The organism is Leptolyngbya sp. Heron Island J (genome assembly GCF_000482245.1).
GTDB lineage: Bacteria > Cyanobacteriota > Cyanobacteriia > Phormidesmidales > Phormidesmidaceae > Leptothoe.
The window spans coordinates 1-57,671 of the sequence record NZ_AWNH01000105.1 but is presented as its reverse complement, the minus strand read 5'-3'; the positions used below and the strand labels follow the sequence as shown (position 1 = coordinate 57,671).

Sequence of the window (57,671 nt, the reverse complement as noted above, 5' to 3'; positions counted from 1 at the left end):
CCACATCCGAAATAATCAGCGACACCACTTTAGCTGGATACGCCGCTGCCGCCAGCCGTCCTCCTGATGAACAAGACAGAGCCTTACGTACCGTATTCATCGCCGTAATATCTGCACCCGAGGCTAGCAGTTGCCGATTAATATCTGCCAAATTTGCCAGATTAATGCCATCTGGGGGCAGAGTAAACAGCGCTGAGCCGCCTCCCGAAATCAAGCAAATCACCAGATCATCAGCGGTCAAAGACTCGACCCGTTGTAAAATCTGCCGGGCTCCACGCATCCCATTTGCATCCGGCACCGGGTGCCCCGCTTCAATCACCTCGATGGAGTTAGTGGCTACTCCATGGCCATAGCGAGTAATCACTAACCCTGGGATCGGGTCAGAATTTCCGGCTTGAGCCCAGGTATCCTCCACAGCTTTGGCCATGGCTGCTGCGGATTTACCAATGCCAACTACCACCACCCGTCCTGTGGGCCTGGTCTTTAAATAGGGTGCTAAAGCACGGGCTACTTGTTCTTGAGGCATGGCAGCTGCCACAGCAGCCGCAAATAAGTCTTGCAGCAGATGAGCGGACGACATAGTCTGGGTTGGCAAAGCGGTAGATAGGGTGGAGAGCATAGCCTGATTGCTAAGTAACTAATATAAGGGGCTTCAGAGGTTGTGTAAAAAGTGTCTGCTGATCCAGGGCGGAATGCTACTTTTAACACCCTCTCAAATGTCAACGATTGGTGATTGTGAGCAAAATGTTCCGGATTAGGCCGTAAATGAGTCACCTGACAGCAACTCACCATCAGGCTGAAGCGATACCTGGGCTGTGCAATCGTAGCGCGATCGCACAGCTAACTACTATGAGTTTTAGGCGCAGTTTTAGCTGATGAAGGCATTAATAGCTGTTGCATCACTCGCAACAGCATCGATGGCTGAAACAAGGCATCAGATGACTGCACCATATGAAAAACATTAAACAACAACAAAGTCACTTGCGGCTCTTTTGTTGTTAGCTGTATGAGTCGATCCATGTACCAGCCAATGGCCTTTTCCATTAGGGTTGGCGGCCGCTCCAATCCCTTGACGCTAGGATACTTTGCATCTTGACTGGTCGCGGCAATCCAAGGGATCGCATTCACCTTAGCAAGCTCGCTTTGAAAACGGCTTGGCAGTTCTGTTAGTGCAGTTTCTGATAAACACTGTTGCAACAGTACAGCCCCTAACGCCGCCACTGTCATTCCCTGTCCATAAATCGGCGTGAAGCAGCAAACAGAATCGCCGATGGCAATAAAGCCTTGTGGCTGGCGGCTGAGGCGTTCATAGTGGCGTAATCGATTTCCGGGGGGATGATATATCCCGATCTCAGTCGCAGGTTTGGCCGCTTTAACAGCATCGTAAATATGCGGGCTCGGCAAATTTTGCAAAGCATCTAGAAAATCAGCTTCGTTGTTAGCAGGTCGTTGAGGAGCTGTTGCGCACACTCCAACAATCCAACGGTTATTTTCAATCGGATAGATGACTCCCATGGATGTGCGCTCAGGAGGTGCTGCCTGAATATAGACTCCTCTCCAGTTCTCATTAAACTCAGCAGGAATTTCATAGAGGCGGCTGGCATAGCCCATTGAGGTGGTGATGACCGTCTCTTCGGGGGGCTCATAACCAATCTTTTGCAACCACTTGGGTGCTTGAGAACTATAGCCACTGGCATCAACGACTAAAGCTGCGGTCAGATCTTTGTACTGTACCTGCCGTGGATTATCCAAGTCTCTTTGGCGCATCCGCACACCCGTCACAGCGGTTTGAGCCGCGTTGGTCAGCAAGTCTGTGACATAGCTTGATTCCAGTACTTGGATTTGGTCGAACTGGGATAATCGCCGATAAATCAGCCAATCGAGAATGTATCGACTGAAAGATAACGCCTTAAATCCAGATGGGAAACGTACTCCCCAACCAAAGGGATTCAGCCATTCCACATCTGTACCCATGTCTAAGACAGCGGCACCCGCATCAATCAGTTCTGCCTCCAATCCCGGAAACAACTCTTCCATGATTTGACGCCCCCGAGTGAGCAAAATGTGCAGCTGGGTGCATTGGGGTATGCCTTTGCGTGGAGCCGGTGCTGCCATTGGCAAGCTATCGCGCTCCAAAATCGTGACCCGTTCAAAGTGATCTGTCAAAACCCTTGCCGTCAGCAATCCTGCGATACTGCCACCAATCACAATGGCATGCCGATCTACTGAAGAAATCTGCGCCATAGCCGCTCCGTATTTAATTAATTAAAAATTCCATTCATTAACTTACTGAGGTCGCGGACCCATGTCAACTATGAATTAATTTTTTAGTTCAATAGTGATTCCGGTTATGATGGGGATTGGACAACTTAAGAAATCTGTGTGGCCAAGAAATCGACTCAAAAGCCGACGTCTAAGCGGACGGGACGAGATGCGGAACAAACCAAGCAACAAATTTTAGATGCTGCTGAGCTTGAATTTGCCAAGCATGGATTGCAAGGGGCGAGAACTGAGGCAATCGCCAAAGGTGCGGGTGTCGCCTCTCGCATGATTTACTACTACTTCGAGAATAAGGTGGGCTTATATCAAGCGGTGCTGCAGCGTCCAGCCACCGAGGTTCAGGATGCGATCGCCCAAATTGATTTTGACTCGTTATCTGCTGATCAAGCTTTAGCGGCTGTGATCCGAGCAGCAATCGCCTACGAGACCAAGCATCGACATCGAGGCATGCTCTTATTCCAGGAGGCCAGTCAAAACCAGGGAAAATACTTTATGCAAACCAACTGGCAACAAGCAATGGATCTGCTCACCGGCCTGCTAGAGCAAGGAATACAAACTGGTGTTTTTCGTCCGCTAAATCTCCAGATGACTACGCTCAATATCATTGGGGTTTGCGTTTTTTATGGCAATGCCCATGAAAACCTGAAGCATCTGACTCCGAATCAGGATCTATTAAGTGAGGAAATGGTTGAGCAGTATACACAAGCCGCAATCAACTTGATCCTAAAGGGTGTTCAAACCTCAAGTGATCACCAATAGTCTTCACACTACTGCCAACCTCGGCAAGCGCAGCAGTATAAGGCTCAGGTTCACCCATATCAGATAACTATTCAATTTCAGCCAGAACTGACTATTTCATCAGGTGCAATCGAATAGTGAGGCAACCATCGCCCTATTGTTTATCGTTTCAAGTATTTTCACGTCTCAAAACCAACCCTGCTGCGGCAAACTCCTCATTACCTTCAAGCCGACCTTCTACGCGCTCTATCACCTTAAAGCCTTCAGAAAGATAAAGCTCTAGAGCAGGTGTATTGCCTTCAAGCAGTTCAATTTCCATGGTTGGTGCTGAGTTGGCAACAGCATGTTGAACTAATGCCCGTCCCACCCCTTTTCGATAAAATTTAGGATCAACATACAGCCAGGCGAGTTCTTCATCTCCATAAGCGATAAACCCTTGCACGACATGATCGACTTCTGCGACAAAGAGTTTGTTATCAAAAAGGCCCTCATTGTCAGCAGTTTGTTCAAGGGTAAGAAACGCATCTGTACCTACACTTAAAGCCAATTCATCAAGACGTGATACATCATGGATCTCGCACAGCCTAGGCCAGTCTGTAGATTTATAAGGACGTATGTTGATCACCATTCTCCCTTGCAACAACGCTTATAAGGCACGCTAGCTCAGGGTAGCGCATCCGACAAGATTTGCGATCGCACTTTCGAGAACAACTAATACCAAATTCGAGGTTACCTGACCCTGAATTGCCAGATCCAGCAGCTTTTGATTGCTGTATCTCTCTAGCAACTTATTTCTGGTGTATGCAACACATCGAATTTGGTAGACGAGCTTGGGTTGCTGGGCTGGAAAAGTCTAACAACTGAAATAACCGGCAGGCATGGAGCGTAGCGGAGTGCCTGTCTGAGTTGATTGATTTGTTAGCCGCTGCTAGAGGCGCTGACCTTTAAAATACACGCTGATTTTGTGGACGGGATATTAAGGTGGCCTGCCCAATGACAGCCCCCCAGACTACTGTTTCCTTATGCCAACAGCGAACTCACTCTTGTCATCATCATAGTTTCCACCCGCAACATCGCTGTAGGTCGCTGTAATCGTGAAACCCGCTAGTTCAATTTCTTTGCGTAACGAATCCAGACTAAAATACTGTAGCCAGTTGTAGACCTCCCATTCACGCTCTTTAGTAAAGAGTGCGTACTTATCGAGAGCGACATGTTCCTCTGTATACAGAAAGGTGTTCAAAAAGCCGTAGTACTCTTCTACAGCCCAAAAGCCATTTAGTAGGTTGTGAGCATACTGAGTGACTTCTTCACGTCGCCCAAAACCAGCAAGGCTGTAGACGTCAAACACAACATGACCGCTGTCATCCAACAATGCATGGAACTTATTCAGCAGCTGCGAGCGTTGTTGTGGGCTTAGCGCACAAAAATCACACATTAACAGCGTGATCAGGTTGTACTGTATATCACCTTCGAACTGAAGATAGTCCTGATTAACGTAGTTTATCGACAGAGATGCCTTTTCTGCCTGTGTCCTGGCATAATCGATAGAACGAGTTGAGAAGTCGACTCCGGTCACCTCAGCTCCCAGCTGAGCAAAACGGATGGTGTAGAGCCCGGGGCCGCAACCGAAGTCACAGATTTTGGTGTTTGTGTTGATGTTGAACTGGGTGTTCATCCACCCCACAGAACGATCGATGAACGAGGTGCGGCGTGAAGCAATATCAACATCATGGTTGAGATGAAGCTGCAGCATCTGCTCGGAGGTGTGCTTGTCATCCCAAAGTAAGGCAGCAGTATAACGCGACCATATCGCAGGCCGTTGATTAATCAGCTTAAGTTTTTCAAACATGTCATGATCCTGAAATTATGAAGAACGGATCAGCGACAATTTTAAACAAGTAATCATTAGATCATTGGGAGAATTGTCACTAACCAGAGGCGTTGATTGCAATATGAGAGAACATTTGGCACCTCCTTACCCCTATTGGACTCTAGCTTACGCTCTTTCAGTCCTGTTCTAATTTTGGGGGTCACTACAGTTAAATTTGACTGGCTCTAGCGTAACGTATACCCTCTTAAACTCTTTTTCTTTGATCGCCATTTAACACTTGGACAGGTATCGTCTAATGTCTTTAAACAAAGCCTCATACTCTGTTACCGGATGAAGATGGCCCCGTTCCTTGAAGACTCGCAGCACACTGCCCCTAATGGCCTGATGCTTATACTGAGCAAAGCAAAAGCTCGCAAAAAAGTCATCCGTTCCGTGCCAGATCTGCACCGGGTAGCTTATCTCCTCTAGGTGAAATCCCCAATCTCGATAACATCGGATCGCATCGTCTGCAGGACCACGACTCCCTTGGGCAAAACTCTCTTTGACTATGTTGCGGAAAAAGTGCGCATTATTGTCGGAACCAAGAATCAACGCTTTATCGTCGTCACTCATTGACGAGCGTAACAAGTTTGCGAAGCCTCGGTCGCTTAAATGTCGGGCAGCCAGCCCTATGAGCGAAAAGGGAATCTGAAACAAGAGTTTGAAGCTTAGCGCGATCCTCAAGAAGAAGCGATCCAGGGGTGCCAGTGAGCTTCGCAGGTCTTCGACTTGGGCCACAGGTGCCCAGCCCGCCACATCGTAGGCAAAAAGCAGCCGATTAGGGATTGCATAGGCACAGGCATTGATGTACGCGCCACCCCCAGACAAGCCGATGAGACCGAATCGTTCGTGCGACCTATAATCAGCAAAGTCGATGACGTCTTTCGGCCAGTCGAGCACATGATAGTTCATTGCGTGAGAGGAGCGACCGCAACCCGGTCTATCGAGGGCGAAAATCTCAAAGCCGGATGCGAGCGCCCATGGGTGACTCGGCGCTGCCTCAAATCGGGATCCCGGACACCCGTGAAAGTAATAAATGGGCGTTCCGCCTTCTTTTCCGTAGCGGGCGAAAGCTAAGATTCGCCCATCAGCAAGTGTGTGGCATTGCGTGTTGATTGCCTGGAAATCGATGTAAGGGAGTTGACGATCAATCATACGCTTCTATACATGAGAGGGATGATTTCGACGCATAACGTTGCCCATCAACCGCCGTAAATCACCTTTGCATTTTAACCGATCGACTCTCGGCGGTCGGTGTGCATGGGCAACGTTATGATACGTTTGGGCAAAGAGTAACTTTTCAATGACTAGGAAGGCGCTGGAAATCTTGCGCAACAATACCTTCTCGTATGTTTAAGCTAAGTCTTTGCGCGGTGAGTTGCCGAACTTGCGAGAATATTCGCGACTGAACTGTGTGGGGCTTTCATACCCAACCTCGAACGCAGCAGTGGAAACGCTATGGGTCCCATTCATCAACAATCGACGGGCTTCGAGGAGCCTGAGCTCTTTCTGATATTGCAATGGCGTCGTCGCTGTAAGCGCCTTGAAATGCTCGTGAAAGGATGACGGGCTAAGCCCCGCAACACTGGCCAACTCTGCCACGGTGAGGGGGTTGGAGTAGTCCTGCTTAATGCGGGCGATCACCTTAGCTATGCGGTCAGCCTGGCTCCCACGCCGAAGCAACTGACGCAGTATGCCGCCGTGCTGTGCTAGGAGCAGTCGGAAATGGATTTCACGTAGGACCAGCGGAAGTATTACCTTTGCTTCAAAAGGTCGATCAATCAAATCGACAAGCCGCCCCATCGCATCGAGCAGCGCCCCATCTGTCTTGCCAACATTGAGTGCCCAAGCATGCTCTTCTTCAATTTCGACTTCGCTCACCTCGTCGTAGAGACTGCGTACTATACCCATGTCAAGTTCCAATACGATTGCCACGTAGGGCTTCATCTCGGTTGCCTCGGTCACGCGCGAGATAACCGGCAGTTGATGGCTGACAATCAGGGACTCGCCCGCCGTAAAACTCACTCGGCGCATGCCCAAATGGGTTTCCTTACGTCCCTGGAGGATTAAGCAGAACAGGGGATTGTAAAGCACTGCTTCCAAAGCTGTAGGTTTGCGGCTTCGTAGAATGGTAAGTCCGGCAAGGTCAGTGGAATACAACTCCATGTCAGCCTGTTGGCAAGCTGCGTGGCGATCTGCATAAGCACAAACATGGGCAATGAGATCTTGGTTCTGCATAAACGCTTCCTTTTCAGTCCATAGGTCACATAGACCAAGATACGCATGTGGATCGTAAAACAATCAATAGCTCGGAGGATCAGGCAGATCTTTCGGAGGATGCGGCAGGCAGTCTGGATTGATTAGACCTAAATTTGGAACATAACCAGTTTAGGGATGACTATGACTGACAAAATCGCTCTCATCACTGGCGGTAGCGGCGGTCTTGGCCGTAGCAGTGCCGTGTATCTGGCCGAGAAAGGTGTTGGTGTCGTGCTCACATACCTAAGCCGTTCGAGCGTATCGAAGTTTCCGGCAGCATGAACCTTTAAAGATAGAAACAGCTAAAACATGAGCAAGACAATTTTAATTACTGGGGCCTCCAGTGGCATCGGTAAGGAAACGGCGAAGTTCTTCCAGACGAAAGGCTGGAACGTAATCGCCACCATGCGCACACCGGAAAAGGAAGAAGAGCTAACTCAGTTAGACAATATTCTGATTACTCGTTTAGACGTGACTGAAAGCAGTTCAATCCATGGGTCCATGGCCGAGGGTATCCAGAAATTCGGACGCATTGACGTACTGCTGAATAACGCAGGATACGGTGCCTACGGCCCCCTTGAAGCCTTCCCAATGGAGAACATCTGTCGCCAGTTTAACACCAACGTGATTGGCCTCCTGGAAACAACAAAAGCGATACTGCCCCATTTCCGCGCAAACAAGGCTGGGATAATTGTGAACATTAGCTCAATTGGTGGACAGATGACGTTTCCCCTCAGCACGCTCTATCACGGCACCAAATTTGCGGTCGAGGGTCTTTCCGAAGCATTGCATTATGAGTTAGAACCCTTTGGCGTAAAGGTGAAGATTGTCGAGCCCGGCATGATTCGCACAGATTTTGGTGGTCGTTCTTTTGATTTTGTCAATAACGAGACGATAGAAGAATACCAGGGTACCGTGCAAAAGCTCTTTGCCCACTGGGGTAGCGTTGGTGAACATGCCTCTGAACCCAGTGTCGTGGCAGAGGTAATTTGGACTGCCGTGACCGACGGTACCAGTACACTGCGCTATCGAGCTGGCAAAGATGCTGTTGAATTGCTGGATAACCGCAAAGCCCAGGACGACGAATTCTTTATCGGCAATATAAAAAAACAGATAGGGCTGTAAGTTGCAGCACGTATCCTCTTCTGAATTAATCCCCGAAACAATACAGATAACGGAGAATTAACTATGTCTCGTGATCAACACCGTTCTTCTGGATCTTCAGCGACAACCCGTCGCAAACTCCTCTCGACCGGTGCCATTGGTGTAGCAGCTGCTGCTACTGCTGCTGGCGCTCTAGGCACACCTGCCGCCGCACAGGACACTTCTACTGGTGTGACCGCACAGCCATCGCTAGAACCGACGGGTGAATTTTCAGGTCAATGCGCTTTTATAACAGGGGGTGCTCGGGGCATCGGCTATGCCTGTGCTGAAGAGTTTGCTAGAGCGGGTGCAAATATTGTTCTCTACGACATCGCAGGCAATATCGATACAGTCAACTATCCACTGGCAACCGAGCAAGACTTGGCAACGACAAAATCGAATATCGAAGCCCTTGGCGTCAAATGCATCGCGATTAAGGGCGATGTTCGCGACAGTATAAAGCTGGAAGAGAGTGTTGCACGTACAATCAGCGAATTCGGTCGTCTAGACATACTAGTCGTCAATGCGGGTGTCACACACGTTGGCGTGCTCGATGAGTTTCCTGATGAAGAAGTCCAAACGGTCATTGACATCAACCTCACTGGAGCCATCAAAACCACTCAAGCAGCATTACCGATCATGCGCAGGCAGAACGCTGGCCGCATTGTGATGATTTCCTCAATCTTGGGACGGATTGGCAACGAGAACTTCTCGGTCTATGCATCAACGAAATGGGGATTAATCGGTTTCGCTAAGAGCACGGCTCTCGCGATGGCCACACATAATGTGACATGCAATTCGGTGTGCCCAGGATGGGTGCGGACAAAACTGGCAGACAACGACTATATTCTCAACGCTGTGTCCCCAGAAAATCCAAACTTTGAAGCTGTGTCAGAGGCAGCCGCAGCAAGCTACCATCCTTTACCCATGGGAGCTTACGAACCTGTTGATATCGCACGAGTAGTCAAGATGTTTTGTGGTCAAGCTACGGCGATGGTTACTGGAGAAGTTTTTGACATCTCGCAGGGCCAAAACGCACGATTCAACGCTTGATGAGCGGATACGATCTCAGTAACTTAGGCTTCATAACGTCTCAAATCAGCGGCAGCCATGAAACTTGAACTCAGTACCAATGAATTTCAATCGCCCGCTGCATTTGAATAGTTAGGTTGATGGACAGATGCATGTTAGCAAGTAGTTTATATTCTTCTGAAAACAAAATAATCCCATAACTTTTTCCGGAACATCAGTCTTATCCCTGACAGGTGGCTAGCTGCCTAATAATTTGCTCTAATACGTTTGCCGCAGCGTTCAAGCTCTCGTCCTTGTCTGATTGAGCTGCAATCCAGAGCGCCGCATCGATCATGGCACCGTTTAGCAGTACCGCAAGGGCTTGCGGATCAACACTCGGTAAGATCTTTCGATTCATCAAATCAGCGATCGCTTCAGTCAGCGGATCAAGACTACTTTGCGCGTCAATATCACGTAGCCTTTGACCGAGAACAGAAGGCGCATCCTTAAAAACGATGCGCTGTATTTCTGGCTCAAGCGCAAACGTTAGATAGGCTCGGCAGACTCTCACAAAAGACTCCAGCGAGGTGTCATCGCCGCCGATTTCTAGGAGACGTTCACCCATTTCGTGATCAATCTCTCGCACAACGGCCTCAAATAACCCTTCTTTGCCACCAAAGTTGTGATAAAGCGCTCCTCTCGTGACGCCAACGCTGGCACAAAGCTTATCCATAGAGGTTTCGGTGTAACCGACTTCAAAGAAGCTCTTGCGGGCTGCTGCAATGAGCTGCGCTGAGGTCTCTGCTTTTTTTTGGGCTCGGGATTTTGACATGAAACAGTCGCTTTTATCTTGACATACGAAACGTATGCGAGTTATCACATACATAACGTAGGTTAAATCATTGGATATGTATAGGCAAGCAAGTCTTCTTGAGACAGTGCGTTCAGCAAATCGTCAGGATATTCCCTTTCTGGCGCTGATGGATTTAGAAGCCTCACGGTCACCTTTCGCGCATTCCTTTTGGGACGAGCTGCTAGCGCCAACCGGAACGTCTTCAGTTCAGCTCCTTGAATCAATGTTTCGATGTGGCGCATCCCTATGGGGGCGTATCGAAGATTTTTTGATCATTGAAAGAGATAAGCAACCGGTTGCGACCTGTGCGGTGTATCGCCCCTCATCAACGCCAGTCATAAATGGCCCGTTCAATCTTAGCAAGCTGCCCGAAATTGCTGAAATGCTTGACTGGAATACTTCTACAGCTAAAAGGTTTGAACAGGCTTATATCAAGGTCTGGGGAAACGACAACTATTTTCTTAAACCCCAGGCTGAGCTGATTGTTGAGACCGTCGCGGTTGCCCCTGGGCACCGAGGCTCGGGGCTCGGACATAGCTTAATGAAGGCAGCCTTCAAACGCGCTCGTGAAGCAGGGGCTTCCTCATTAGGTGTCATGGTGATCCATGGTAATGACCCAGCAAAAGCGCTTTATGAAAAGTACTTCGAACCGTTTATTTCTTTTCACTCTGCTTTCTTTGATGGCACATTTCCTGGTCTAACTAAGTATCGAGCCAACCTTAATCACTAGGAGAAAGAACAATGAATACGATGATCGTTATGTATAACCTTGCTGAAGATCAAAATGAAAAAGACTTTGAAACCTGGTTGAACGAAATCGACATTCCTGCCTATACAAAAATGTCATCAATGCGTAACCCCACTTATTTTCGAGCTGCGGCCCTTCGGGGTGAGGGCAAATTACCCCCATACAAATATGTTGTTGTTATCGAAATCGATAGCCCAGAGGCAGTAGAAAGAGAAATGGCTGACCCCGTGTGGGAAGTCTTTATCGCTGACATCGAGAGCCGAATAACTGACGCTACCTATATGACGGCAACTAAAATCGCGCCGTAGCTGCGTTGACTCAGACGTAAAAGGGGGTGAACTCATACTCAAGCGCAACCCCTTCACCCTAGGAAACCAATAGCAATCTAACTATATATTCAGCAGCAGATCTGCTGGATAAGATCTGCGTGATCCCCCCCTATTCATAGAACTTATACCGAATTTTTGCTGTATAACTCCGGGAATCCAGGGTGTTATCCAGCACTTTTGACAGTTAAGTATAGGAAATAGGGATCTTATCCAGCAGATCTGACAGATAAGCACCCCTATGAGGGAGTTATACAGCACTTACCACGGCACCACCCCAGCCGCCACGCTTGTTAGATCAAGTTAGAGAAGTCTCTCGATTAAAGCATTTCAGCCTTTCAACTGAAAAGTCTTATATCCACTACATTCGGGATTTCATCCTGTTTCATAACAAGCGATATCCAAAGGATATGGGAGCGCCTGAAATTAGGGCTTACTTATCACATCTAGCTCTTCACCGTAATGTGGCGGTATCAACTCGCCATAGCTTTGCCACCCATCTTTTGGAAAATGGCTATGATATCCGCACCGTACAAGAGCTATTAGGTCATAAGGATATAAAAACAACTATGATTGATACCCACGTGCTTAATCACGGTGGTCGTGGAGTTAAAAGCCCATTAGATACCTAATCTAAACAAGCAATGTTCAGGGACCATCATGAGACATCTTACACCGCTGCAGATGCCTGCTGACCTTGTTACCATCAGAAAGAGTCTCCCACTCTACTCTGCCATTGATCATATCAATATCTACCGCAGCAATAACATGAATCGACATCGGTAGTCCTAACAGTTCGCTAGGCACATAATCCACAAAACATAGTACCCATGAGGGTACTTTTATCTTTTACCTGGTTTAGCCTCGTTAGGCGACACGAGAATAAACAAAAAGGGAATCAATGGCCATAAAACCGAGTTTAGCGGCCAGTCGAGTAGATGCCTGATTGGACTCGGTGGCTCCCCAGACGGGTTGTTTCCCATTCTGAGCCATCAGACGTGCCAGATAGTGGAAGCACTGGGTCGCGTATCCTCTACGGCGGTAAGAAGGTAGAGTATCGATCGCCACATCCCATAGGGTTTCTGTAATAGCACCGGCATAGCAAAACGCCACAGGCTGGTCGGCTAATAGGGTTGTGGCGATTGTTGTGCCGGTACAAGTTGCAATTTCAAGTTCCTCGCGAAGGGTGCGATCGCGAATCGATTGCACCTCTCCAGGCTCAAGCAAACGCACAGACTCCGACGCAGAGTCTAGCAATGGATTGGGATCACTGAGCCTATGCAGAGTAGCTAGCTCGGAAGTCCAGTTTGGCAGCGCTCTTGTCACCCAATCGGCATTTTCCGGCACTGCGAGGATTTCAGTAGCCCTCTGAGCAATCTCTCTGATCAGCTCCAAGTCTGGTTGCCCAACAACAGCCGCAAGTTTGATGTCCGGCTGCAATACGACGCCTGTTGGTGTTGGGGTAAGTTCAACACCATAGGCATGACCACGGCCTGCAAGCAACATGCCTCGAACCTCTACCCAACGAGGAATATCAGGAAGTGCAGTGAGCAAAGAATCAGTTAATGCCATCTTTATGGATTCATAAGCTAACAAAAAGCGGCAGAGCCCCTGCGAGACTCTGCCGCCTTGCTGAACAGGAGTTCAGAGACTGTTCTACTGTGATTTAACCCAGCAGCTCTTTTACCTTGGCAACAACGCCGGTAGAATCAATGCCCTGGTGAGGGAACTGTTCCCAAAGGCCACCGCCACCTTCAATGTGGGTGCCAATGTAGCCATACTTAGGAGTCAGACCGCGCTCCAGCAACCAGGAACCCATGCGGCTACCCAAACCAGTCCTACGGTTAAAGGCTTCCACCACCACTACCATGGGAGATGCGCCAATTTTCGCCATAGTCTCTTCATCGACTACATTGAGGGTGCCCTTGTTAATCAACCCCACATCAATGCCTTGTGCCTTAAGTTTTTCAACGGCATCCAGAGCCCGGTAGAGGGCAGCCCCAAACGAAACAACATAGCCAGCGGTGCCTTCGCGGACGATATCATCTTTACCAGAGGTGAAGGTGTAGTCGCCAGCAAACATCTCGTTACCCTCAGTATCGAGAATCATCGGCACCTTAGACCGGGTGGAGAAGATAAAACGCAGACCGGGGTCGTTAAAGACAGACTTAACGCAGGCCCGCATCTGGTTGGCATCAGCGGGGAAATAGATGTTAGTGGGGTGACTGTCATCTAAACCATTGTCGGCGAACAGGTTGTTCATACCGAAGTGGCAGGTGTTGTCGGCCATGTCGTCAATGCCGGCATGGGAGAAGTGACACAGCAGGTTGGAGTAGTTTAGACGAGCCATGGTGATCTCGGAAATACACATTTCCAAGAACGCACTAAATGTGGCAAAGATACCCTGCTTGCCTTTCTCCATGCCGAAACCAGCGGCAGCAGAAAGGTTGCCGCGCTCTTGAATACCACCGCTGATAAAGATTTCTGGGTGCGCTTCACGGATAGTGTTGAGACCGCAGGAGCCTTCCAGGTCGCTATCAACAACCAAAACGCTATTCTTGCGTTCTTCTTCACCCATGCTAGCCAGTATGTCTACTACAGCGGCACCAAAGACCTTGCGGTTGGCATCCATCTTGTCAGTGGAGCCAGCGTACTTGTTGGGATTCTTAGGAGCCTCAGTATTCTTGAGAATGTCGGCGGCGGCCTGGTGACCGCGAGCTTCTAGATACTTAATAGCTGCAGGAACAGAAATCACATCGTGACCGTGGTTGGACCCCTCTAGACCCTCAATGCCGGGACACATGGGGCGCTTGAGAATTACGGCGATGGGACCAGGGGTGTTGATGGCTTCGCAAATGTTGGCATAAAGCACGTCGATGTCTTCACCATTGCACTCCAGGACCTTAAGACCGTGGCCTTCTAAGGTTCTCTTAACGCTGTAGCCAGGTAGATACTTAGAGGGGTTACCGGCAATGGTGACATCGTTATCGTCAATCAGCAGCTTAACGTTGATGTGCTGAGCAACGGCTAGACGGGCCGCTTCTGCGTCGTTACCTTCTTGCTGAGAACCGTCGGAACCGAGACAGAAGACTGCTTTACCAGGATTGGCTAGGGCAACGCCGTTGACGTAAGGCCACATGTGACCCAGACGACCAGAGCTAAATTTTACACCAGGGGTGAGCCCTAGCTCAGGGTGTCCAGGTAGATGGGAACCTGCAGCTCGGTAATTCATGAGCTGCTCTGCTGGCAAATCGCCATTCAGGGCAGACATCAAATACTGGGTGCCTACGCGGTGACCGGCTTCATCAAAGAAGGTAGGAACGTAGCTGTCAGGAGCACCTCGGAAAATAGCATCCAGAAGCATCACCTCAGGGACAGTATCGTAAGGGCCGCCAGTATGACCGCCAACACCTCGTGCCGCGCCGGTTGCGGTAAAGAAGACAATGGCATCGCGGCAAAGTTGAATATTTGCTTTGATGGTCTCGCGCTGCTCATCGGTCAGCGTTGGGGTGGACGGATCAAGACTAATGCGCTGGTAAGCGCCTAAGTCGATCGGAAATGCAGCCATGTCGTATCTCCCTTGTGGCGTCGTCAAGGGATATTTTCGCATTCCATGTAACCGGATGAACGAAAATCGCAGGGTTTTGTGTTAAGGAATACGGAATTATGATGTGGATTAATAATTGCTGGAATTAGTTTATGGCTAGTTCCAGCAATTATTGGCAGGCCATCAGTGTTTTTGAGCTATGGGGTGCCGATTAATGACTTTAACAGCAGCTGGCCGTCGATACCGACGCCGCCCATCAGACCAACGCGGACTGGATTAGTGGTATGGCTAAACATGGTGGCCATGGCCATCACGAGTTCTAATGGGGATAGGGTGTCGGCTAAAAAGCCGGACCATTTTGACTGGGATAACTGAAAGAAGCTATCGAAAAATTGGCATAGTTCGCGATGGTTAAATCGCATGAGGGTTTCTAGTCCAAATTGGTAAATGTGATGTTTACGGACGCGCTCTGTAGACCAGAGGCTCTGCCAGCCAGCTTGGGCGATCGCAGCTCCCACAGCGCCACTGGCAATGGCGGTTGCGATCGCAGCTGCCACATCTGGAGCCCGTCGCAGCATTGCCCCCACCATATATCCCGTTGCCGGATGCACCATGCTAGCTGAGCCACCAAACCCCAGTACCCGCTGCTTCAACTTTGGCAGCGGTTGATTCATCGGAAACAAACAATATTCCGTATGATGGATTTCACTGACCGTCACACCATCAGCACCCAGACGCTTTTGCAACCGTTTTTTGAGGGTGTCATAGGCCATGGCTGGAGCCAGGGCCAGGGACGTTTCTTCAACAAAATAGACATCCTCACCCAGGTCCATAGCATAGAGAAAGGTGGGTGGACCGGCTAGTTCTTCCTCAGAGAGATGCTCCGCCCGATAATCCATCAGCGAAAACTGGCCAGGAGCGACGGGAGGTTTTGAAAATTTTCCGACCATACCATAGGCCACCTGATATGCGACAGGATGATGCTTGGGTTGAGGCCGTTCGATGAGGGCCGCATTATGGCCCGTGGTATCAATCACCAGCTTGGCCTTCAGGTCTGCGCCAGCTTCAGTTGTAACGCAGCTATGGTCAGCGTTATGGATCACGCTGACCGCTTTACCCCGGTGCCAGTGCATAGACTGCAGCCGGTCTAGAAAATGTTGCTGCAGGTGATGCTTGTCAAATAGACCATAATCGCGATGGTGGCGAGTAGGTGCTGTCGCCGCTGCTTGACCAAAATAACTGACGGTGTTTTGCCAACAGGAACCCAGAAGACCGCTAAGGCCAAGGGTTTCTAACTCATCACACCAGACACCGTAGGTATTGGGCCAGGGAGTGTCGGGAGGTGTAGGAGCTAGCCCCTGGAGGGAGACCCCATGTTTGGCTAAGGCGGATGCCATGATGAGTGCGGCAGGCCCTGCCCCGATGATTAAGACGTCAAACACCGTTTTGGTTCTCCCAAATGTATTGATCCCCATAATCATTATTAACTATGACGGGGGAGGAAATTAGGATTGATGCTCTAAGGGATCAGGATTTGATCAGATCCAAAAATGTTGTCTGCAGAGGGGTTCCATGGAACCCCTCTGCAGACAACGGTATCGGTGGGACAGTTACGGTGACAGCATGTCCTAGAGTTAGTTAAAGGGGATTCATCCCAAATCCGAACCTTTCATAAATTTTGGAACAAATTCGCTAATTCTTGTATCCATGCAAGGTTAAGCCCACTATTGCAAGGATTACTCTTAAATTGTTAATTGCCTTACTCTGAAATCTTCTCCTATAGATGTCTGCTAACATCCTCAAACTCAGATCTGCGATCACGCGCAACCCCAAGCTGATAACGCCACAAACTCTAGTTGCGGAAGCGATCGCCCATATGGGGAACCCTCATGAACCTTGCCAAGTTCCCCAAGCAGACCTCAACACCTATCGGGTTGATTTTGTCACCCGAGAACTGCACGATGAGATCAGATCGCGCTATTTAGTCGTCGTTGATAATCCCAAAATTCTGGGAATCTTGACCGCATCCGATCTCCTGGCTTGCACATATCCAGACAACGATCCGACTGACCACACGATTAGCCATTGTGTCCTACAGTCCTTCGCCACACTAGCCGAATCAGCGTTAACAAACCTCTACACCCCGCTAAATTTGCTGCGACAGCATCAGCTGCGCCCCATTGTGATCCTCGATGAGCACGGCCAACTCGTGGGCTTGCTGTCCTACGAAGAAGTTCATGCCATTGCTTTGGCCAGCCAGGTGCAACCATCGACCGGCTCGCCTGCTTCCTCTAACTTTATCGCCAAGGCCGAACCCCAACCCCCTCTATCACCAAATCCCAGCATTGCTACGCAGCGAAATCAAGTGATGAATAAGATCATCGCTCAAGTGCATTCCTCACTGGATGTGCAAACGGTTTTAGATACAGCAGTGACTGAATTACGCGCTGTTTTGGAGTGCGATCGCGTCATCACCTATCAATTGCGTTCTGATCTGACCGGCAAAGTTATTGCAGAGTCGGTGGATCATCCGTCACGATCGGTGCTCCACAGCGAAGTTAGTGATCCCTGCGTCACCCCTGAGTGGCTTGAGCCTTACCTCCAAGGGAAAGTCCGCATCGTTAATGACATTCACGAGACAGAAATGACCGTGTGCCACCAGCAAATGCTAGTGGGTTTTGGCATTCGCTCAAAGATGATGGTCCCCATTGTGGTTGAAGGTGAAATTTGGGGCTTGCTGCTGGCGAGCGAGCAGGACATCCCTCGACAATGGCAGCCCGCAGAAGTTGAACTGGTGCGGCAGCTCGGGGTGCAGGTTGCGATCGCCATTCAGCAGGCCCATCTAGTAGAGCAATTACACCAGCAGCTCACCCAACGAGAACAGGATCAGCAACTCCTCACCCAGCGCAACCAACAGCTAGCAATTTCCAATATTGAGCTGGCCCGTGCTACCCGTCTCAAAGATGAATTTCTGGCCAATATGAGCCACGAACTACGGACGCCGCTCAATGCCATTTTGGGTATGACTGAATCCTTAGTCGAGCAGATCTTCGGGCCACTTAATGAGCAGCAGATCACATCCTTGAACACCATTGAACGTAGTGGCAATCACCTACTAGCACTGATTGATGACATCCTTGATCTGGCTAAGGTCGAAGCTGGCGCACTGTCGCTGGAACGGGTGCCTACCCAGATCGGCCCCCTTTGCCGCTCCAGCTTGGCCTTTGTGAAACAACTGGCTAATCAAAAAAGGATCCAATTAACAGAACAACGCACCGGTGATTCCATTCCAGATTTAATGCTGGATGAACGCCGCATCCGGCAAGTCCTGATTAACCTACTCAACAATGCTGTGAAATTTACCCCAGAGGGAGGCCATGTCACCCTGACTATCAGCCTGACTAAATCCACGACCGAAACAGACGAATATTGGCTCAAATTCACCGTTGAAGATACCGGTATTGGCATTGAGGCCAACCAGTTAAACCGGCTCTTTCAGCCCTTTGTGCAGGTGGATACCGCGTTGAACCGTCAATATACCGGTACTGGGCTAGGACTTGCATTGGTGAAGCGCATCGTTGACCTCCATGGTGGGGAGGTGAGCGCGACGAGCCAGCTCAATGTGGGCAGTTGTTTTACGGTGGAATTGCCCTGTACCAGCAGTGGTGACTCGCAGTTTATGGATTCAGAGACTCAGCGCTCCGGTAGTGGGGAACCTCAATCTCCTCAGGCTGTCAAGCCCCTAATCCTATTGGCAGAGGATAACAAAGACAACATTGATGTGATTCAGGGTTACCTTGCTGCGAAAGGCTACCAAGTGATTATTGCCAAAGATGGACGGGAGGCAATTGCCCTGGCCCAAGCCCAAACTCCCGACTTGATCTTGATGGATATTCAGATGCCGCGCATGGATGGGATAGAGGCGATGACTAAGATTCGCCAAGATGAGACGTTACAGTATACTCCGATCATTGCCCTGACAGCCCTCGCTATGAAAGGGGACTTGGAACGCTGCGTTGCCGCTGGTGCAAATGATTATCTGGCCAAGCCGGTTAAGCTCAAGCAGCTGATCGCCACAATGCAATCTCTTTTGACATCAGGCTAGACGCCTAGCCTAGCGGACCGAGGGCGAGTGAATTTGGGGTTATTTTCATATCTCCCCGAAAAGGTATATTCCACGCCATATCCCGAAATCGATTAAATTTGTCGAGACGTCGTGTACTTCTTTAACTTGTACGCGACTAGTGCACCGTCAAGACTAAGAATTAGGGTTGACGGTGCACTAGGAACTGTGGGCAGGTAACCAGGATTTCGTACAGACCCCAATAGCCACCCAGGAAAACCTCATGTATTCCTCAGGAGAAGTCTGCCGCTTCTAAATTCCTGCCTAAGTTGAGATTATTGTTTTAATTGTCTCTAATCGGCCAGAATCAATAGTCGTTTTAGCTCAATAGACACCCTGAATACGGTCGGCTACATCAGCATCATCTGTTCATCTAGACACTTGACTCAACTAGATGAGGGTATCGATGGGGATATCTAACCAATTAAACGAGACAGATAGGCTCTCAGCGCCTGACGATACTCCGAGAAACCAACAGAGAAAAGAGTATTGTGACCGGCTCCTTTAACTTTAACTATTTGTTTATCTTCGCTTGGGCAAATCTTAAAGAGATATATGGCATCACTCAAAGGAATAATATGATCGTCTGTACCATGAATGACCAATATCGGCAGATGACATCGCTGCATCTTATCAACGTTGTCTTCAAAGGGACATTGGTAAATCTGAGGCTGATTAGGATCTAAAACCGATGGTTCAGGTTCTAACTCATCTCTCCTAGTCTCATAGACAAATGCATGTTTTTTGAGAATATAGGGACCGCCCAGTCTGGCAATTAAGGCTAGCCCATCAGCATATGCACTATCCAGGATCAGACCAGCTAGAGCTGGTGACCCTTTTGCAGCCAGGTGAATTGCAGATGCACTCCCCAGAGAACGCCCCATAACGATAACTTGACTAAAATCTCGGCCAATTGTCTTCCCAATTCGGGGAACATCAGCAAGAATAGCTTCTGCATCCCTAAACATTGCTGAGATTGAGGGCATACCTGTGCTTCGTCCATATCCTCGATAGTCTACGACCCAACAAGAAACGCCACAATCAAGATACATTGAGACCAGTGCATCATAGTCTACTGCCATCTCACCGTTACCGTGAAAGATGATCAGCAGGGTATGACTTGCTTGACATTCGTGTAGATATCCAGCAATTTCAACCCCATTGGCAAGTGTTGTTGTTGCTATCCCAGTGGGAACATAATTCAAGGGTTCAGGTTTCGGGTAAAAAACTACCTGCGTAATGGTTTCACTATCAAGCATCATGATTCAGTCCACCTATCCCTATAACCTAATCGCTCACTGCTGCTAAAAGAAGTACTGTGCCTGTTTGGATAATTACATTGCTACTTCACTGGGTCTTCCACCTGTTACAAAGAACATGGTGATATCGTTCCAGTAACCGGCTTCACTTGCAGCTTTATCTATCTCCACAAAATACTCCTGCTTACACCTCTCCAATTGTTCCTCTGTCCAATTTGCAGCCTGCAGCCCAAATGCACTCTTAGCATTGCCTATCCACATAGCTTCCGGATCTTGACAGTAAAATCCTAATTGTTCGGTTGTGACTGAAATCTCCTGAAACCCAATTGCTGCCAGCAGTTGATAACAGCGCTCAGGTGTTCCCAGTAGCTGATTCGGATTCGAGATAGTAATACCGTGCCTTTGCACTACTGTTCGAAACAAAACTGATGCACTTGGAGAGGTTTCGGCAAGACAGGAAAATGCTACTATTCCCCCTGGTTTTAAGGCATTGTGCCACTGACGCAGTGAGGTTGGAATATCTGTCAAATAGACGATGGCCGAGGAACAGAGGATGGCATCAAATTGAGCCCCTGGCAGGTCTTGTTCATTAGCGTCTGCTTCCTCAAATTTGATATTCGTCAACCCTAAAATATCAACCTTTTGCTGAGCTTGCTGCAACATGCCTAAAGCAAAGTCAGTTCCTAAGACATGCCCTCTAGAACCGACAATTTGAGCTGCAGCAATAGCCGCTAAACCAGTTCCAGTGGCAATATCTAAAATATGTTGCCCCGATTGCAATTTTGCTAGCTCTACTAATCGAGTTGCAGCCCGTTTATGGAACTCATTCTCGTAGTTTGGACGGTTATTAAAGTCATTAAGAATGTGCTGTTTGTAAACAGTTAGGGATGAGTCAGTCATACCAAGCTATGGGGTTTGACTTTTCCATTATGTCCCAATACAAATTCTTGACCGTGACTCAGGCCCAGCCCCACAAAGTCTTAAACTTTGGCAGGTCATTTTTGAGAACTGCTTAGAGCAAAGCCTGATAGACAGTCAATGGCTCACCCTGGAGCTTAGGCAGTGCCTGCCATGGTCTGAGTAATGGTCTCCCTATCTAGATCAGTACCAATCACGACTAACTGGGTCTGGCGTGTTTCATCTGCTTGCCAGAGACGATCATAAAAGTGATCAAACCGCTGTCCTACGCCCTGTAAAACCAAGCGCATCGCTTTATTGGGCACAGCAACAAAGCCCTTAATACGATAGATTTCTTGCTGTTGCACTAAAGCCTGCAGGCGCTTAATGAGGGCACTGGGTTCGAAGGCTTGATCCAGCTCCAGGTAAACCGACTCAATGTTGTCATCGTGCTCGTGGTCTGCTTCGTGATCGTGATGGCTCGGACGACTATCGAGATTATCTTCCACGGCGGCATTAAAGCCTAGCAAAATATCTGGACTAATCGCGCCCTGCTGACAGGAAACAACCTTGACCCCGGTGGGTGCCTGTTGCTGCAGCCATGCTTGCACTCGCTGACTGCTATCCGCCGCCATCACATCAGTCTTGGTCAGCAGCACCATATCGGCACAGGCCAGCTGATCTTCAAACAGTTCCTCAATGGGTGTCTCGTGATCTAAGGAATCATCGGCCTGTCGTTGTGCTTCTAGGGCCTCTAGATCGCCAACAATTTGCCCGTTGGCCAGGGCATCACCGTCTACTACTGTGACCACACCATCTACGGTTGCTCCAGTACGGATTTCAGGCCAGCGAAAGGCCTGGACTAACGGCTTAGGCAGGGCTAAACCTGAGGTTTCGATGACAATGCAGTCAATGTCTTCCCGTCGTTTGAGTAGAGTTTGCATGGTGGGCAAAAACTCTTCTTGAACGGTGCAGCAGAGACAGCCGTTGGTCAACTCCAGAATGTTGGTATTAGGAGTCTCATCTTCGTCACAAACCTGACAGGATTTGAGGATTTCGCCATCAATACCGACTTCGCCAAACTCATTGACTAGTACCGCAATGCGTCGTCCTTGATTATTTTGTAATAGATGACGTACTAGCGTGGTTTTACCGGAACCGAGAAACCCGGTAACTACAGTTACAGGAATTTTATGCATGGATTTTTCCTAAATTCTTCTAAAAAGCTGATGGCGAATTTAAGCCAGAAAGATAGATTCCATAATCAATGTGGAGACGAAGGTACCGCCCACACCGCAAATGATCAACCCCACAAAGCGTGGCATGAGACTGGGGGAATCAGGTGATTTTTTTAAACATGCGTCCGCCAAGCCCATAGGCGGTGATCGCGATCGCAAGTTGAATCCCGGCAAACCCCAACAGATAGGCTACCAGTGGCCCCATTTCAGCCCCAAAGATGGCTTCGCCATAGGCAAAGCCATGAAACAGTCCGGCAACAGCGGCCAGGGTCGTAATAATCGTACTATTGGGTCGTTCTTTGAGCGCCAGCAGGACACCAAACACCAAAACCGATGCCGAAATCACCAGCTCGGGAAGTGGCAGATCAATACTCATCAAGTGCATGCCCGTACCCAAAAGAGAGGCCAGCACAAAGGCAATCGGCACCATTAAATTACGGCCCATGGCGGCGGCTAGCAGCCCTGATGCAATCACAAAAATCAGGTGATCCAGGCCGATGACCGGATGCCCGACACCGGATAAAAAGCCTTCGATGAAATTGCCCGGTGTCTTGCCACCCAAGGGATGGTGAGCCAGGGCAGGCAGCGTGGTGCAAAGCACCGTTACGATCGCAACAAAACCTAGCTCAATCGAACGCCAAAGACTCTTAACCTTGAAACAATTCAAGGCGGCAAAATATGACCTCATCTGTACCTCGCAGATTATGAAACGGTAGGTTCACCATCGGCGGGCATTCTGACTGGGAAGTATAAAACTCCCTTCACAGCTGCGGGACAGTGGCAGATTTTCACTGCGCTTTCCCCATTTCTTCTAGCGGCTGCTCCCCACTAGAACCGATGCTAAGCAGATTAAACTTATCACCTTTTATTAGGTTTGCACATTGAAGCTCTACACCATTAATCATTTGTGATGGGTCTACTGTTGACCGGTAGTCCTTCAGTACGAGTGAGAAAAAGCGTTGAAACGATGAAAAATGCAAGAATTGCAAAAATCACATCGATCATCAGCAAAATGTTAATTTTAAAGTCGTCATCCTGTTCATGCTCAATAATTTGCATGTTCTGGCATTCCTAATTTATGGGTGTAGTGATCTTCGTAGAGCAGCTCAAGTTGACCACCATGTTCTTGTAAAAGGGCGAGCTGTCGTTTGTAGAGACCACGAAATAAGTTGGCAAACAGCAACGTAAAAATTGCAACAACCATCCCCGCTGCTGTTGAGACTAACGCTTCACTGATACCACCAGTGACCACTTCTGCATTAGAGCCAATGCCGCCAATTTCAATCGCATCAAATGAGCGGATCAGCCCCAAAATAGTCCCTAATAGACCGAGCAGCGGTGAGACTGTGATAATTGTTTGAAAAACAGTGTTAAATCGCTTGAGAATTGGTAACTCTGCTTGAGTGGCACTTTCTAGGGCCAACCGAAATTGGTTAGGAGAAGGTTTTTCCAGCTCTAGGGCTTCAAGAAAAATACGGGAGATGGGCAGGTGGATATTTTGTCGCAGGATAGCAAAGACGTCCATGGGCTGACGACGGTAGATTGCCAAAATTTTCTTGATTACTTTTCGCTGACTACGGTTAATACGTACCCAGAACACTAATCGTTCAACGGAAAGTGCGATCGCAATCAGTGAAAACAGAGTCAATGGCCACATGACAATTCCACCAGCCTGAAAAATCTCAGTCAAAGACATAAAAACCTGCAACTACCTCACCGAGTAAACAACCATCATCATGGACTCTATTATCGCTTGATGGTGGCCATGGTAAAACCGACGTTGAAGAGATTGATAGTGAAAATCCTGGTGACAACAGGAGCCATGGTTAAGTTCTATAACGCCCTTCAGCAGTTAGGCACCACCCAAGTCGCCGTATTACAACAGGCTCAGCTGGCCGTATTACAGCCAGAAGACTATGAGTACCCATTTTTCTGGGCCGCCTTTATCATGGTTGGCAATTGGCTTTCATGGATAGAAAAAAGTAATAGGGTCTATAAAAAGAAATGAAGGATGGACATGCTTGTCAATCTGCTAGACGTGTATTCAAAAAACCTTAATTAGTCCTGAAACAATTCCCATGCTAGAACTCGATAAAGATGACAAGGTCTCGCTAACGCGGATCTGTGGGCAAACCCTTGAGCCCAATGGCCCGGCCATAGAAAGCTGGATTAAACCCATTGCCCCCGACACTGTCCCTGCATTTCAGCCAGCCAAGGGAACTACGTTTGAGCTGGGGGCCTAGTATGCCAGCCTTAGATGCGATCGCAGCCTGGGATGAATGACTCCCGTCCGTTGGGCTCAACATGATGGGAACTGTACCACTACTGAATCCTGTCGACTAAGGTGTACTCCAGGGTGAAAAGATAAATTAGCACTAACTAACAACGTGTTTTTATCCCTACCGCCAAGAGCAAAATTCAAACTTACAATATCCTCTTATGTGGTCTCAGCAGGGACGGAGAATTTGGAAATGGCGACTTTCTGTCATATCTACCTGCAGTATTACCGGCCTGGTTGTAGGTCTACAATTCTTAGGAGCGTTTCAGCTATTAGAATGGGCTGCCCTTGATAGCTGTTTCCGATTACGGCCCCCCGAAGAGCGCGATCCGCGAATTGTCATTATTGGCATTAGCGAGCAAGATATGGCTGAAGGCATAGGCTGGCCTCTCACCGACGCTCTCATGGCCAAACTAATCAACCAGGTAGCCGCTCAGAACCCTAGAGCTATTGGTCTAGACCTTTACCGAGATGTGCCTATAGAACCTGGCCATCAAGACCTGGTACAGGTGATGGAAACAACCCCACAGCTGATTGGGGTGGAGAAAGTGTTAGACATGCCTGTAGCACCACCGCCTAGCCTGGAACAAAAAGATCAAGTCGGCATTGCTGATTTTGTACTAGATGCGGATGGCAAGATTCGCCGAGGCCTCTTTTCATTACGCACGCCGGATAATCAAATCAAAGTGAGTTTAGGGGCGAGACTAGCCCTCACCTACTTAGCCGCCGAAGATATCTCACTGCAAGAACTCAATCAATCATTAGAAAACTACCAGTTGGGTAATGCTGTCTTGCGACGCTTTGAGACCCATGATGGTGGCTATGTCAGAGCAGACGATGCTGGCTATCAACTCCTACTTAACTTTAGAAGCGGCAGCTGCACCGATATCTCCTTAAACTGCCCGTTCCAAATGATCTCTAAAGGAGAGTTTTTATCCGGCCAGCTACCTGCCGATCTGCTGCAAGATCGGATTGTTCTGATTGGTGCTACGGCTCCCAGTCTGCAAGATCACTTTTACAATCCCTACAGCTATGGTGAAGCAATATCGATCTCTGGGGTTGAAGTCCATGCCCACGTGACCAGTCAGATTATCAGCGCCACATTAGATGGACGGGCTCTGATTCGCACATGGCCTGAACCGCTTGAATATCTGTGGATTTTGCTGTGGTCCAGCGGTGGCACCCTATTGGGTAGCCTATGCTTGAATCGGCGACGCATCAATATTGGTCTTTTATGGCTGATCGGAACGCTCATACTACTACTCAGTAGCCTAGTCATAGGGGCCTATCTAGCCTTTTTAGTCGGGTGGTGGATTCCCGTTGTCCCTCCACTGATGGCCCTGACAGGGACCACCGTTGTTAGCACCACTTACTTACTCTGGAAAAATCTCAAGCTCTCTTATCGAGAATTGGAACAGGCCAACCAACAGCTAGCAGACTATTCCCAAACGCTAGAACAAAAAGTAGACGCACGCACCATCGATCTCCTAGTTGCCAAAGAAACGGCTGATCAAGCTAATCGAACTAAAAATGACTTTCTAGCCAACATGAGTCATGAGCTGCGTACCCCCCTCAACACCATTCTTGGTATGACCCAGGCCCTGGAAGAACAAATTCTAGGTGACCTCAACCCCAGACAAATTAGAGCATTACAGGCAACTGAACGCAGTGCTCACCATTTATTAGAGCTGATCAACGACATTCTAGATCTAGCTCGGGTTGAGTCAGGCGTGCTAGATCTAAACTGTGCTCCAACAGCCGTTATTCCTTTGTGTCATTTTTGTCTAACCATCGTCAAACAACAGGCTCATAAAAAGGGACTGCAGCTCAACTCTAAGCTATCTCATACCCTGCCAGCCTTTGTCATGGATGAACGGCGTATCCGTGAAGTGTTGATCAATCTCTTAAGCAACGCAGTTAAATTTACACCAGCTGGGGGATGCATCACTCTAGAAGTTGTTCATCAACAGCAACCTTCTCTTTCAGAGGAAACAGATGGTTCATCTCAAGATACCTTAAAATTTATTGTTAGTGATACTGGCATTGGCATTCAGCCTGACTATATCGACAAACTATTTAAACCCTTTGTTCAGATTGATAGTGCACTCAACCGCCAATACGCAGGTACAGGTCTGGGACTAGCCTTAGTTAAACGGATCACCGAACTCCATGGAGGCACCGTCACCGTCACAAGTGAAGTGGGCATCGGCAGCACCTTCACTGTTGAACTTCCCTGTAAAGCGATGGCTTCACCTCTGCCTAGTCAGCCGCCGCCAAGGCTTGACCATCAGAACCTCAGTGCTGCCGATAGAGAAGAACTCCCAACTATCTTATTGGTTGAAGATGATGTCGATAATATCACTGTCTTCAGAAGTTATCTCACCGCCAAAGGCTATACTGTCTGCGTGGCTAACAATGGTCATCAGGCAATTTCTGCCGTATTAGTCACTGTTCCTGATCTGATATTAATGGATATACAAATGCCAGGCATGGATGGACTCGAAGCCATGGAACGTATCCGGCATCAGCCGACGTCAGCTGATATCCCCATTATTGCGCTGACAGCATTAGCGATGAAAGGAGATCGAGAGCGATGTCTGGCAGCCGGTGCGAATGAATACGTGAGCAAACCGGTGAATTTAGGCCAATTGGTCATTACCATCGAACAACTTTTAGTCGCACGAGCACCTTCTACATGACCCGCAGGGAACCCCTTAATCCCTCACCTTTTTTGCCAAGAAATATAGGGTTATCTGTCGGGTGACTGTGACAAATATCCTCCTACCAAAATGGCAATGAATACTGTGGAATACATTTGTCCTGTAATCGCTTCTAAATTGGTGAGAACCAAGGCCACGTCGCTAATGGGCACAATGTCACCATAGCCCAGGGTAGTCAAGGTGGTGAAACTGAAGTGAAACACTCTTAGATAGGAGTCGTCGATCAGAAGCGGTTGGGAAAAAGCATCGATATTTAAGGTAGCCACCATGCCGTAAAGAAAAGCCCACAGGTAACCAATCATGAAGTATATGCTGATGCCTCCGCGAACGGTATCGGCGGTCACGGTACGGGTGGTAAAAATATCTCGTCCAATCCAGTAGATGGCAGCACCAAAGTAAAGCACAAAAATCGCTTGGGGCAAGAGGGATAAGCTTTGGACGCTGTTGTCTCGCCAGCCCATAGAGGCACTGAGCTGAATGGTAAAGGCGCTGATTGCGATCGCAACGTACCCTACAACCCACCACTTCGGTAACGGCAAACTCATGACAATCACAATCATGGTGTACATCAGCAACAGGGCTGAAAGTATGCCCCCCAGGCTGCCGGACAAAAACGGAGTGGCCACAAATGTAATGATTAAAACCGCCAGCAGCTGTCGATATTTCAGCCCATGGGGTTTGTGCAATTGTTTCATCCAAACTGCACCTGTACGCGGCGAGTTGGAATTACCTGCTGGTAAAGGATATCTTTGTAGTTAGCGGGAGGCATGATTGAATCCAGCTCAACCATCAGCTGGTCAATAGAGCGAATTTGTGTTTTCAGTAGCCCCATCACATCCATATCAAACGAAAACTCAATCGATGTTAGCCCCCGAAAACGCTCATTCAGCACCGACTGCCATGTGGGCTCATAGGCTAACCAGTGATAGCCCTTAACCTTGATAGCATTGGGAGCCGTAAGGGGACGGGGAGCATACTCAAAGACTTTGCGATCACCCTCTTTATCCGCAACGGTTGCATCACTACGAACCGATTCAATAACAATTTTAGTCGCCCCTAAATCACTTAATAGCGTGATTAGTTCCTGTTCTCGTTCCTCAAACAACATTGAGAAATAGTTGTTAACCGGATAGTAAAGGTGGCCCTTATCTTTGATACTGTAGGGATAATGTCGATACATTTGACCTGGAATCGGATGCTCAGGGGGAAAATGCACCTCAGCAGGTAGGTGATCAGGTGCAACCTGAATGACCGACTGGGCATACCAGGGTGAAAAATCTAGCTGGGCTAGTTGCTTAAACAATAGTCGGGCATCGTGGTTACGACGATTAATGGGGTTGTCTAAACCAGGTTTCTCATACTGCTGTTGAAGAAACGTGTGAATCGTCCAAAATAATGGAATTGCAGCCCCCGGTAATGACAACGCCGTTAGCGTTGGCAATGAATTAATACTGGCCTCAGTGATAAAGGCCAAAGATTGGATCGCCTTTCTCAGCTCAAGCTCTCCACGGGCAATCGATACATCAGTTTGACCGTTAAAAACGGATTGGTTAATCTGGCCAGGATCACCGGAAGCTTCACCATGGGCCAGCACATATAGCAGAGGTTTAGACAGAGACTGGTTCAAGGCTTCTGGGGCATTCACACCCACTTTTTGATGTTTGTTTTGAAACATAGCCTGCTACCGTTAGTTCTGCTCATTGTACATTTAGAGTCAAATGATGGGGCTGGGTCTAAGCCCTATCCAACCAGGCTTGACAGCTATAAGGCCCTAGCCTCGACATACGATTTCTCCATATTTACTTAAGGTGCAATGGGGAGTGAGCTCAGCTCTCTGACAGTCCCTCGGCCAAGCTGTTAATTTTCTACCACACCATTGCTAAAGAGTAAGCGGACATCCGAGATTTTATCAGGTAGGGTGGAAAGCTGCTCTTTAAACAACAACAAAACCCCTATGACTGCCCACAAGAGCAAACCATAAGAGTTCTGTATAGTAACTGCTTTCTAGAGAGTTGCTCTTTCCAGGTATTATCACTAATAGATAATGGTTACGTTACCTGGAGAGAGTTTCTTTTCCTCAAAAGTCTCTATGCGCTTAAGAAAAATTTAAGACTTGGGATTAGTGCGTAATCACTTTTTTCTATTGATTTGTGCTACGAACCGTAGTTTACACTGCTCACGTAAAAGAAGAACACACAGCTGAGGCGAACCATGCTTATGCCGGGCATTCATCATTTGTTGGGCCGTTTACGCAGGCTCAGGTTTCTAGTCAGTATACTTCTGGTTGTCGGCTTGGTTGCTATATCCAATGCGCCGGTTTTCTCACAGGTAGAAGTTGACGAAACTGTTGTCCCAGAACCCAGCCTTTGGCAACCCCAAGCAGGTACCTGGCAACCCGTGCCGTCCCATCGGGAGGACTTTGGCAAGATCAAGGTTGTCTGGCTCCAGGGTACGCCCTATGAAATGGGCTATCAACAGGGGAGTTTACTCAAGGATGAGATTGCTTCCATGGGGCGTGAGGTGATTTCATCACTAAATTTTTTGGGACGTGGATTGGCCCTTTCTCGTCTGGCGCGAAAACGGTCGTTTCCGGGTGTCGCTGAAGAATGTCGAGGTCTGGCTGACGGGGCTGAGGGCAGTGGTCTCAACTACCATGGCTGCATGGTTTTAGCCTTTGGAGATGTGTATCAGGATTATTTCACCTACTTGATCCCCAACGTTTTGTTTAATGTTGGCTGCGCCCACTTTATTACTGCCGGCAGCGCCACGGTGGACGGCAAAATGTACCACGGCTGGACCCTGGACAATGGAGGAGAGCCGATTCCCTACTGGATTGAGCATCCAACGATTATGATCCGTCAGCCCAATGAGGGCATTCCCCATGCCTTTATTGCTATTCCGGGTGTGGTGTGGCCCAATGCGGGGTTCAATGCGGAGGGCATCATTGTGTCTAACAACACGTCGCGCCCGGCAGACTATGAAGAGGTATCGCTGCAAGGGCGTAGTACGGTGCAGCTGATGTCACAGGTGGCGCAGTATGCCAGCACCTACGACGAAGCTAAAGCGATTATGGCCTCCCATGAGCGGATGCGGTCTAACCTGGTGATTATTTCGGACTACAAGTCTAATCAGGCAGGGGTGTTTGAACTGCTGGGAAATGAAATGGGGCTGCGGGAGCTGAGTGAGGAGGGGGTGTTGTATATGACCAATCACTTTGCTGATCCCGACTATGTGGGTCGCGATCGCACCTCTGGTGAGTCTAGTTTTAGCCGTTTCAAAAGTTTTCAGCAGCTGTTAGAGCCCGGTGGCTCCCGGTCGCTCTATGGCCAGATCAGCCCTGAGAAAGCGGTACAGGTCCTGCGCGATCGCACCAATCCCAATACAGGTGCAGTCAGTGCCCCATCGGTCTACGACGATAATGCCAGCATCGGCGGCAATGGCTCCCTACGCCAGGTGGTCTTTGATCCAGAAGGGCTACGGTTTTGGGTGGCTGCTGGAGAAGTCCCCATTCCTGAAAATCCATTTACCTGTTTCTCATTGGGCGAAATGCTGGGTCTGCCCAATGCTCAAGCCTGTACTGCATCTGCCATTAATTAAGGAAGTTAACTATGCGAACTGACACGTTAGCGCTGGCGCTATCGCCCCCTAATCGGCCTGCCGTGAAAAATCTAGCGGCGGGGCTAGTTACGGGCATTATTCTGGGCATTTCTTGCCTGTTTGGTGGCGTTGCCCAGGCCGCCGACATCGTAAATATCCAGTTTCTTGATCTACGGGCTAGTTTACCCGTCAGCGATCTTGAAGACTTTGTCGCCGATGGTACCCTATCCCCAGAGCTACAGGAGTTTTTGGAGCAAACTCCTATTCCCGTAGAAGCCCTACCAGTGCTGCTGGATACCGCCATCCCCGACACGGGTATTCCCCTGGGGGATAGCGATATTCAGTTTCTCTTGTACCAGCTCAACAAAATAGTAGGAAACCCTTCTGTCAGGGCGAATTTGGCCCCATTGGCCCAGGCCCTGAATTCAGCCTATTTAGACAACAATATGTCGATGCTGGAATTAATCAAGCGCTATCCGGCGGATGAGGTTCGTTTTGATATTCGCAAGCTGGGTATTGTCTATCGAGATGTAGATCTGTTTGTAGAGCGGCTCACCCCTCTGTTTAACTTTTTTAGTGAGCTGCTGCCCGACTTGGTTTGTGAATGTGATGCCACAGACGTGGCCTATACAGATGCAACTTATGCAGATGCAACCTATACAGATGCGGCCCACTGTAATCTCTCAGAGCAAGCACGAACTAAAGCCCTCACCGCCTTAGCTGACAGGCCTAGAGCATCGGAGCCAGGGAACATCAGCCAGCTGATTAGCCAAGAAACTCGCGATCGCACCACAACCCAGCCGCGCCATCCAGTGGAAGTGACTACCACCCTGGGACCGATACTAGTATCGATCTCGACGGATGAGTTGGCCACGTTGGTAGAAACGGGAGACCTGCCGCCCAGCTGGCCCCTATATATGAAAATAGCTGGTCTGGACAAAGAGGACTTACGACAGATTCTCACGTCTGAATTTGAACTGGATTTGCTGTCATTGGATCAGTTTCTCAATCAGCTGCCGGGAGAATATGCCCTGTTTCAGCTAGGACGGATTATTCACACCCCGTCTCGACAGGGAAATATCCAGGCGTTGCGGGGGGCAATTCTGCTATCGGCAGCGGATGATAACAAAGGCTCACTGTTGGAAATTTTGCAAAAATACCCAGCCCGCGCATTGTTTGTCGATCTCGCCACCCTGAGTCGCCTGGGACGCGCCCTCAATGCCAGAGGTGGAGTGGGCACAGCCACAGCAAGTATTGAAGATCTCTTAGTCGATATCCAGGCTGCCATTGCCGCCGACATTTGCAACTGTGAGCCGCCTCAAACAGAAGAGGCGTTCCATGGAATACCTGGACATCAAGCAGTGAATAGGCACGATGTTTCATAACCCCATGTTAGTAACCGAATCGCTATTTTGGTGCTGCTGGCCATGGCTTGTTTAACAGCCATGGCCCATGGGTAAGGCTGTAGTAAGCTCAGCTGGTAGGATTCGGTTTTGCCATCAAAACGATGGCTGCTCTAGGGTCTACTTTGTAAGTCTGGCTCTGCACAATGGGAGCGATCTCCAGGTCACAAAAATCCTCAGGGGCATCGAGAGCCGTGTTGATAATGCGATGCCAGCTGTCGGTTTTCTGGAGAACCGGCAGTTCAAACCTCAGGGGCTGCCAGTAGGCATTAAAGGCTACGTATAGCTGCTCATGAGCTTGGGGATGATGCAAAGTAAACGCTAAGCTATGAGAATCTTTACTCCAATCAGGCTGACCGAGATGAATGCCATGCCAGGTGACATGGGGGCTCTGACTCATATCAGTGACTTCTAGCAGGTATTCTAGTTTGAAGATTTCGCGGGCCTGAATAAAGTGAATCAGCCTCGCCACAAATCGTAGTAAGCCTGAGTGTTGCTCGACAGCACTCCAGTCAAACCAGCTGAGAGTATTGTCCTGGCAGTAACCATTATTGTTACCTAGCTGTGTCCGACGGATTTCATCCCCCATGAGTAACATAGGCGTTCCCTGAGACATCAGTAATAATGTCAACAGATTTTTTGTCTGTCGTAGCCGCAGTAGCTCTATCTCAGGAGTTGTAGTGGGGCCTTCTTCTCCGCAGTTCCAGCTGTAATTATCATTGGTTCCATCCTGATTGTTCTCTCCATTAGTATCATTATGCTTATCGTTATAGGACACTAGATCATTTAAAGTAAAGCCATCGTGACAGGTGACAAAATTAACACTGCGGTTAATATCAATCCCCTGTTTTTGATAGATATCTGGACTGCCTAAAAGGCGAGCAGCAAGTTGTTTAACAGTGTTTCTGTCGCCTTTAATAAAGCGGCGGGCATCGTCTCGAAACGGGCCATTCCATTCGGAGAACCAATCTGCTGTGCCCACAAATTCGCCGACATGGTAGAGGCCAGCCGCATCCCAGGCTTCAGCGATCAGCTTTGTCCCCGCTAGAATCGGATCTGCTTCAATGGTCCACAAAACATTGGTGGCTGTAATTTCTCCGTTGGGTAGTTGCCCTTTATTGTCGCGGGTCAGGACAGACGCTAAATCAAAGCGAAACCCATCCACATGCATTTCCCCAACCCAATACCGGAGACAATCGATGATCAGTCTGCCGCCAATGGGATGGTTTCCATTAAAGGTATTGCCACAGCCGCTGTAGTTACGGTAGTAAGCTGGAGAGTCTTCTAGGAGGTAATAAACAGAATTCTCTAAGCCTCGGAAGGATAAGGTCGGTCCCTGGTGCCCGCCCTCCGCCGTATGGTTGAAAACGACGTCCAGAATGACTTCGATGTCAGCTCGATGTAGCGCTTTGACCATATCACGAAATTCATTCAGGGGGCCAAGGGGATCTTGGCAAGAACTATAGGCACGATGGGGAGCAAAAAAGCCCAGGGTGCTATACCCCCAGTAGTTGGTTAGGCCAGGTCGAGCGTCCTCCGCATCAAAGTAATGAATCGGTAAGAGTTCTACTGCGGTGATGCCTAAAGACTTCAGATAGGGAATTTTCTCGATCAAGCCAGCATAGGTTCCTCGCTTTTCTGGCGTCACTCCAGAATTAGGATTGCGAGTAAAGCCCCCCACGTGCAGTTCATAAATGACACTGGCGGCATAGGGTATCCGGGGAGAGGTATCGTTCTCCCAATCGTAGGTGCTTGGATCGACGACAACCCCCTTTAATGCCTGAGCGCAATTATCACCGGGGGCAATTGCGGCTGAACGACTATAATTTTTATCACCAACGATGGCTAAGGCATAGGGATCTAGGAGCACTTTATCACTGTCAAATCGCAGTCCCTGGTCTAAGTTAAAGGGGCCATGGACACGGTAAGCATAGATTTGTCCGGCACCAATATCGGCAACAAAAACATGCCAGTAAAAAAAGGTTCTGTTGTGTTGTGGATCGAGGTGGATGGTTTGAGCAGGCTGGGCAGCGCTGGGGTGATCAAACAGCAATAAATCCACCGCAGTCGCATTTTTAGAAAAAAGGCTAAAGTTGACGCCGTGGGGCTGAACCGTTGCTCCAAGGGGATCACTTTTCCCTGGTGAGATATGGAATTCCATTACAGCAATTTGTCTTCCCGTCTAACCTGCGTCCCATCATGATTCGTGCGATAGAAATAACTTTCGCCTGTGGTTGGATCGAGCAGTTCTACTCGCCACCCTTCGGTTAAGGCGGCAAGACAAAGCTCAGCCGGACCACCCAATCCCAAACACCCATCGGACCAGGTTTCGCAACTGTAGCTCTCGACTTGAAGGGCCGCATCAGCCAATTCTTGGCTGAGGGCTGTTTTGACGGCAGTTGCGATCGCATCCGGCAAAGTCTCACCATTAGCTGGCTTGTCAACCGGAGCAGGTGTCACCCCAGCCATCTCCACCACCAGTTCCACAGCGGCAGGTGCCCCCTGGGTAATCACCGGATAATCGGCGACTGTACTCCATCGTTGCTCCTCTTCAACAAAAATCTCAGCCCTCACCCCATAGCGATGGTCAGGATCGATATCCCTCGGACTATAGAGCAAATGAAACGGAATTGGCACCTGTTGTCCCGTGGTGACAATTGTTTGTTCAGCAATGGACAGATCACTGTCAAGATCCACCAGTATCGCCTTCACAACAACACCCGGCTGCAGACCAATCCGCCCTTGATAGGTCACTCTGCCAATCACAGCAGCAGCAGTTTCATTGCTCAAGAGCATACCTCGTTCGGTCTGATCTTCAATTTGAATCCTACAATCCCCTGCTTTCGTATCGACGCTCAACCGTGTGGCCAACTCTCCCGACAGATTTGTGTATTCAATGCCATTGGCACTGACTTGGATATCGGCCTCTGTGCCATTCATCCAGACTTGAGATAGTCGACGATTATAAGCTCGCATTAATATCTGATCATCTTTCTCATAAACCCTTAACGCTGTACCACTGGTTTCGCAGAGAACCAGGGTCTCCTCCTGAGCGACGGCTGGCTGCTCACCAACAGCGATAACAGTCGTGATTCCGGCCAACAACACATAGCCAACGTTTCTTAAACCTATCATGCTCGCTCCTAATGGCACTGACCTATAAACACGACAGTAACGATAGTTTTTATGGGCATAGACGATCTCATTATTAATCTCGATGGACCATACAGTTCACATGGACCATACAGTTCACATAGTGGGCTAAATGAGGAAGATGCACTTCCACTCTTTCTGCATACTAGACCATCCGCCTGAGTCGACTACATGACAAAAGTCATTCATTCATTCACACACTGCGACTATGCTGCTATTATCGCCGCTGGAGATAGCCTATTCGCCCTAGCACACTTAACGCCTAACTGTTGTCAGCTCAAAAAAGTGTAACGTAACGAGACTACTCTTTTGATTCTTAGTAAGGACAATTTAGCAAGGACAATGTTGATGTCTGACATCAAAACAGCCGCTTATATGTATTTTTTATACGCCTAGTCATGAATAAAATTGAGCTGTATAAAAATGAACTAAACTACTTGTTTATACCCTTTACCTAGACATCCCGATCTTAGGTAAAGACAGGCATTGTTCTCTTATGCAGACAGCAGCTTCGACCATCGAAGTTTGCCTATTGTTTTCCAAAATAGGACTCTATACAGCGTTACAAATATCTGCAGTCATTGGTAGATATGCCACCCCTACGATCACACCAGCAGACAGATCACTGTTTTCAATCTTGATTTGGTCCTTTTTTGTTTAGTTTCACGCTTCTTAAGTATTCTCTTAAATCAGCATTGCCATGGCCCTAGACACTCGCTCCCAAGTGCAAACCACTCTACGATTAACGGCTCCCCTGTCCGGCTACTTGATGCCCCTTGAATCGGTGCCCGATCCAGTGTTTGCTCAAAAGATGGTGGGCGATGGTATTTCTGTTGACCCCATATCCAATATTCTCAGAGCCCCCTGTGACGGTGAGATCATTCAGATTCATCCCTCCCATCACGCTGTGACCCTAAAGACTACAGAAGGGATAGAGATTTTGATGCATGTGGGGTTGGATACTGTTGAGCTGCGAGGAGAAGGGTTTTCACCTCAGGTGAATCTGGGTGACCGGGTGACATCAGGAGACGCGCTGCTGGAGTTTGATATTGACTATGTGGCTCTCCATGCCAAAAGTTTATTGACTCAAATCATTATTACGAATACCGAACGCATTGCAGGATTTGTCTTTCAGCAAGGGCTGGTGAATGCGGGACAGGATATTGTTTTAGAGCTGGTGCTGGCGGCAGACCAGTCGCCCTTGGCGGTGGCCACTGGAGAGAAGGTTACGTCAGAACCCATTATTATTGGCAACCCCCAAGGGCTGCACGCCCGTCCGGCGGCAGTCTTGGTCAATCTGGCTAAACAGTATCAGTCTCAGGTGTCTCTGGTACGGGGGAGTGTCCGGGCCAATGGGAAAAGTGTTGTGGCAATTATGGCCATGCAGGTGGCCCATGGGGACTCGGTGACCCTGGAAGCTACTGGCTCAGACGCTAAGGGGGCGATTACGGAATTAACTGAAGCGGTGCGGTCTGGGTTAGGAGAAGCTGGGGCAGCTCCAGCACCTGCCAGCATCGATCAGTCGGCGCTCAAGGCCCCACCACCTCAGCCTAAGTCTGATGATCCCAACATTATTTTGGGGGTGGCGGCGTCCTCTGGCCTCACTGTAGGCAACACATATCGAGTACGTGAGCAAACCTTGGTAATTGAGGAAGTGGGAGAATCACCCGGTAAAGAGCGACGCAAGTTGGAGGATGCGATCGCAAAAGCAGCCCTAGAGATTGAATCCATTCGTGCTAAGGTCCACGGTCAGGGCAATCCGGGTAAAGCGGCTATTTTTGCCGCCCACCAGGAAATCCTGGATGACCCTGAGTTAATGGACATTGCCACCAGCGCCATCAATAAAGGTAAAAGTGCAAACTTTGCCTGGAAACAAACCTACACGACCCAGGCGGATCAGCTGGCCCAGCTAAACAACGAGCTACTGGCGGAGCGCGCCAATGATATTCGTGACGTGGGCATGCGAGTGTTGCGAATTCTCACAGGTGTTGAGGCCACAGAGATAAAGTATCCCCACAATACAATTTTACTGGCAGAAGACCTGACCCCGTCTGACATGGCGAATCTAGACCGTGAGCGGGTGGTTGGCTTTTGCACCCTGGCGGGTGGAGCCACCTCCCATGTGGCCATTTTGGCCCGGTCCATGGGGATTCCAGCCATTGCTGGGGCAGAGCCACGGGTATTGGACTTGGCCGATGGCACCCCGGTGATTTTAGATGGCACTAAAGGCACCCTCCGATTAAATGCCCCCGCTGACGAGATTGAGCGCACCCGAACCCATATTGCCAACCAAAAGGCCAAACAGGCTGCTGACCTCAAGAATGCCTTTGAACCGGCCATTACCCAGGATGGGCATCCGGTTGAGATTGTCGCCAACATCGGGGGGCTGCAGGATGCGGAGGAAGCCGTCTCCCTGGGGACCGAAGGCGTCGGTCTACTGCGCACTGAATTTATCTTTATGGAGCGGCCCCAGGCCCCCACGGAAGATGAACAAACCGGCATTTATCGCAGCATTGCCGAAGTGTTAGGCCCCGACAAACCGATGATTATTCGCACCCTTGATGTTGGTGGCGACAAACCTTTGCCCTACCTGACCATGGCTCCAGAGGAGAATCCCTTTTTGGGAGAACGGGGTATTCGTTTAGGGTTTGACCAGCCTGAACTACAGCGCACCCAGCTGCGGGCCATTTTGCGCTCGGCATCCGCAGGTAAACTGCGGGTGATGTTTCCCATGATTGGCCGCATCGAAGAACTGCGCATGGCCAAAGCCATGCTAGAGGAAGAACGCCAGGCCCTCAACCTCCCACCTGTGGAGGTGGGTATTATGATTGAAGTGCCTGCCGCCGCCGTTATGGCTGAGCAGTTTGCCAAGGAAGTTGATTTCTTCTCCGTGGGTACCAATGACCTCACCCAGTACACCCTGGCCATGGATCGAGGCCATCCCAAATTGGCTCCTTTTGTCGACGGTCTCCATCCAGCTGTGTTGCGATTAATTGGTCATGCGGTCAAAGGAGCGGGTCTTCATGACAAATGGGTGGGCGTCTGCGGCGGTATTGGCAGCGACCCTCAAGCCATTCCTCTCCTGATTGGCCTCGGTGTTAAAGAACTCAGCGTCAGCGTTTCGATGATTCCCAGCATTAAGGCCCAGGTCCGTTCTCTTAAACTCAGCCATTGTAAGAAACTGGCAGCCCAGGCCCTGGGGTTAGAAACCGCTGCCGAGGTGCGCAGTCTGGTGCCACTACCGGATTTGTAAGGGCACAGATGCCCAAGACAAGAATATTCCCCAATTTGTCAGGGTGCGGATGCCCCCTACATCAGCCCAACCCCTACGGTTCTAATTTTTTCTACCCCTATGACCACAATCGCCCCCTCTTCTCCGTCACAACATCCGTCACAACAACAATGGCGTAACCAAGCCTTTGGTCTCCTGCAAAAAATGGGCAAGGCGCTCATGCTGCCCGTCTCAGTGCTGCCTGTGGCCGGTATTTTGTTGGGCCTGGGGAGTGCTCGCCTGATTGAGATTCAGAAAATTCAAGAAGGTGTTTTAACCAGTGCCAAATTTGGCTGGTTGCCTGCGCCCCTGGCAGAGATTATGAAAGCCTCAGGGGATGCCATCTTTGCCAATCTGCCCATTCTGTTTGCCGTGGCTGTGGCCATCGGCTATACCGCTAATGATGGTGTCTCTGCCCTGGCCGCCATTGTTGGCTTTGTGGTGTTCCTGGCCTCCCTGGGAGTCTCCTCAATTCTGTTTGCCAACATCGATCCCAGCACCCTCAAACCCATTATGGGCATTCCCTCGCTGGATACAGGGGTGTTTGGCGGTTTGATTATGGGCTGTGTGGCCGCCTATATGTTCAATCGGTTTTTCCGCATTAAGTTACCCCAATACCTGGGCTTCTTTGCAGGTAAGCGGTTTGTGCCGATTATTACTGCGATCGCAGCCATCATCGTCGGTATCCTCATGAGCTTTATCTGGCCCCCGGTGGGAGGTGCCATTAACAGCTTTGCCAACGCCGCTGCTGCTGGGGATAACGTTCCCGTTACCGTGGCTATTTATGGCTTTATTGAACGGCTGCTCATTCCCTTTGGCCTGCACCACGTGTGGAATGTACCCTTCTTTTTCCAGATTGGCTCTTTTACCGATCCCATTACTAATGAAACGGTCACAGGCGACATCACCCGCTTCTTTGCCGGAGACCCCACCGCCGGTATTATCGGTGGAGCCTATTGGTTCAAGATGTTTGGTCTGCCAGCGGCGGCGGTGGCCATGTGGCACTGTGCTAAGCCCAAGAAGCGCAAAGCAATTGGCGGCATCATGATTTCTGCTGCCCTGACATCTTTTCTCACCGGCATTACCGAACCTATCGAATTTTCATTTGTCTTTGTCGCGCCGGTTTTATTTTTACTCCATGCTGTCCTAGCCGGGTTTGCCGACTTTCTCTTTGTTACCCTGGGCGGACGCATGGGCTTTACCTTTTCCCACGGGTTTATCGACTTTTTTCTCTTTAACGCCTTGGGTACCAAGGTCTGGCTGATTCTCGCCTTTGGTCCCCTGTTTGCTGCTCTTTACTATTTCAGTTTCCGATTTGTGATCAAGCGTTTTAACCTGATCACCCCCGGTCGCGAAGAGGACAGCGAAGAACTCGCGAGCAATTTGCCCCAGGATGCTGCCGCTATGTCCAAAGAATTAACTCTGGCTTTTGGTGGACGTAGCAACATCGAGAGTCTCGATGCCTGCATTACCCGTCTGCGCATCGGTGTTAAAGACATGGGCAAAGTCAACATTGCCCGCCTCAAAGCCCTGGGTGCATCAGGAGTACTGCAGGTAGGCAACAACGCCCAGGCTATTTTTGGTCCTCGCTCTGAAAATCTCAAAACGGATATGGTTGAATATCTCAAAACAGCTGGACCTGAAGCTGATGAGGTGGTTGCTCCCGTACCAGAAGAATCCATGGTTGCTGCTGCTATACCTGAAGTGACAGCCGATCCAGCTGCAGCTGAAAAAGCGCAGGGTATGGTTACAGCTCTCGGGGGTGCCAATAATATTCGCACAGTAGCTGCCGTCGCCATGACTCGACTGCGGGTGGAAATCACTGACCCTAATGCCATCAATGAAGAGGCCCTGAAAACAGCCGGTGTGGAAGCCATGATGCGGATACAGGACCAGGTATTGCATTTAGTGGTGGGGCTCAATGCTGAGCAATACGCTGGAGAAATTAGCAAACATCTTGGAGCAAGTGTTTAATGCCTCAGCAGCGCGCTGCCTTCATCTTTGACATGGATGGCACACTTGTCGACAATATGGCTTTTCATATGCAGGCTTGGCAAAAATTTCTGTCAAGCCTGGGGATGGAAATGACAGAGGCTGAGGTATGTCAGCAAACCCATGGCACCATTGAGCAAGGCATTCGCCGCATTTGTGGTGAAGAGCTATCCGATGCCGCTGTGACGACCCTGGCTAACCAGAAAGAATCTCTTTATCGAGAGCTATATCAACCCCATCTTCAACCTATCAATGGACTCAGAGATTTTTTACAGGCAGCTCAATCTCTGGATATTACTATGGCGCTGGGAACGTCAGCAATGCAGCCCAATATCGACTTAGTGCTCGATGGATTAGACATTGCGGCCTATTTCACTACCTGTGTTGGTGGCGACGATGTCACATTGGGTAAACCTCACCCTGAAACCTTTTTGACCGTTGCCCAACAGCTAGATATTCAGCCAGAGTGTTGTATTGTTTTTGAGGACAGTGTGATTGGGATTGAAGCTGCTCAAAATGCAGGCATGAAAGCAGTTGCCTTAACAACTTCAGTGCCAGCCTCAATGTTTACAGGTCAGTCAGCTGTTGCGTACATTATCCAGGATTATTCGGCATTTAACCCCCGACAATTGCTATAGCCACTGTCGACTGGCCGTTATTCTACTATAACGCCCCCAAGTCAGACTTTCTGTCATCTAAAGCCCCATAAAGGACTACGCTTAATCTGAGAACCGGCCTCGGACCCACTGTCTAAACTCTCAGTTATGGCTTTGCTTTTATACCCTTTAGTGGCCTTACTACCACTGATCACCGTTTTTGTTCTGTTGGTCATCGCCCGACGTCCTGCCGGACAGGTGATGCCAGCCGCTTATTTGGTAACAGTTGGCATCGCTTTGCTGGTATGGCGTGTGCCTATGGTGCAGGTAGCTGCTGCCAGTATTCAAGGTCTGGTAGCTGCCGCTGAAATTCTTTACATTGTCTTTGGAGCAATTTTATTATTGAATACGCTGCAGGAATCGGGTGCGATCGCAACCATCCGTCAAAGTCTCCTAGGTATCTCCCAAGACCGCCGCGTGCAAGTCATCATTATCGCCTGGCTCTTTGGCAGCTTTATCGAAGGCGCTTCTGGCTTTGGTACCCCAGCCGTGATTACCGTGCCACTCATGGTGGCCATTGGTTTCCCAGCCATGGCCGCCGTCGTTGCCGCCCTAATTATTCAAAGTACTCCGTCCACCTTTGGAGCCGTAGGTACGCCAATTATGATTGGCGCTGATGCAGGGTTAACCGGCGTTCCAACTGTAGAGCAGCATCTACTAGACCTGGGCCTGAGCCAGTCCGACTATCTATTTGCCATTGGGCGCTGGGCCGGTATCTTTCATGGCATTATCGGCACCTTTCTCCCGCTGGTACTAGTGATGACAATTACCGCAGGATTTGGTGAGCGCAAGTCCATGGGAGACGGTCTCGGAGCCTGGAAATTTGCGCTGTTTGCTGGTTTAGCCTTTACGGTGCCCTACACCTTAACCGCGTTGTTTTTTGGTCCAGAATTTCCCACTCTCATCGGTGGCTTAACGGGGTTAGGCATTGTTGTCCCAGCTGCACGCCGAGGCTTTTTAGTCCCGCGTCAGACCTGGGATTTTCCACCCCAACCCTCTAGCTCGCCCCCTCTTAACCAGACAAGCCCTCCCAGTCATTTATCTGCCGCTAAAGCCTGGTTGCCCTATGTCATGTTAGGCACATTGCTCATGGCATCACGCTTAAAATTTCTACCGATTCGCGGCTGGCTACAGTCAGTACGTCTCACCTGGAGTCATATTTTGGGGACAGAGATTACGGTTTCCACCCAGCCTCTTTATCTGCCACCCACTGTATTTATTGGAGTAGTAGCCATCACCTTTTTTCTCCATCAGATGAAGCCTGCTGCCATGAAACGAGCCATGGTTCAGGCCCTGCCCCTGTTACAAAAAACAGCCTTTGCCCTGGGTGCAGCCATACTAATGGCACGAGTGTTTATTAACTCAGGTGTGAACACCTCCGGTTTGGCCAGCATGCCCCTCACCCTGGCTGATGGCATGGCTGCCTTAGCCGGCCAAACCTGGCCTCTCTTTGCACCAGTGGTGGGTACCATCGGCTCCTTTGTTGCCGGTAGTGTCACCGTCAGCAACATGATGTTTTCCCTATTTCAGTTTGGAGTTGCCATACAAATTGGCGTACCCACTGCCATGATTTTAGGCCTCCAGTGTGTGGGAGCATCTGCCGGTAACATTATTTGTGTATCAAACATTGTGGCCGCAGAAGCTACCGTAGGTTTAGTGGGCCATGAAGGCCCGCTGATTCGTAAAGTGCTATTTCCCACGATCTACTACGTTAGCTTGGCAGGATTGTTAGGAATTCTGCTGCAAATCCTTGTTTCCACATCGTCATAGACAATCAATATTTTCACCCCTATCCTTGGGGTGTTCTCCCTACTGATCCAATATTTTTTTATTGAGAACTTTAGCAGTCTGGTCAAGCTCATAAACGATAGGTACCCCTGTGGCCAATTCCAACTTAACCACCTCTTCTGATGAGAGATCGTCTAAATACATCAAGATAGACCTTAAAGAATTGCCATGGGCCGAAATTAACACGTTTTCTCCTTGTTTGATGTGAGGGAGAATACGATTCTGAAAGTAGGGAACCGACCGATGCATGGTATCTTCCAGGCTCTCACCACCAGGTGGCCGCACATCAAAGGAACGCCGCCAGCGCTGAACTTGTTCTGCCCCGAATTCCGCTGCTGTTTCCGTTTTGTTTAATCCTTGCAGGTCGCCATAGTAGCGCTCATCTAATGCAGGGCTGGGAAAAATAGGCAACTCTTTGCTGGGATCAACCTTGTAATGATCCCAACCATGCCAATTAGGATCATCAGCATCATGTTTAAAGATAGGTGTTTTACCACCGCAAATATCGTCACACTCGGTTAAACAAATAACCGCTGTTTCCATAGCTCGAAACAGCAAGCTAGTGTAGCAAACATCCACTCGATAGTCGCGCAGCTTACACGAGGCAATTGTTGCTTCAGCCCGCCCTCGTTCGCTTAAAGGGACATCAACCCAACCTGTGAATCGATTCTCTGCATTCCAGAGGCTTTGGCCATGGCGTGTCAATATAAGTTCAGGCATAACGATAATAGTTCACTTGCCTATGTTTTGGACCTAAGAGAGATAAGTAACTTGTAACTTAAACTAAGACCATTCTAATGGTTTATTTCTTGGGACTATGCCATGATTTACACACATCGAGATATTGAACCACTAGAATGAGATGGCGATGATTGTTCACGCATTTTGACTTGACCCAGCCAGTAGGAGCCAGATTGGAGCATACACAACAATGACTGACTAGTACCCGATGGCAAAAACTTGGCAGTTGTTTCATCCACTCATCCACATTTGATAGTGGGCAAACTTATGCCACAGAGTACTAGGCTAGATCACACTTAGATACCTAAGGTACGAGGCTCTAGGCTTGAGGGTTTGTCATGGTGTTTACATCCCTCATCATCCAACACCCCTGACCCTAACGACTAAAATGTTTTAAGGGAGACAAACTGATGGTTAAGTTACGGATCGGAATTAACGGATTTGGTAGAATCGGCAGCCTTGTTCTACGGGGTGGCATCGACCATCCAGAATTAGAATTTGTTGCCGTTAACGATCTTGCCCCTGCTAAAAATTTGGCCTATTTGCTTAAGTACGACTCTACCCACGGGCGATTTCCCGGCACTGTTGAGGTGAGTGGTGAGGATCTGGTTGTCAACGGCACGATGGTCAAGTGTTTGTCCGAGCGAGATCCCGCAGCACTACCCTGGGGAGAGTTGGGTGTGGATTATGTGGTTGAATCTACCGGTCTATTCACCAAGTATGACGGTGCCATCAATCACATCGACGCCGGAGCCAAGCGAGTGGTCATTTCTGCCCCTACGAAAGATCCCGATAAAGTTTCTACGTTTGTGGTGGGGGTAAACCATGAGAGCTTTGACCCTGAGCAAGATAAAATTGTCTCCAATGCCAGTTGTACCACCAATGGCTTGGCCCCCATTGCCATGGTTATCAACGAGCAATTTGGGCTGGCAGAAGGCCTGATGACGACCATCCACGCTGTAACCGGCACCCAGCACACCATCGATGGCATTGGCAAAAAAGATCTGCGAGCAGGACGAGCCGCATCTCAAAATTTGATTCCCTCATCTACGGGCGCAGCCAAGGCTGTAGCGCTAGTTCTGCCAGACCTTAAGGGTAAGCTGACTGGTATGGCTGTACGAGTACCAACAACGAATGTATCAGCCGTGGACTTAACCTTTAAAACAGAAAAGTCCACTAGCTATGCAGAAATCTGTGAGGCGATGGCAGCAGCTTCGAACGGTCCCCTCAAAGGGATTTTAGGGTATACGGATGACCCCGTCGTATCGACAGACTTCCTGACTGATTCTCGCTCCACCATTTTTGATGCTGGAGCAGGGATAGAACTCAACTCAAATTTCTTTAAGGTGCTGTCATGGTATGACAATGAATGGGGCTACTCTATGCGAGTGATTGATCTAATCATATCCATGGGCAAGAAAGACAGAATTTTGAACTAGACTTGCTAGCAGATCCAGTTCACCACTGCCTCTGATTTTTTCCAGAGCGGAGTTAAACTCACCGCTGGAATCAGACTCATGAGGAAAGGCGATCGCAACAGGCGTAGTATCTAGTCAATAGTCATAGTTCACAGTAAAGTAAAAACCATCATCCTGGACATTATCACCTCGATCACTCAGGTCGACTAACGGTAATCCATAATCAAGTTGCAGACTTAGCCCCTCCAAGGGTTGATATGCAACTCCGAGACCTGCTCCCACCAAAAACCGCTGAGAGGCTTCTACATTGGGATTGCCGTTTTGATTCCATACATATCCCATATCTAGGAATGGCATGACTTGGAGGATAGATGTTTGAGTGTCTTGATCGCGGAGAACAGTAATTCGATCTTCCACTGATAGACGAAAACCATTATCCCCAGAACGAACATTTTGACGATATCCCCGTAGGGACTGCCCTCCCCCAATAACAAACTGTTCTGAGGCCAGTAAACTATCAGAGGCTAGTTGACCGCTGGCTTGCACAATCAGCAAATTGTTGTTATCTAACCGCTGGACTCGTTGAGCTTGTCCTAGCCAACTGAGAAATTGACTATCGGGAGTGGGGGAGCCATTATTGGTAGCATTAAATAGGCTAGTACCCAGGCTGAATTGAGATTGAAATGCCCATGCGCCAGAGGGGTCTCGCCGGATATAATCCTGACCAAATTTAATCACACTGGTACGACTAATGCCATTGGCATCCGGGCCGCTGCCAAAGGGAAAAGGAGAACCAAACAAAAAGGTCTGCCCTTCGCGATAGGCAAATCCTAAAGAGAGCGCCAGTTCTTCTCGTGGTGTACGCACGAGGGGTTGACGAAAGTTAACTTCATAAAACTCAGAGTCACCGCTGACATCCAGATTGGTCAAGGTTTGGGTGCTATCGCTAATCAGCGTCCGTAGCTGTAGCGTTCCGTCCATGGCATTTAACGGAATTTGATAGCCGATATCGTACAGGTTAGAGCCCCCAGTGGTGGAACGGTGATAAGCCAGGGAAATCTGGTCTCCCCAACCGGTCAGATTACGGTAACTGAGTCCGATGCCCGTACGCACATCCCCGACGCTGGGAGGTGAATAGTTATCGATGGAGAGATTGGCATTAAACGGTTTCGCCTCATCAACGGTGACTGCCAGAGTGCTTTCTCCCAGATTTTCTCCAGGGAGCAGGGTGCCTTCTACAGAGTCAAACAGAGGATTAAGTTGTAATAACCTGAGCTGATCTTCAATCGCCCCCAATTGAACAGGGGTATCGGTTCCTAGCTCCAGGCGCTGCTCTAGATAACGGTTTTGAGTTTGTTGATTGCCTTCAATTTGAATCTTACCAATACTGCCTTCAATCACCTGAATGAGAATAGACCCTTCAGTAATATCTTGTTCTGGTAGAATCGCCCGAGACGTGAGATAGCCCTGATCAAAGTAAAGACGGGTAATGGCATCAGCTAGGGTCTGTAGCTCTGCTAAAGAAACGTCTCTTCCTTCTAGAGGCTGGACTAGCGGATCAAAGTCTTCTGGTCCAAAGACAGTACTACCTGATACCTCAATTTGGTTGACAGCAATAACGACATCCTCATCTGGTATCGGCTGCTCTGTGGGAGATTCAGGTGGAGTAATCTCAGGAGTTGTTGCAGGTGGAATCGCTTCTTCAGGATTGGGTAGGGATTGGGGTAGGCGATCTTGGTTCGGGTTCGGGCGTTGGGCAAGGACTGGGGATACGCAAAGTATGGAAAGCAGAAGCGTGATTTTAGGAATATTCTGTCGCATAGATAGGAACCTAATGACATTAATCAATGACAAAGACAAGCAGGATATCTTCTTTCCTAGTAATGCAACTGGCAATCTGTTTCTGATGTAGTTTGACTCTTTTCATTTGAGATAGCTGGAGAGTCTAGATCTGGTATGTCCACGACAATGTCCACATCAGGGACTGTCGCACAAATGGGATCGGAGAGTAGCCGCGTTGCTTGCAGATCTATCCACAGTTCTAAAAGGTTAGATGGTAGTGTCGGTTCCGGTTCTGGTTCTGGTTCCGGCTCTGGTTCTGGTTCTGGTTCTGGTTCTGGTTCTGGTGCCGTATTGGTCAGGTTAAACGTGGCAGAGTCTAACATTGCAGCATCAGCAGTCACGGTAAAATCACCGCCTGTTTCATTTGCCGTTAGCAGACTGGCAGCGGTGGCCAATCCCGTGGCATCGGTCATGACACTGCTATCTGGACTGGCGCTGGCTCCACTACTGCCAGGATTTGCCGTAAAGGTGACGTTAACATCAGGAATCGGTAGTGGCGAATTGACAAAGTTTTCTGTGACTTGAACTGCCAGAACTGTGTCAAAAGATTCGTTCACCAGGGTACTTTGGCCATCTCCGGCCACCGCCATCAGGCTGTAGCCTTGGGATTCGAAAGCGCCAATATCCACTGGGCCGTTGAAGCGATCGGCCCCCCGTTGGTCTGTAGTCAGGGCTGCTGCTGTGGCCAGGGCATCACTACCCGCATCCAGCACGGGGCTGTCGAGATAGAAGGCGTGGGTTTGGGTGGGGCCGCCATAGTCACCCAGGGGCAGCAAAACTGGATCGAACGGCGCAGCGTTACTACCGACCAGGGTACTGGTGGTAAATAGTCCCTGGGAATCAACGCCAATCAGGTTATTGCCGTTGTCGACAATGGGGGAATCAGTGGCGCTTGTTCGGCGTACATCTGGATGTACCGTAGCCGTATTCTGGGCAACGATGCTGTTGTTCAAGGTGACCCGCGCTGTATTGGCACCGCCACCCACGTTAAGATTGAGAATGCCACCGGCTGAACTACCTGGATTAGTCACTTCATTCTGGGTAATGGTGCTATTAGTAATGGTGATGGTCGAGCCCAAGACGGCAGTTTGCCCCCGGTTGTAGAAGCCACCCCCACCAAAAACGGCTGTATTGCCAGAAACGGTGCTGTTATTGACAATTATCACCGCACTATTGTTCGAATTTTGTCCAAGGCTGGCAACGCCGCCGCCAACATTAGCCGTATTGCCAGAAATGGTGCTGTTGTTGATGGTCATCACCGCTGAATTGGGGGCTGGAGGAGCAGGAGATGTGAATGAGACGTTGGACAGGCCACCGCCGTTGCCACCGGCCATATTGCCAGAAATGGTGCTGTTGTTGATGGTCACTATCGCACCATTGGTGATAGTCCCATAGCTATTAATCGCCCCCCCATCATCCCGGGCTGTATTGCCGGTAATGGTGCTGTTGTTGATGGTGAGGCCGCCGTTATTGGTAATCGCTCCCCCATCGTCTCCTCGGCCACCAGAGTTGGCCACCCCACCGGAAAGTGTGGTTTCGTTGATTTCTAAATCGGCACCCAGGGCCACATGCAGTAGGCGGAAGTCAGGGGCAGCGGCATCTCGGGAAATGGTGTTCCCCATGCCGTTGATGGTCAGTTTTTCTGCTGCCGTGATTGAGGGTAAACCATTGTCCCCATCAACAGCGTTATCGACTGCGGTGAGGGTGATGTTGTCTGCCAGGTTAATGGTATCTGTTTCTACATTGCCATTGGCCGTATTAATGGCGGCAATCAGGCTGGTGGCATCGGTTGCCGTAAAGACTTGCAACAGCCCGTTATATCCTTTCAGGGCAGTCTGTTCAAAGGCATTCTCGGTGGTAATATTGCCGACTGAATGCTCCAGAATCCAGTTACCGTTTCGGCTGCTACTGCCGGTTAAATCTGTGCTGCCAGCAACATCGACTCCGGTTAATCCAGCAATTTGATCCAGTAGTGCCAGTCCACTTTCCCCTCGTGCTGTTAAACAAGCGTAGATCAAGATATCAGCTTCGGCACCAATTAACCCGCCCCACTGTTGTAACTGACTTCTATATTGTTCCAGAGTCTCATCACTGATATAGGCATTACCTAGCCAAAATTCTCCTTCATTGCCCTCCGAGACAATATGGATGGCATCAATAACATCTGTCGCTCCTACTTGGCTGAGAATCTCGGTGACGCGATCAATGCCATTTTCACTGGTGGGCACGACTACCGTAGTGGTCCCAGCCTTGGCTCCATAAAGTAGTTGGGTGGAATCGGGTGCGATCTCATCCAGAAAGACTAGCTCATTCGCATTGGTGCCGTTTTCACTAAATCGGGTGATAATTGGAGCGCTGTGTTGACCACCGTGGGTGCGAATTGTCTGAGTGGGATCTTCAAGAACTGATACTTGATTGGCAGCGGCTAGCTGCACTTGGTTACCGGATACTGTTCCAGCTATAACTACATCGCCTGGATTAACAGATGTATTTAATAACCAGATCCGTCCAGCATCATCTACGTCTACGCCAGTCGCAACGGTAACGTCTCCTCCAGTCAATAGATCTGAAAGAGAACTTGGCTCAGCTAATTCAGTCGTATTTTCGGCTGCTGGCATTTCCAGACTCAGTAGCAGCTGCGGATGATCAATCCGTACCCGTCGCTGACCCGGTATAGCGGCCATAGTGACGTGGTTGCCTGAAAGAGTGCCAGTATTGACGACGGTGCCACCAATGAGGCTCAGACTGTTGCCATCACCAACTGCCAAGTTTCCTGCGTTAACAATGCTACCGGGGCTGCTGCCAAACAACAGGCTATGGGGATTACCGATTAAGCTAGCATAGTCATTGTCACCGATGGCATTGAACCAAGCATCATCTATGGCAACACCATCGGCGGTAGTCACCATAAAGTCTGCTGGCACGTTTAAGCTGGCATCAGCGCCAAAGATGACTCCAGCTGGATTGATGAGATACAAGTTGGCGCTGCTGTTACTAACTTGTATGAGACCGTTAATAACTGATGGGTCACTGCCAACTACGCGCCCGAGAATGTTTTGAATATTTTGATTGCTGAGAAAGTTGGCTATTTCTCCTGAGCTTAATCCAAACTGCTCAAAGCTATGGAACAGGTTGGCTCCATCTCCTGATAGGCTACCGCCGTCGATATTGTACTGATTGCCATCTACTGTGACAACGGTTTGCGCTCCATTAGTATCCGCTGTAATTGATTGGGCTTGGGCAGGTTGCAGATGAAATAAAACACCCAGGAACGGAATTAGTAGAACACGGCTGGAGAGCACGGATTTTAAAGCTAACATGGTTGATAATATATTCTTACCAAGAAGTAACCTGACTTTATCTGTAGATTTTTCTGAGGAAACTGTTGCTAGGATAAGAAATAAAACACCAGACTTAATCAGGCATTCCACCAGACTATGCCATTCTGTTAAGACTCCTGAATTCAGAGATTTTACGGTGACTGAAATCTCGCATCACTCTCAATAAAGGTTTGGTAACGCATCACTTCTAGCGATATATACCAAACATCATGAGGAATCACCGGACTCTGATCTTGGCACCAATGGGAAGGATTCCTTCCCTCTGCAATCAACCGATGTACGCTTGAAAACGGTCAGCCTTGAAGTGACTTACACAAACCATTATGCAACAAAATGATGGTGACCAGTTTTCTAAAACAGGGTAGCCCACTTATGGATTGCGAATTTGCTCAATCTCAGCCTGATTGCCTTCCACTAAATCATCCAACAGTCCCATTTGACGAGCCAAAACCTGATCCATTTCTTCTAATACAGCAGCGGCTTTTAAATCTTGATCTGGTTGGTCCATCAGCTGTTGCAAACCATCCGACAGATCGGCAATAGTCGGTCGAACTTCGTAGGTCACAACTTGAATATAGGCATCCAGGTTAGCTTCTAGCTTTTTCAACTCAGCATTACGCAACCGTAATTGTTTATTTTGTCGCAGCAGCTGTTGTTCTTGATGCCGAATAATTAGCTGATGCTGTACCCGAGCCAGTACCTCTTGCACTCGAAATGGCTTGCTAATGTAATCGGCACCCCCCACATCAAAGGCCAACACCTTATCAAAGGCATCATCCAAGGCACTCACAAAAATTACAGGAATCCTTTGGGTTTTCTCCGACGCCTTTAGCTGCCCGCAGACTTCATAGCCATTCATGCCCGGCATCATAATATCGAGCAAAATCAGATCTGGGGGCACCGCCTCAACAGCCTGTAGAGCTCGTTCCCCATTAATTGCCTTACGTACCTTATAACCATTTTCCAGCAACATGGTAGACAACAGACGCAGGTTATCAGGAGTGTCATCAACAATAAGAATATCTGCAGTGGGGGCTGTCTGGGTGGAGAGAGTCATAACCTTGGTAAACACACAGGGTAGATTTAGAGGTCCAGAGACGATGTCTGAACCTGATTAATCGTAAGATTAACCTAATTCTTGGATTAAATCGCTAATCACATCCAGGCGAAAATCATCGACCAGGGCCATCAGTTGTTGGGCCAGAGAGCTATGCTCCGCTGGAATTTCCTGAACTAGCTGAGTCACTAAGGCATCATCACCGCTGATCGCCGCTTGACTAAGCCGAGCGATCCAATCGACTGGCATCACCTGCAGAGCTTCTGGTGACAACACTTGAGACTGCTCATTAACGCTGGTCTCTGTCGCGGCTGCATAGCGGTAGGTTATGCCTAAATGCTGTGCAATTGTCTCAAGCAAAATTTCTTCTTTAAAGGGTTTGCGCACAAAGTCATCACAGCCAACTGCTAGAACCGCCTCACGGTCAGTATCCATGGCGCTAGCTGTCAGGGCAATAATTTTAGGGCTATGGTCTTGGGTTTCCAGTTCGCGAATGCGTCGTGTTGCCTCATAGCCATCCATCACCGGCATTTGGATATCCATCCAGATCAGGTGGGGGGACCACTGCTGCCAAATTCTGACGGCCTCTTCACCGTCGACGGCTTCACGCACCTCAAACCCAAGGGGAGCCAGTAACTGTACCAACAATAGCCGATTTTCCCAACGGTCTTCTACGACTAAAATTCGACATGGGGGCTGGTTGGGGACTAGCCCAATTACCTGCTGGCTGGGCAGTTGCGCTGAACGATCCGTTGCTGTTCCTAATCGAACCTGGATAGCAAACCGAAAAACAGCCCCGTACCCCAATCGACTGCTAACGATAATATCTCCTCCCATCAGCTGAACAAATTTTCGACTGATGGGTAACCCCAACCCGGTCCCCTGTTGTACTTTACGACCTGCAGCGGTTTGGCCAAAGGCTTCAAACAGTTTGTCCACTTCATGGGCCGCAATACCAGGGCCAGTGTCCTCCACCTCAAAACATAGGAGTCTCTTGTCTAGGGACTGATCTAAGGGCTGTGCTCTCACTCGTAAAACAATACTCCCCTGCTCGGTAAACTTTATAGCATTTCCCAATAGGTTAATCAGTACCTGTCGCAGTTTGCCTTCATCGGTGATGACATATTGGGGCACCATGGGTGTGCGTTCAAATCTAAGCTGCAGCCCTTTAGACTTAGCCTTGAGGTTCAACATTTCTTCCAGGGTATCCAGCAATCGATACAGGTCAAAATCACTGGCATTAAAGGTGGTTCTGCCTGCCTCAATTTTGGACATCTCCAACACATCGTTGATCAGATCTAGGAGATGTTCCCCACTACGATTGATAATTCTTAGATGATTGCGATGTTCTGGAGACAAATCGGCATCACGACTCATCAGCTGGGTAAAGCCGAGAATAGCGTTGAGGGGGGTGCGCAGCTCATGACTCATACTTGCCAAAAATTCACTTTTGGCCCGATTCGCAACTTCTGCCTCCTCTTTGGCCCGCTGCAGAGTGGCCTCACCGTTTTTGGCTTGGGTAATGTCAAATAATGCGCCATCTTGCCAAAGCTGATCCTCTTCTTGACTAAAATCACCTTCTTCGTAAACCCAACGCACACTACCGTCAGCGTGAACCATGCGATATTCCAACTGAAAGTGTTTTTGGTCTGCGACGGCAGCTGTAAAGACTTGTTGCGCCAAAGTCTGATCGTCGGGATGAATCGAACTACTCAGACTGCGATTGTTGGGAGGAAGATAGTCAGACGCTGGGTAGCCAGTAATGGATGCGATCGCATCGCTAATAAACTCCACCGTCCAATCAGCATCTTCTCTACAACGATAGACTGCCCCTGGCACCTTATCCACTAAGGTTCTAAAGCGTTTTTCACTTTGGTAAAGCGCCATTTCTGTTTGCTTACGGTCAGTAACATCTGTTCCCACTGACAAAACCTCTATCAGCTTTCCCTGGTCATTCAAAACCGGCTCATTGGCCCATAGCACCCAAACTCGCTCACCATTGCGACGAATGTTTTCATTCTCATTCAGCACATACTGATCAGGGGATTGTAACAGCTCTGCGATCATTACTTCTTGATCAATGCCCGTCGCATCTTCAGCAGGCACAATCGTTTCCAACAAATTGCAACCCACAATCTCATCATTCGTGTAGCCAAAGAATCGCTGACCGAAATCATTCATAAATCGCACACGACCCTGTCGATCTGTCCGCACAATAATGCAGTTAGCCGTCTGCAACAGATTTCGATACTTTGCCTCACTCTTTTTTAGTGAAGCCTCCTGTGAACGCAACGCCGCTTCTGCTTGCTTACGCTCAGTAATATCTTGAATCGTCCCCAGCAAACAAGGCCGCTGTTCAATCTCAAGCGGTTCCGCCGAAAACAACACCGTTTTTCGTTGCCCCGTCCGTGTCCGCATTTCAACTTCTTGACCCCGAATTGAGCCTTGGTCTATCAACAAACGAGAAACCTGATCCCGTTCAGCCGGATTTACCCAAATATTTAGCTCAGCCGTGGAATGACCAATCACATCACCACGGTCATAACCAAAAAACTGCAAAAAGCTATCATTTACCTCAATAATGCGACCATCATTTAAGCCGCTGATAGCAATTGGATTAGGACTCAGATGAAATGCCTTAGCTAAAATTGCTTCAACATTAGACTGCATGAAGCCTTCCATAAGAGACATTAGAAGCTCGATAGTTGCATCATAAAATTTAAATTGCCCAATAGCTAATACGGCGTGCTGAACTCAGGGATGATTCTGCAGGGGACTGGCTTTGTTGGCCCAATACCTCCGGCAGTGGGTGGGATTTGATCATGAGGGATTGACACACCCACGACCTTTCTCAACTTGGCTGCTCAGATTGAGGTCCAGGATCTGTAACGCAGAGGATAAGGCATAATGACCCCAGCCTGTGGATTGCTACGGAATCCGTGGGTTAGCTATCGGTGTCAGTTTAACCCATGGAACAGCTCAATGATATCAATAGGTTATATACACAAACTTATTCGCAAGCAACCAGATTGAGTCAGCTCTGTTCTGCTCAATAACATTTACCCCAGTTTCCTTTCATGCTTACATCTACCAAAGAACTTTTAGAGATTGCCCAAAAACAAGCCTACGCCGTTGGCGCTTTCAATTTATACAATCTCGAAGGTGTCAAAGCCGTTGTTAATGCAGCGGAAGCCGACAATAGTCCTGCAATTATCCAAATTTTACCCAATATCCTGGAGTATGGGGGAGTGCCCCTGGTTAAACTCTTTATCGAAGCAGCAGCCTCGGCAAAGGTGCCCATGTCAGTTCACTTAGACCACTGTGACGATCCCACCATCATCAAAACTGCCCTAGAAGCAGGAGTGCAATCAGTCTTAGCAGATGGCTCGAAATTTTCCTTACAAGAGAACCTTGCTTTCACCCGTGAAATGACCATCCTAGCCCATGCTAAGGGGGCTACTGTCGAGGCGGAAATTGGTAGAATTAGTGGTACTGAGGATGGGATGACGGTGGCCGAAAAAGAGGCCAAAATGACCGACCCCAACCAGGCAAAGAGATTTGTAGCAGAATCGGGGGTAGATTTTCTTGCGGTTACTATTGGCAACGTTCATGGTCAGTATTACAGCGAGCCCCGCTTAGATTTTAATCGTCTCGCCAAGATTCGTCAGAGACTTGATATTCCTCTAGTGTTACACGGTGCGTCGGGTTTGCCTGCGCTCATGATCCAGCGATCGATTGAGTTGGGAGTCAGCAAGTTTAACGTCAACACTGAAGTTCGACAAAAATATCTCCAGTTTTGGCGAGAGTATGGAAAAACAGGCTCTCAAAGCGATCTATTAGCCTGTCAGAAAGCATCAACGGGTGCCATGCAAGAGGTGATTGCCCAAAAAATCAGGTTATTCGGCAGTGCTGGCAAAGCGTAGAAACAGTCTGACACCTAGCCATATACAGGGAAACAAAGCAAAAATATACACGTATCAGAGTTGATCTATGGTTCTAGGAGAAAAATACTTTCCATTAAAATGTTGGCGTGTCAAATAATTGGCAAGAATATTCACGTTTGAGCCACGAGGGAGCTGCCTCTCTCACTGATTAGTCCTCAGCAATAAACTGCCAGGTCTGATCTAAGCTGAAATGGCTCCACAGATTAAACTTCAGGTTATCGGGACTCGCTTGTACAAAGCCAGTATTGCCATTGGGGTGAACGCCAGTCCACAGACGCAGTCCCTGGTAATCAATCCCGTTGGCGGCCAGGCCAGGGGCGTCAACACGTTCAATACGGAACCAGCCAATGCGTTGGGGTGCTGCTATGGTTTCTCCTGTGATGACCTGTGCTGCTACTTGGTCAAAGGCAGGACGGGAGAAACCATAGGCTATTCTCAGCGGCCAGTTGACTGTGATAATAGAAACGACCATGATCAGTGACACTGCTGCTTGTCGTCGAAAGCGTTTTTGAGACTCGAAGGCAGGCATTGCCATCAGGGCCACAATCAAGGCTGCTAGGAATGCCGCCGCAAACAAGCCGAAAAAACGGAGTGCAAAAATCTCTAATGGTTTTAAGGATAGGAGAATCAGCAGGGTAGGGGGGAATACAATTGCGCTCCAGACCAAAAATCGTTTCATGATACGAGCCAAATTAACAATGACGTAAATTACTTTATTGTGAGTCCATCGCAATTTTGTCAATTTAAACTTGTGGCAATTTTTCAACCGCCTGTCTGACGATGAGCTGCATCGAGAAAATAAGAAAGCATATATTTTGTGGTTTGATCCCAAAAATTCTTCTCCGGTGCTTTAATCTGAATCTGTAGCCGCGATTGGGATTGATTGTGGAACCCACAGGTTTGAGTGTTCTGGCTCAATCGCTGTTATGCAGACGAGTTGCGATCCGCAAATGCATTAAACAAGAGACAATATGCCAGCAGCATTACCATCAAAATTGCCCCCGAGCGCGTAATCGTCAGAAACAATAGCTGATGGGCATCGGGCGAGACTATATAAGCATGAACTGCAACGCAAATCGGCACAATGACCATCAAGGCCCCAGCCAAAATCTTTAATTTGGAGTGTAAGGTTTTCTGCTGCAGAGTTGGCGGCGTTCGATTTAGTGCGATCGCTGCCAGCATCACCAATAGAGGCAAACCCAAAAAAGCGCTGCCGTACTGGAAGGCTTGGTAGCCGGGTACATGAAAACCACTAATTTCGATATCAGCATTCAGACTCGGAATTAAGTACGTCCCCCATCGGCCTTTGTGGGTGAACGCATCCCATATCTGATGCGTGTATGCACCCACTAAAATAGCAAATGCAACGGCGATAACGTAGCAAAGTTGTGTCCTCACAAACGGCAGGCTAGGAATATATGGTTTGAATGACAATCTAGATTCAAGCCATGCTGGCAAGAGTGCGATCATTGGCTTTCGCATCACGAGTTCGAATAGGAAGAATCCACCCATACCCAGCGGCAAACACAGAGAGAATAGCCCCGACGTGGAATGGGCTTGCGTGTAATCGACAATTGGAAAAAACAGCGGCAGGTCAGGAATCATGGCACCAATTGCGAAGGCCGAAAAGGGCACAACACGTCGCAACGGCCAAAACGGGAGGACAGCTACAATATGCGCTGGAGTAAACGGCATAGGATTTCAATTCAGATAGATAACGATGAGTGCTGTGGTAGAAAATAATCTTGAATTAACTGTAAGTACACTGGAAAGTAAGTTTTCTACCGTTTTAGAGAGTCTTATCTTCTCGAATTTTGACATAATGCTTCTGAAATTTATCGCGTGCGGCCTCAACTGAAAATTGCCAATGGATGCGGATACGCTGGTCATGCCGTTCTTGCACCAAGGCGAGCACCGCTTGCTCTAATTGGTCTTGTGTGGGAATGCGCTGATGCAAACAGCCTCTAGCCAGTGCCGAAAACTCGATCTCAATCATATTGAGCCAACTGGCTGACTTTGGGGTGTAGTGAAACTCAAACCGTTGGGCAAGGGCAAAGGCCTCCTCAGCCGTCAGGTATTCATAGAAAGAACTGACATTATGGGTGTTGAGATTATCCTGCACAACCTGGATTTTGTCCGCATTAGGATAGCGCGCAGCTAAGGCTTGAAAAAACAGAG

46 protein-coding genes, 1 pseudogene and 1 riboswitch (1 of these 48 running past the window's edge) are annotated in these 57,671 nt (G+C 48.9%); of the genes and pseudogenes, 19 read left to right on the top strand and 28 right to left on the bottom strand.

Annotation, left to right across the window (positions count from 1 at the left end; all coding sequences use genetic code 11):
- Together N836_RS66860 and N836_RS66855 are read right to left on the bottom strand one after the other, a co-directional pair.
- Positions 1 to 580: the 5' end (the start) of a glycerate kinase type-2 family protein gene (locus tag N836_RS66860; RefSeq protein ID WP_031294090.1), read on the bottom strand. The gene continues 698 nt to the left of window position 1, outside the view; 580 of the gene's 1,278 nt are visible here — the first part of the coding sequence; the start codon lies at positions 578 to 580; its stop codon lies beyond the left edge, outside the window.
- A gap of 260 nt (positions 581 to 840) precedes the next feature.
- On the bottom strand, positions 841 to 2,244 hold the full coding sequence (locus tag N836_RS66855) for an FAD-dependent oxidoreductase (RefSeq protein ID WP_023075935.1): 1,404 nt from the start codon (positions 2,242 to 2,244) through the stop codon (positions 841 to 843).
- 138 nt (positions 2,245 to 2,382) lie between these two features.
- On the opposite strand from N836_RS66855, the gene N836_RS66850 reads away from it, so the two are divergent.
- Positions 2,383 to 3,039 carry a TetR/AcrR family transcriptional regulator gene (locus N836_RS66850; RefSeq protein WP_023075934.1) on the top strand — a complete coding sequence of 219 codons (657 nt, stop codon included), beginning with the start codon at positions 2,383 to 2,385 and terminating at the stop codon, positions 3,037 to 3,039.
- A 148-nt stretch (positions 3,040 to 3,187) separates the two neighbouring features.
- Here the strand turns inward: N836_RS66850 and N836_RS66845 are convergent, their stop codons facing one another.
- The 4 genes from N836_RS66845 to N836_RS66830 form a co-directional block, all read right to left on the bottom strand.
- Positions 3,188 to 3,646 carry a GNAT family N-acetyltransferase gene (locus tag N836_RS66845; RefSeq protein WP_023075933.1) on the bottom strand — a complete coding sequence of 153 codons (459 nt, stop codon included), beginning with the start codon at positions 3,644 to 3,646 and terminating at the stop codon, positions 3,188 to 3,190.
- Positions 3,647 to 4,027: 381 nt separating this feature from the next.
- The gene (locus N836_RS66840) at positions 4,028 to 4,867 is read right to left on the bottom strand and encodes a class I SAM-dependent methyltransferase (protein ID WP_023075932.1); all 840 of its coding nucleotides are present in this window, start codon (positions 4,865 to 4,867) and stop codon (positions 4,028 to 4,030) included.
- A gap of 252 nt (positions 4,868 to 5,119) precedes the next feature.
- Entirely contained in the window at positions 5,120 to 6,043 is a 924-nt protein-coding gene (locus N836_RS66835; protein ID WP_023075931.1) for an alpha/beta fold hydrolase, read from the bottom strand.
- Between the two features lie 198 nt (positions 6,044 to 6,241).
- Positions 6,242 to 7,126: an AraC family transcriptional regulator gene (locus tag N836_RS66830; protein WP_023075930.1), complete on the bottom strand. Its 885-nt coding sequence runs from the start codon at positions 7,124 to 7,126 to the stop codon at positions 6,242 to 6,244.
- A 156-nt stretch (positions 7,127 to 7,282) separates the two neighbouring features.
- Here N836_RS66830 and N836_RS76135 point away from each other — a divergent pair, with 156 nt between their 5' ends.
- The 3 genes from N836_RS76135 to N836_RS66820 all read left to right on the top strand — a co-directional run bounded on the left by N836_RS76135 (position 7,283) and on the right by N836_RS66820 (position 9,343).
- Positions 7,283 to 7,429 carry a KR domain-containing protein gene (locus N836_RS76135; RefSeq protein ID WP_327058731.1) on the top strand — a complete coding sequence of 49 codons (147 nt, stop codon included), beginning with the start codon at positions 7,283 to 7,285 and terminating at the stop codon, positions 7,427 to 7,429.
- 27 nt (positions 7,430 to 7,456) lie between these two features.
- Positions 7,457 to 8,272 carry an SDR family oxidoreductase gene (locus N836_RS66825; RefSeq protein WP_023075929.1) on the top strand — a complete coding sequence of 272 codons (816 nt, stop codon included), beginning with the start codon at positions 7,457 to 7,459 and terminating at the stop codon, positions 8,270 to 8,272.
- A gap of 63 nt (positions 8,273 to 8,335) precedes the next feature.
- Entirely contained in the window at positions 8,336 to 9,343 is a 1,008-nt protein-coding gene (locus N836_RS66820) for an SDR family NAD(P)-dependent oxidoreductase (RefSeq protein ID WP_023075928.1), read from the top strand.
- A 199-nt stretch (positions 9,344 to 9,542) separates the two neighbouring features.
- Here N836_RS66820 and N836_RS66815 read toward each other — a convergent pair whose 3' ends face one another.
- Positions 9,543 to 10,133 carry a TetR/AcrR family transcriptional regulator gene (locus N836_RS66815; RefSeq protein ID WP_023075927.1) on the bottom strand — a complete coding sequence of 197 codons (591 nt, stop codon included), beginning with the start codon at positions 10,131 to 10,133 and terminating at the stop codon, positions 9,543 to 9,545.
- Positions 10,134 to 10,209: 76 nt separating this feature from the next.
- Here N836_RS66815 and N836_RS66810 point away from each other — a divergent pair, with 76 nt between their 5' ends.
- The 3 genes from N836_RS66810 (at position 10,210) to N836_RS74955 (ending at position 11,860) form a co-directional block, all read left to right on the top strand.
- On the top strand, positions 10,210 to 10,884 hold the full coding sequence (locus tag N836_RS66810; protein WP_051394697.1) for a GNAT family N-acetyltransferase: 675 nt from the start codon (positions 10,210 to 10,212) through the stop codon (positions 10,882 to 10,884).
- Positions 10,885 to 10,895: 11 nt separating this feature from the next.
- Positions 10,896 to 11,210: a hypothetical protein gene (locus N836_RS66805; protein WP_023075925.1), complete on the top strand. Its 315-nt coding sequence runs from the start codon at positions 10,896 to 10,898 to the stop codon at positions 11,208 to 11,210.
- 308 nt (positions 11,211 to 11,518) lie between these two features.
- Positions 11,519 to 11,860, top strand: a complete 342-nt coding sequence (locus tag N836_RS74955) for a site-specific integrase (RefSeq protein ID WP_071789096.1) — start codon at positions 11,519 to 11,521, stop codon at positions 11,858 to 11,860.
- A gap of 235 nt (positions 11,861 to 12,095) precedes the next feature.
- On the opposite strand, the gene N836_RS66795 is transcribed toward N836_RS74955, so the two are convergent.
- The 3 genes from N836_RS66795 to crtL form a co-directional block, all read right to left on the bottom strand.
- Positions 12,096 to 12,800 carry a GNAT family N-acetyltransferase gene (locus tag N836_RS66795; RefSeq protein WP_023075923.1) on the bottom strand — a complete coding sequence of 235 codons (705 nt, stop codon included), beginning with the start codon at positions 12,798 to 12,800 and terminating at the stop codon, positions 12,096 to 12,098.
- Positions 12,801 to 12,894: 94 nt separating this feature from the next.
- Positions 12,895 to 14,796, bottom strand: coding sequence for a transketolase C-terminal domain-containing protein (locus N836_RS66790; protein ID WP_023075922.1), 1,902 nt, complete (start codon positions 14,794 to 14,796; stop codon positions 12,895 to 12,897).
- A gap of 176 nt (positions 14,797 to 14,972) precedes the next feature.
- Positions 14,973 to 16,217 carry a lycopene beta cyclase gene (crtL, locus tag N836_RS66785; protein WP_031294085.1) on the bottom strand — a complete coding sequence of 415 codons (1,245 nt, stop codon included), beginning with the start codon at positions 16,215 to 16,217 and terminating at the stop codon, positions 14,973 to 14,975.
- A gap of 341 nt (positions 16,218 to 16,558) precedes the next feature.
- On the opposite strand from crtL, the gene N836_RS0139415 reads away from it, so the two are divergent.
- On the top strand, positions 16,559 to 18,880 hold the full coding sequence (locus N836_RS0139415; protein ID WP_023075920.1) for an ATP-binding protein: 2,322 nt from the start codon (positions 16,559 to 16,561) through the stop codon (positions 18,878 to 18,880).
- A gap of 434 nt (positions 18,881 to 19,314) precedes the next feature.
- Here the strand turns inward: N836_RS0139415 and N836_RS66780 are convergent, their stop codons facing one another.
- The 6 genes and pseudogenes from N836_RS66780 to N836_RS66760 form a co-directional block, all read right to left on the bottom strand.
- Positions 19,315 to 20,160 carry an alpha/beta hydrolase gene (locus N836_RS66780; protein WP_023075919.1) on the bottom strand — a complete coding sequence of 282 codons (846 nt, stop codon included), beginning with the start codon at positions 20,158 to 20,160 and terminating at the stop codon, positions 19,315 to 19,317.
- Positions 20,161 to 20,232: 72 nt separating this feature from the next.
- Positions 20,233 to 21,057: a class I SAM-dependent methyltransferase gene (locus tag N836_RS66775; protein WP_023075918.1), complete on the bottom strand. Its 825-nt coding sequence runs from the start codon at positions 21,055 to 21,057 to the stop codon at positions 20,233 to 20,235.
- A gap of 155 nt (positions 21,058 to 21,212) precedes the next feature.
- Complete coding sequence (gene cobW / locus N836_RS66770) at positions 21,213 to 22,253, bottom strand: cobalamin biosynthesis protein CobW (RefSeq protein ID WP_023075917.1); 1,041 nt, start codon at positions 22,251 to 22,253, stop codon at positions 21,213 to 21,215.
- A gap of 139 nt (positions 22,254 to 22,392) precedes the next feature.
- Positions 22,393 to 22,980: a HupE/UreJ family protein gene (locus N836_RS66765; RefSeq protein ID WP_023075915.1), complete on the bottom strand. Its 588-nt coding sequence runs from the start codon at positions 22,978 to 22,980 to the stop codon at positions 22,393 to 22,395.
- Between the two features lie 21 nt (positions 22,981 to 23,001).
- Positions 23,002 to 23,146, bottom strand: a riboswitch (cobalamin riboswitch).
- A 67-nt stretch (positions 23,147 to 23,213) separates the two neighbouring features.
- Positions 23,214 to 23,351, bottom strand: a pseudogene (locus tag N836_RS77740) (ExbD/TolR family protein); the annotation flags it as partial.
- The gene (locus N836_RS66760; RefSeq protein WP_023075912.1) at positions 23,338 to 23,988 is read right to left on the bottom strand and encodes a MotA/TolQ/ExbB proton channel family protein; all 651 of its coding nucleotides are present in this window, start codon (positions 23,986 to 23,988) and stop codon (positions 23,338 to 23,340) included. The pseudogene N836_RS77740 and the gene N836_RS66760, both read right to left, overlap by 14 nt.
- Positions 23,989 to 24,048: 60 nt before the next feature.
- Between N836_RS66760 and N836_RS66755 the strand changes: the two genes are divergently transcribed.
- The 3 genes from N836_RS66755 to N836_RS66750 all read left to right on the top strand — a co-directional run bounded on the left by N836_RS66755 (position 24,049) and on the right by N836_RS66750 (position 27,269).
- Positions 24,049 to 24,300, top strand: coding sequence for a CHAT domain-containing protein (locus N836_RS66755; RefSeq protein ID WP_023075911.1), 252 nt, complete (start codon positions 24,049 to 24,051; stop codon positions 24,298 to 24,300).
- 70 nt (positions 24,301 to 24,370) lie between these two features.
- The gene (locus N836_RS76765; RefSeq protein ID WP_023075910.1) at positions 24,371 to 24,535 is read left to right on the top strand and encodes a hypothetical protein; all 165 of its coding nucleotides are present in this window, start codon (positions 24,371 to 24,373) and stop codon (positions 24,533 to 24,535) included.
- A 196-nt stretch (positions 24,536 to 24,731) separates the two neighbouring features.
- The gene (locus N836_RS66750) at positions 24,732 to 27,269 is read left to right on the top strand and encodes a CHASE2 domain-containing protein (protein WP_023075909.1); all 2,538 of its coding nucleotides are present in this window, start codon (positions 24,732 to 24,734) and stop codon (positions 27,267 to 27,269) included.
- Positions 27,270 to 27,319: 50 nt separating this feature from the next.
- Here the strand turns inward: N836_RS66750 and N836_RS66745 are convergent, their stop codons facing one another.
- Complete coding sequence (locus N836_RS66745) at positions 27,320 to 27,985, bottom strand: potassium channel family protein (protein WP_023075908.1); 666 nt, start codon at positions 27,983 to 27,985, stop codon at positions 27,320 to 27,322.
- On the bottom strand, positions 27,982 to 28,965 hold the full coding sequence (locus N836_RS66740) for a hypothetical protein (RefSeq protein ID WP_023075907.1): 984 nt from the start codon (positions 28,963 to 28,965) through the stop codon (positions 27,982 to 27,984). The genes N836_RS66745 and N836_RS66740 overlap by 4 nt, the downstream gene beginning before the upstream one ends.
- A 617-nt stretch (positions 28,966 to 29,582) precedes the next feature.
- Here N836_RS66740 and N836_RS66735 point away from each other — a divergent pair.
- On the top strand, positions 29,583 to 30,887 hold the full coding sequence (locus N836_RS66735) for a C45 family autoproteolytic acyltransferase/hydolase (protein WP_161635040.1): 1,305 nt from the start codon (positions 29,583 to 29,585) through the stop codon (positions 30,885 to 30,887).
- 11 nt (positions 30,888 to 30,898) lie between these two features.
- Complete coding sequence (locus N836_RS73885) at positions 30,899 to 32,272, top strand: alpha/beta hydrolase (RefSeq protein WP_023075905.1); 1,374 nt, start codon at positions 30,899 to 30,901, stop codon at positions 32,270 to 32,272.
- 88 nt (positions 32,273 to 32,360) lie between these two features.
- Here the strand turns inward: N836_RS73885 and glgX are convergent, their stop codons facing one another.
- The gene (gene glgX / locus N836_RS66725) at positions 32,361 to 34,451 is read right to left on the bottom strand and encodes a glycogen debranching protein GlgX (RefSeq protein WP_023075904.1); all 2,091 of its coding nucleotides are present in this window, start codon (positions 34,449 to 34,451) and stop codon (positions 32,361 to 32,363) included.
- Entirely contained in the window at positions 34,451 to 35,425 is a 975-nt protein-coding gene (locus N836_RS75445; RefSeq protein WP_023075903.1) for a YbaY family lipoprotein, read from the bottom strand. Before N836_RS75445 ends, glgX begins: the two co-directional genes overlap by 1 nt.
- Positions 35,426 to 36,143: 718 nt before the next feature.
- Between N836_RS75445 and ptsP the strand changes: the two genes are divergently transcribed.
- The 4 genes from ptsP (at position 36,144) to N836_RS66705 (ending at position 43,132) form a co-directional block, all read left to right on the top strand.
- Positions 36,144 to 38,696 (top strand): phosphoenolpyruvate--protein phosphotransferase, encoded by a 2,553-nt coding sequence (gene ptsP / locus N836_RS66720; RefSeq protein ID WP_023075902.1) that lies wholly within the window; start codon positions 36,144 to 36,146, stop codon positions 38,694 to 38,696.
- 99 nt (positions 38,697 to 38,795) lie between these two features.
- The gene (ptsG, locus tag N836_RS66715) at positions 38,796 to 40,688 is read left to right on the top strand and encodes a glucose-specific PTS transporter subunit IIBC (protein ID WP_023075901.1); all 1,893 of its coding nucleotides are present in this window, start codon (positions 38,796 to 38,798) and stop codon (positions 40,686 to 40,688) included.
- Entirely contained in the window at positions 40,688 to 41,344 is a 657-nt protein-coding gene (locus N836_RS66710) for an HAD family hydrolase (RefSeq protein WP_023075900.1), read from the top strand. Before ptsG ends, N836_RS66710 begins: the two co-directional genes overlap by 1 nt.
- A 126-nt stretch (positions 41,345 to 41,470) precedes the next feature.
- Entirely contained in the window at positions 41,471 to 43,132 is a 1,662-nt protein-coding gene (locus tag N836_RS66705) for an L-lactate permease (protein ID WP_023075899.1), read from the top strand.
- A 39-nt stretch (positions 43,133 to 43,171) separates the two neighbouring features.
- On the opposite strand, the gene N836_RS66700 is transcribed toward N836_RS66705, so the two are convergent.
- Positions 43,172 to 43,870 carry a 2,3-bisphosphoglycerate-dependent phosphoglycerate mutase gene (locus N836_RS66700; RefSeq protein ID WP_023075898.1) on the bottom strand — a complete coding sequence of 233 codons (699 nt, stop codon included), beginning with the start codon at positions 43,868 to 43,870 and terminating at the stop codon, positions 43,172 to 43,174.
- Between the two features lie 431 nt (positions 43,871 to 44,301).
- Here N836_RS66700 and gap point away from each other — a divergent pair, with 431 nt between their 5' ends.
- Complete coding sequence (gene gap, locus N836_RS66695) at positions 44,302 to 45,330, top strand: type I glyceraldehyde-3-phosphate dehydrogenase (protein WP_023075897.1); 1,029 nt, start codon at positions 44,302 to 44,304, stop codon at positions 45,328 to 45,330.
- A gap of 114 nt (positions 45,331 to 45,444) precedes the next feature.
- Here the strand turns inward: gap and N836_RS66690 are convergent, their stop codons facing one another.
- The 4 genes from N836_RS66690 to N836_RS66675 all read right to left on the bottom strand — a co-directional run bounded on the left by N836_RS66690 (position 45,445) and on the right by N836_RS66675 (position 54,219).
- Positions 45,445 to 47,130, bottom strand: coding sequence for a ShlB/FhaC/HecB family hemolysin secretion/activation protein (locus tag N836_RS66690; protein WP_023075896.1), 1,686 nt, complete (start codon positions 47,128 to 47,130; stop codon positions 45,445 to 45,447).
- A 56-nt stretch (positions 47,131 to 47,186) separates the two neighbouring features.
- Positions 47,187 to 50,471, bottom strand: a complete 3,285-nt coding sequence (locus N836_RS66685; protein ID WP_023075895.1) for a DUF4347 domain-containing protein — start codon at positions 50,469 to 50,471, stop codon at positions 47,187 to 47,189.
- Positions 50,472 to 50,862: 391 nt separating this feature from the next.
- A complete protein-coding gene (locus N836_RS66680; protein WP_051394696.1) occupies positions 50,863 to 51,549 on the bottom strand; it encodes a response regulator in 687 nt (228 codons plus the stop codon).
- A 69-nt stretch (positions 51,550 to 51,618) separates the two neighbouring features.
- Positions 51,619 to 54,219, bottom strand: a complete 2,601-nt coding sequence (locus N836_RS66675; RefSeq protein ID WP_161635039.1) for a PAS domain S-box protein — start codon at positions 54,217 to 54,219, stop codon at positions 51,619 to 51,621.
- Positions 54,220 to 54,626: 407 nt separating this feature from the next.
- On the opposite strand from N836_RS66675, the gene N836_RS66670 reads away from it, so the two are divergent.
- Complete coding sequence (locus N836_RS66670) at positions 54,627 to 55,472, top strand: class II fructose-bisphosphate aldolase (protein ID WP_023075892.1); 846 nt, start codon at positions 54,627 to 54,629, stop codon at positions 55,470 to 55,472.
- Between the two features lie 169 nt (positions 55,473 to 55,641).
- Here N836_RS66670 and N836_RS66665 read toward each other — a convergent pair whose 3' ends face one another.
- The 3 genes from N836_RS66665 to N836_RS66655 form a co-directional block, all read right to left on the bottom strand.
- Positions 55,642 to 56,172, bottom strand: a complete 531-nt coding sequence (locus N836_RS66665) for a hypothetical protein (RefSeq protein WP_023075891.1) — start codon at positions 56,170 to 56,172, stop codon at positions 55,642 to 55,644.
- A gap of 245 nt (positions 56,173 to 56,417) precedes the next feature.
- Positions 56,418 to 57,188, bottom strand: a complete 771-nt coding sequence (locus tag N836_RS66660) for a DUF4184 family protein (protein ID WP_023075890.1) — start codon at positions 57,186 to 57,188, stop codon at positions 56,418 to 56,420.
- Positions 57,189 to 57,282: 94 nt separating this feature from the next.
- Positions 57,283 to 57,671 (bottom strand): transposase (locus N836_RS66655; protein ID WP_023071803.1); only part of this gene is annotated, 389 nt, incomplete at its 5' end.

Bases quoted from the DNA above. Each gene is read 5' to 3' on its own strand.
- N836_RS66710 (WP_023075900.1), top strand. From the start codon at position 40,688: ATGCCTCAGCAGCGCGCTGCCTTCATCTTTGACATGGATGGCACACTT.
- gap (WP_023075897.1), top strand. From the start codon at position 44,302: ATGGTTAAGTTACGGATCGGAATTAACGGATTTGGTAGAATCGGCAGC.
- N836_RS66790 (WP_023075922.1), bottom strand. From the start codon at position 14,796: ATGGCTGCATTTCCGATCGACTTAGGCGCTTACCAGCGCATTAGTCTT.
- N836_RS66775 (WP_023075918.1), bottom strand. From the start codon at position 21,057: ATGACTGACTCATCCCTAACTGTTTACAAACAGCACATTCTTAATGAC.
- N836_RS66660 (WP_023075890.1), bottom strand. From the start codon at position 57,188: ATGCCGTTTACTCCAGCGCATATTGTAGCTGTCCTCCCGTTTTGGCCG.
- ptsP (WP_023075902.1), top strand. From the start codon at position 36,144: ATGGCCCTAGACACTCGCTCCCAAGTGCAAACCACTCTACGATTAACG.
- N836_RS66815 (WP_023075927.1), bottom strand. From the start codon at position 10,133: ATGTCAAAATCCCGAGCCCAAAAAAAAGCAGAGACCTCAGCGCAGCTC.
- N836_RS76765 (WP_023075910.1), top strand. From the start codon at position 24,371: ATGCTAGAACTCGATAAAGATGACAAGGTCTCGCTAACGCGGATCTGT.
- N836_RS66675 (WP_161635039.1), bottom strand. From the start codon at position 54,219: ATGCAGTCTAATGTTGAAGCAATTTTAGCTAAGGCATTTCATCTGAGT.
- N836_RS0139415 (WP_023075920.1), top strand. From the start codon at position 16,559: ATGTCTGCTAACATCCTCAAACTCAGATCTGCGATCACGCGCAACCCC.
- N836_RS66685 (WP_023075895.1), bottom strand. From the start codon at position 50,471: ATGTTAGCTTTAAAATCCGTGCTCTCCAGCCGTGTTCTACTAATTCCG.
- N836_RS66745 (WP_023075908.1), bottom strand. From the start codon at position 27,985: ATGAAACAATTGCACAAACCCCATGGGCTGAAATATCGACAGCTGCTG.
- cobW (WP_023075917.1), bottom strand. From the start codon at position 22,253: ATGCATAAAATTCCTGTAACTGTAGTTACCGGGTTTCTCGGTTCCGGT.
- N836_RS66835 (WP_023075931.1), bottom strand. From the start codon at position 6,043: ATGATTGATCGTCAACTCCCTTACATCGATTTCCAGGCAATCAACACG.
- N836_RS66820 (WP_023075928.1), top strand. From the start codon at position 8,336: ATGTCTCGTGATCAACACCGTTCTTCTGGATCTTCAGCGACAACCCGT.
- N836_RS66680 (WP_051394696.1), bottom strand. From the start codon at position 51,549: ATGACTCTCTCCACCCAGACAGCCCCCACTGCAGATATTCTTATTGTT.
- N836_RS66795 (WP_023075923.1), bottom strand. From the start codon at position 12,800: ATGGCATTAACTGATTCTTTGCTCACTGCACTTCCTGATATTCCTCGT.
- N836_RS76135 (WP_327058731.1), top strand. From the start codon at position 7,283: ATGACTATGACTGACAAAATCGCTCTCATCACTGGCGGTAGCGGCGGT.
- N836_RS66805 (WP_023075925.1), top strand. From the start codon at position 10,896: ATGAATACGATGATCGTTATGTATAACCTTGCTGAAGATCAAAATGAA.
- N836_RS66750 (WP_023075909.1), top strand. From the start codon at position 24,732: ATGTGGTCTCAGCAGGGACGGAGAATTTGGAAATGGCGACTTTCTGTC.
- N836_RS66670 (WP_023075892.1), top strand. From the start codon at position 54,627: ATGCTTACATCTACCAAAGAACTTTTAGAGATTGCCCAAAAACAAGCC.
- N836_RS75445 (WP_023075903.1), bottom strand. From the start codon at position 35,425: ATGATAGGTTTAAGAAACGTTGGCTATGTGTTGTTGGCCGGAATCACG.
- ptsG (WP_023075901.1), top strand. From the start codon at position 38,796: ATGACCACAATCGCCCCCTCTTCTCCGTCACAACATCCGTCACAACAA.
- N836_RS66825 (WP_023075929.1), top strand. From the start codon at position 7,457: ATGAGCAAGACAATTTTAATTACTGGGGCCTCCAGTGGCATCGGTAAG.
- N836_RS66830 (WP_023075930.1), bottom strand. From the start codon at position 7,126: ATGCAGAACCAAGATCTCATTGCCCATGTTTGTGCTTATGCAGATCGC.
- N836_RS66755 (WP_023075911.1), top strand. From the start codon at position 24,049: ATGGTGGCCATGGTAAAACCGACGTTGAAGAGATTGATAGTGAAAATC.
- N836_RS66855 (WP_023075935.1), bottom strand. From the start codon at position 2,244: ATGGCGCAGATTTCTTCAGTAGATCGGCATGCCATTGTGATTGGTGGC.
- N836_RS66705 (WP_023075899.1), top strand. From the start codon at position 41,471: ATGGCTTTGCTTTTATACCCTTTAGTGGCCTTACTACCACTGATCACC.
- N836_RS66780 (WP_023075919.1), bottom strand. From the start codon at position 20,160: ATGATGCTTGATAGTGAAACCATTACGCAGGTAGTTTTTTACCCGAAA.
- N836_RS73885 (WP_023075905.1), top strand. From the start codon at position 30,899: ATGCGAACTGACACGTTAGCGCTGGCGCTATCGCCCCCTAATCGGCCT.
- glgX (WP_023075904.1), bottom strand. From the start codon at position 34,451: ATGGAATTCCATATCTCACCAGGGAAAAGTGATCCCCTTGGAGCAACG.
- N836_RS66845 (WP_023075933.1), bottom strand. From the start codon at position 3,646: ATGGTGATCAACATACGTCCTTATAAATCTACAGACTGGCCTAGGCTG.
- N836_RS66840 (WP_023075932.1), bottom strand. From the start codon at position 4,867: ATGTTTGAAAAACTTAAGCTGATTAATCAACGGCCTGCGATATGGTCG.
- N836_RS66700 (WP_023075898.1), bottom strand. From the start codon at position 43,870: ATGCCTGAACTTATATTGACACGCCATGGCCAAAGCCTCTGGAATGCA.
- N836_RS66740 (WP_023075907.1), bottom strand. From the start codon at position 28,965: ATGTTTCAAAACAAACATCAAAAAGTGGGTGTGAATGCCCCAGAAGCC.
- N836_RS66690 (WP_023075896.1), bottom strand. From the start codon at position 47,130: ATGCGACAGAATATTCCTAAAATCACGCTTCTGCTTTCCATACTTTGC.
- N836_RS66810 (WP_051394697.1), top strand. From the start codon at position 10,210: ATGTATAGGCAAGCAAGTCTTCTTGAGACAGTGCGTTCAGCAAATCGT.
- N836_RS66765 (WP_023075915.1), bottom strand. From the start codon at position 22,980: ATGAGGTCATATTTTGCCGCCTTGAATTGTTTCAAGGTTAAGAGTCTT.
- N836_RS66760 (WP_023075912.1), bottom strand. From the start codon at position 23,988: ATGTCTTTGACTGAGATTTTTCAGGCTGGTGGAATTGTCATGTGGCCA.
- N836_RS66665 (WP_023075891.1), bottom strand. From the start codon at position 56,172: ATGAAACGATTTTTGGTCTGGAGCGCAATTGTATTCCCCCCTACCCTG.